The 53436-nt window shown below is 67.5% G+C and carries 61 protein-coding genes and 2 tRNA genes (2 of these 63 only partly in view); 27 read left to right on the forward strand and 36 right to left on the reverse strand.

The genetic code is table 11. The features are described 5' to 3' along the window. Window positions 1–375, forward strand: the final stretch of a protein-coding gene (gene pheT / locus ACFQRC_RS08595; protein ID WP_379960067.1) for a phenylalanine--tRNA ligase subunit beta. It extends 2004 nt beyond the left edge of the window; 375 of the gene's 2379 nt are visible here — the last part of the coding sequence; the start codon falls outside the window, past its left edge; its stop codon occupies window positions 373–375. Here the strand turns inward: pheT and ACFQRC_RS08600 are convergent. The 4 genes from ACFQRC_RS08600 to ftsE are packed head-to-tail and all read right to left on the reverse strand — an operon-like array spanning window position 372 to window position 3176. Then, window positions 372–1058, reverse strand: a complete 687-nt coding sequence (locus ACFQRC_RS08600; protein WP_379960069.1) for a lysophospholipid acyltransferase family protein — start codon at window positions 1056–1058, stop codon at window positions 372–374. The genes pheT and ACFQRC_RS08600 overlap by 4 nt on opposite strands. After that, complete coding sequence (locus tag ACFQRC_RS08605) at window positions 1058–1588, reverse strand: YdcF family protein (RefSeq protein WP_379960071.1); 531 nt, start codon at window positions 1586–1588, stop codon at window positions 1058–1060. The genes ACFQRC_RS08600 and ACFQRC_RS08605 overlap by 1 nt, the downstream gene beginning before the upstream one ends. Then, window positions 1585–2481 carry a cell division protein FtsX gene (locus tag ACFQRC_RS08610; RefSeq protein ID WP_379960073.1) on the reverse strand — a complete coding sequence of 299 codons (897 nt, stop codon included), beginning with the start codon at window positions 2479–2481 and terminating at the stop codon, window positions 1585–1587. The genes ACFQRC_RS08605 and ACFQRC_RS08610 overlap by 4 nt, the downstream gene beginning before the upstream one ends. Continuing rightward, the gene (ftsE, locus tag ACFQRC_RS08615; protein WP_379960421.1) at window positions 2478–3176 is read right to left on the reverse strand and encodes a cell division ATP-binding protein FtsE; all 699 of its coding nucleotides are present in this window, start codon (window positions 3174–3176) and stop codon (window positions 2478–2480) included. Before ftsE ends, ACFQRC_RS08610 begins: the two co-directional genes overlap by 4 nt. A gap of 163 nt (window positions 3177–3339) precedes the next feature. Between ftsE and ACFQRC_RS08620 the strand changes: the two genes are divergently transcribed. From ACFQRC_RS08620 to ACFQRC_RS08630, 3 genes are all read left to right on the forward strand, one after another. After that, window positions 3340–4047, forward strand: coding sequence for a zinc-ribbon domain-containing protein (locus ACFQRC_RS08620; protein WP_379960075.1), 708 nt, complete (start codon window positions 3340–3342; stop codon window positions 4045–4047). Further along, window positions 4048–5148 (forward strand): 6-phosphofructokinase, encoded by a 1101-nt coding sequence (locus ACFQRC_RS08625; RefSeq protein ID WP_379960077.1) that lies wholly within the window; start codon window positions 4048–4050, stop codon window positions 5146–5148. A 92-nt stretch (window positions 5149–5240) separates the two neighbouring features. Next, window positions 5241–5327: transfer RNA gene (locus ACFQRC_RS08630), tRNA-Leu, on the forward strand. 118 nt (window positions 5328–5445) lie between these two features. On the opposite strand, the gene ACFQRC_RS08635 is transcribed toward ACFQRC_RS08630, so the two are convergent. Further along, window positions 5446–5742 carry a hypothetical protein gene (locus tag ACFQRC_RS08635; RefSeq protein WP_379960079.1) on the reverse strand — a complete coding sequence of 99 codons (297 nt, stop codon included), beginning with the start codon at window positions 5740–5742 and terminating at the stop codon, window positions 5446–5448. 175 nt (window positions 5743–5917) lie between these two features. On the opposite strand from ACFQRC_RS08635, the gene ACFQRC_RS08640 reads away from it, so the two are divergent. Continuing rightward, on the forward strand, window positions 5918–6256 hold the full coding sequence (locus ACFQRC_RS08640) for a hypothetical protein (protein ID WP_379960081.1): 339 nt from the start codon (window positions 5918–5920) through the stop codon (window positions 6254–6256). Window positions 6257–6480: 224 nt separating this feature from the next. Beyond that, on the forward strand, window positions 6481–8622 hold the full coding sequence (locus ACFQRC_RS08645; protein ID WP_379960084.1) for a transglycosylase domain-containing protein: 2142 nt from the start codon (window positions 6481–6483) through the stop codon (window positions 8620–8622). Here ACFQRC_RS08645 and ACFQRC_RS08650 read toward each other — a convergent pair. From ACFQRC_RS08650 to ACFQRC_RS08660, 3 genes are read right to left on the reverse strand one after another with little or no spacing between them, the layout of a single operon-like run. After that, window positions 8569–9276: a M48 family metallopeptidase gene (locus ACFQRC_RS08650; protein ID WP_379960087.1), complete on the reverse strand. Its 708-nt coding sequence runs from the start codon at window positions 9274–9276 to the stop codon at window positions 8569–8571. The genes ACFQRC_RS08645 and ACFQRC_RS08650 overlap by 54 nt on opposite strands. Then, complete coding sequence (locus tag ACFQRC_RS08655; protein ID WP_379960089.1) at window positions 9266–9697, reverse strand: YcgN family cysteine cluster protein; 432 nt, start codon at window positions 9695–9697, stop codon at window positions 9266–9268. Before ACFQRC_RS08655 ends, ACFQRC_RS08650 begins: the two co-directional genes overlap by 11 nt. Continuing rightward, on the reverse strand, window positions 9694–10287 hold the full coding sequence (locus tag ACFQRC_RS08660) for an SCO family protein (RefSeq protein ID WP_379960091.1): 594 nt from the start codon (window positions 10285–10287) through the stop codon (window positions 9694–9696). Before ACFQRC_RS08660 ends, ACFQRC_RS08655 begins: the two co-directional genes overlap by 4 nt. A 62-nt stretch (window positions 10288–10349) precedes the next feature. Between ACFQRC_RS08660 and ACFQRC_RS08665 the strand changes: the two genes are divergently transcribed. After that, a complete protein-coding gene (locus ACFQRC_RS08665) occupies window positions 10350–10955 on the forward strand; it encodes an ankyrin repeat domain-containing protein (protein ID WP_379960094.1) in 606 nt (201 codons plus the stop codon). Window positions 10956–11062: 107 nt separating this feature from the next. On the opposite strand, the gene ACFQRC_RS08670 is transcribed toward ACFQRC_RS08665, so the two are convergent. The 10 genes from ACFQRC_RS08670 to ACFQRC_RS08715 form a co-directional block, all read right to left on the reverse strand. Continuing rightward, complete coding sequence (locus ACFQRC_RS08670; RefSeq protein WP_379960097.1) at window positions 11063–11554, reverse strand: MmcB family DNA repair protein; 492 nt, start codon at window positions 11552–11554, stop codon at window positions 11063–11065. Window positions 11555–11657: 103 nt separating this feature from the next. Next, on the reverse strand, window positions 11658–12353 hold the full coding sequence (locus tag ACFQRC_RS08675; RefSeq protein ID WP_379960099.1) for a cell wall hydrolase: 696 nt from the start codon (window positions 12351–12353) through the stop codon (window positions 11658–11660). Window positions 12354–12522: 169 nt separating this feature from the next. After that, window positions 12523–12864, reverse strand: a complete 342-nt coding sequence (locus tag ACFQRC_RS08680) for a DUF1491 family protein (RefSeq protein ID WP_379960102.1) — start codon at window positions 12862–12864, stop codon at window positions 12523–12525. Beyond that, entirely contained in the window at window positions 12864–13328 is a 465-nt protein-coding gene (locus tag ACFQRC_RS08685; protein WP_379960105.1) for a PaaI family thioesterase, read from the reverse strand. Before ACFQRC_RS08685 ends, ACFQRC_RS08680 begins: the two co-directional genes overlap by 1 nt. Continuing rightward, window positions 13315–13782 carry a PTS sugar transporter subunit IIA gene (locus ACFQRC_RS08690; RefSeq protein ID WP_379960108.1) on the reverse strand — a complete coding sequence of 156 codons (468 nt, stop codon included), beginning with the start codon at window positions 13780–13782 and terminating at the stop codon, window positions 13315–13317. Before ACFQRC_RS08690 ends, ACFQRC_RS08685 begins: the two co-directional genes overlap by 14 nt. A 73-nt stretch (window positions 13783–13855) precedes the next feature. Continuing rightward, the gene (hpf, locus tag ACFQRC_RS08695; protein ID WP_379960110.1) at window positions 13856–14476 is read right to left on the reverse strand and encodes a ribosome hibernation-promoting factor, HPF/YfiA family; all 621 of its coding nucleotides are present in this window, start codon (window positions 14474–14476) and stop codon (window positions 13856–13858) included. A gap of 10 nt (window positions 14477–14486) precedes the next feature. Continuing rightward, complete coding sequence (gene dnaQ, locus ACFQRC_RS08700) at window positions 14487–15188, reverse strand: DNA polymerase III subunit epsilon (RefSeq protein WP_379960112.1); 702 nt, start codon at window positions 15186–15188, stop codon at window positions 14487–14489. Between the two features lie 7 nt (window positions 15189–15195). Next, a complete protein-coding gene (coaE, locus tag ACFQRC_RS08705; protein ID WP_379960114.1) occupies window positions 15196–15789 on the reverse strand; it encodes a dephospho-CoA kinase in 594 nt (197 codons plus the stop codon). A gap of 22 nt (window positions 15790–15811) precedes the next feature. After that, on the reverse strand, window positions 15812–16402 hold the full coding sequence (locus ACFQRC_RS08710; RefSeq protein ID WP_379960116.1) for a Maf family protein: 591 nt from the start codon (window positions 16400–16402) through the stop codon (window positions 15812–15814). Then, window positions 16399–17217, reverse strand: coding sequence for a pyruvate, water dikinase regulatory protein (locus ACFQRC_RS08715; protein WP_379960118.1), 819 nt, complete (start codon window positions 17215–17217; stop codon window positions 16399–16401). The genes ACFQRC_RS08710 and ACFQRC_RS08715 overlap by 4 nt, the downstream gene beginning before the upstream one ends. Window positions 17218–17526: 309 nt before the next feature. Here ACFQRC_RS08715 and hemE point away from each other — a divergent pair, with 309 nt between their 5' ends. The 4 genes from hemE (at window position 17527) to ACFQRC_RS08735 (ending at window position 21135) form a co-directional block, all read left to right on the forward strand. Next, entirely contained in the window at window positions 17527–18552 is a 1026-nt protein-coding gene (hemE, locus tag ACFQRC_RS08720) for a uroporphyrinogen decarboxylase (protein ID WP_379960120.1), read from the forward strand. Next, on the forward strand, window positions 18549–19010 hold the full coding sequence (locus tag ACFQRC_RS08725) for a CopD family protein (protein WP_379960122.1): 462 nt from the start codon (window positions 18549–18551) through the stop codon (window positions 19008–19010). The genes hemE and ACFQRC_RS08725 overlap by 4 nt, the downstream gene beginning before the upstream one ends. Before the next feature lie 132 nt (window positions 19011–19142). After that, a complete protein-coding gene (rho, locus tag ACFQRC_RS08730; protein ID WP_379960125.1) occupies window positions 19143–20399 on the forward strand; it encodes a transcription termination factor Rho in 1257 nt (418 codons plus the stop codon). A 148-nt stretch (window positions 20400–20547) separates the two neighbouring features. Beyond that, on the forward strand, window positions 20548–21135 hold the full coding sequence (locus ACFQRC_RS08735) for a TerC family protein (protein WP_379960423.1): 588 nt from the start codon (window positions 20548–20550) through the stop codon (window positions 21133–21135). A gap of 22 nt (window positions 21136–21157) precedes the next feature. Here ACFQRC_RS08735 and ACFQRC_RS08740 read toward each other — a convergent pair whose 3' ends face one another. Continuing rightward, window positions 21158–22138, reverse strand: a complete 981-nt coding sequence (locus tag ACFQRC_RS08740; protein WP_379960128.1) for a quinone oxidoreductase family protein — start codon at window positions 22136–22138, stop codon at window positions 21158–21160. After that, window positions 22135–22827: a dienelactone hydrolase family protein gene (locus tag ACFQRC_RS08745; protein WP_379960130.1), complete on the reverse strand. Its 693-nt coding sequence runs from the start codon at window positions 22825–22827 to the stop codon at window positions 22135–22137. The genes ACFQRC_RS08740 and ACFQRC_RS08745 overlap by 4 nt, the downstream gene beginning before the upstream one ends. A gap of 76 nt (window positions 22828–22903) precedes the next feature. On the opposite strand from ACFQRC_RS08745, the gene ACFQRC_RS08750 reads away from it, so the two are divergent. The 6 genes from ACFQRC_RS08750 to ACFQRC_RS08775 all read left to right on the forward strand — a co-directional run bounded on the left by ACFQRC_RS08750 (window position 22904) and on the right by ACFQRC_RS08775 (window position 28659). Further along, on the forward strand, window positions 22904–23134 hold the full coding sequence (locus tag ACFQRC_RS08750) for a DUF6489 family protein (protein ID WP_379960133.1): 231 nt from the start codon (window positions 22904–22906) through the stop codon (window positions 23132–23134). Further along, entirely contained in the window at window positions 23131–24420 is a 1290-nt protein-coding gene (mnmE, locus tag ACFQRC_RS08755) for a tRNA uridine-5-carboxymethylaminomethyl(34) synthesis GTPase MnmE (protein ID WP_379960136.1), read from the forward strand. The genes ACFQRC_RS08750 and mnmE overlap by 4 nt, the downstream gene beginning before the upstream one ends. Before the next feature lie 69 nt (window positions 24421–24489). Further along, window positions 24490–26349, forward strand: coding sequence for a tRNA uridine-5-carboxymethylaminomethyl(34) synthesis enzyme MnmG (gene mnmG / locus ACFQRC_RS08760; protein WP_379960139.1), 1860 nt, complete (start codon window positions 24490–24492; stop codon window positions 26347–26349). Continuing rightward, the gene (gene rsmG, locus ACFQRC_RS08765) at window positions 26349–26993 is read left to right on the forward strand and encodes a 16S rRNA (guanine(527)-N(7))-methyltransferase RsmG (RefSeq protein ID WP_379960141.1); all 645 of its coding nucleotides are present in this window, start codon (window positions 26349–26351) and stop codon (window positions 26991–26993) included. The genes mnmG and rsmG overlap by 1 nt, the downstream gene beginning before the upstream one ends. Then, the gene (locus tag ACFQRC_RS08770) at window positions 26990–27772 is read left to right on the forward strand and encodes a ParA family protein (RefSeq protein ID WP_379960144.1); all 783 of its coding nucleotides are present in this window, start codon (window positions 26990–26992) and stop codon (window positions 27770–27772) included. Before rsmG ends, ACFQRC_RS08770 begins: the two co-directional genes overlap by 4 nt. Further along, entirely contained in the window at window positions 27769–28659 is an 891-nt protein-coding gene (locus ACFQRC_RS08775) for a ParB/RepB/Spo0J family partition protein (protein ID WP_379960147.1), read from the forward strand. The genes ACFQRC_RS08770 and ACFQRC_RS08775 overlap by 4 nt, the downstream gene beginning before the upstream one ends. Window positions 28660–28790: 131 nt before the next feature. On the opposite strand, the gene holA is transcribed toward ACFQRC_RS08775, so the two are convergent. The 4 genes from holA to ACFQRC_RS08795 are packed head-to-tail and all read right to left on the reverse strand — an operon-like array spanning window position 28791 to window position 33286. Continuing rightward, window positions 28791–29804, reverse strand: a complete 1014-nt coding sequence (holA, locus tag ACFQRC_RS08780) for a DNA polymerase III subunit delta (protein ID WP_379960150.1) — start codon at window positions 29802–29804, stop codon at window positions 28791–28793. Then, on the reverse strand, window positions 29801–30298 hold the full coding sequence (gene lptE, locus ACFQRC_RS08785) for an LPS assembly lipoprotein LptE (protein WP_379960153.1): 498 nt from the start codon (window positions 30296–30298) through the stop codon (window positions 29801–29803). Before lptE ends, holA begins: the two co-directional genes overlap by 4 nt. After that, a complete protein-coding gene (gene leuS, locus ACFQRC_RS08790; RefSeq protein WP_379960156.1) occupies window positions 30295–32829 on the reverse strand; it encodes a leucine--tRNA ligase in 2535 nt (844 codons plus the stop codon). The genes lptE and leuS overlap by 4 nt, the downstream gene beginning before the upstream one ends. A gap of 22 nt (window positions 32830–32851) precedes the next feature. Then, on the reverse strand, window positions 32852–33286 hold the full coding sequence (locus tag ACFQRC_RS08795; protein WP_379960158.1) for a DUF3576 domain-containing protein: 435 nt from the start codon (window positions 33284–33286) through the stop codon (window positions 32852–32854). 233 nt (window positions 33287–33519) lie between these two features. On the opposite strand from ACFQRC_RS08795, the gene ACFQRC_RS08800 reads away from it, so the two are divergent. Continuing rightward, complete coding sequence (locus ACFQRC_RS08800; protein ID WP_379960161.1) at window positions 33520–34236, forward strand: hypothetical protein; 717 nt, start codon at window positions 33520–33522, stop codon at window positions 34234–34236. Between the two features lie 63 nt (window positions 34237–34299). Here ACFQRC_RS08800 and ACFQRC_RS08805 read toward each other — a convergent pair whose 3' ends face one another. After that, window positions 34300–34836, reverse strand: a complete 537-nt coding sequence (locus tag ACFQRC_RS08805; RefSeq protein ID WP_379960163.1) for a thiamine phosphate synthase — start codon at window positions 34834–34836, stop codon at window positions 34300–34302. Window positions 34837–34858: 22 nt separating this feature from the next. Between ACFQRC_RS08805 and ACFQRC_RS08810 the strand changes: the two genes are divergently transcribed. Next, window positions 34859–35527 carry a YggS family pyridoxal phosphate-dependent enzyme gene (locus tag ACFQRC_RS08810; protein ID WP_379960166.1) on the forward strand — a complete coding sequence of 223 codons (669 nt, stop codon included), beginning with the start codon at window positions 34859–34861 and terminating at the stop codon, window positions 35525–35527. A gap of 11 nt (window positions 35528–35538) precedes the next feature. After that, complete coding sequence (locus ACFQRC_RS08815; RefSeq protein WP_379960169.1) at window positions 35539–36210, forward strand: HAD family hydrolase; 672 nt, start codon at window positions 35539–35541, stop codon at window positions 36208–36210. Between the two features lie 11 nt (window positions 36211–36221). Here the strand turns inward: ACFQRC_RS08815 and ribA are convergent, their stop codons facing one another. From ribA to ACFQRC_RS08835, 4 genes are all read right to left on the reverse strand, one after another. Further along, entirely contained in the window at window positions 36222–37280 is a 1059-nt protein-coding gene (gene ribA / locus ACFQRC_RS08820; RefSeq protein ID WP_379960171.1) for a GTP cyclohydrolase II, read from the reverse strand. Continuing rightward, window positions 37277–38083, reverse strand: a complete 807-nt coding sequence (locus ACFQRC_RS08825; protein ID WP_379960174.1) for an exodeoxyribonuclease III — start codon at window positions 38081–38083, stop codon at window positions 37277–37279. Before ACFQRC_RS08825 ends, ribA begins: the two co-directional genes overlap by 4 nt. Window positions 38084–38352: 269 nt before the next feature. Then, window positions 38353–38973 carry an outer membrane lipoprotein carrier protein LolA gene (locus tag ACFQRC_RS08830; RefSeq protein WP_379960177.1) on the reverse strand — a complete coding sequence of 207 codons (621 nt, stop codon included), beginning with the start codon at window positions 38971–38973 and terminating at the stop codon, window positions 38353–38355. Between the two features lie 87 nt (window positions 38974–39060). Next, complete coding sequence (locus tag ACFQRC_RS08835) at window positions 39061–41376, reverse strand: DNA translocase FtsK 4TM domain-containing protein (RefSeq protein ID WP_379960180.1); 2316 nt, start codon at window positions 41374–41376, stop codon at window positions 39061–39063. 97 nt (window positions 41377–41473) lie between these two features. On the opposite strand from ACFQRC_RS08835, the gene ACFQRC_RS08840 reads away from it, so the two are divergent. Beyond that, on the forward strand, window positions 41474–42694 hold the full coding sequence (locus tag ACFQRC_RS08840; protein ID WP_379960183.1) for an FAD-dependent monooxygenase: 1221 nt from the start codon (window positions 41474–41476) through the stop codon (window positions 42692–42694). 34 nt (window positions 42695–42728) lie between these two features. Here ACFQRC_RS08840 and ACFQRC_RS08845 read toward each other — a convergent pair whose 3' ends face one another. The 3 genes from ACFQRC_RS08845 to ACFQRC_RS08855 are packed head-to-tail and all read right to left on the reverse strand — an operon-like array spanning window position 42729 to window position 44472. Next, window positions 42729–42929: a Trm112 family protein gene (locus ACFQRC_RS08845; protein ID WP_379960186.1), complete on the reverse strand. Its 201-nt coding sequence runs from the start codon at window positions 42927–42929 to the stop codon at window positions 42729–42731. Continuing rightward, window positions 42926–43537, reverse strand: coding sequence for an LON peptidase substrate-binding domain-containing protein (locus ACFQRC_RS08850; protein ID WP_379960189.1), 612 nt, complete (start codon window positions 43535–43537; stop codon window positions 42926–42928). The genes ACFQRC_RS08845 and ACFQRC_RS08850 overlap by 4 nt, the downstream gene beginning before the upstream one ends. A 23-nt stretch (window positions 43538–43560) precedes the next feature. Beyond that, window positions 43561–44472, reverse strand: a complete 912-nt coding sequence (locus ACFQRC_RS08855) for a tetratricopeptide repeat protein (protein WP_379960192.1) — start codon at window positions 44470–44472, stop codon at window positions 43561–43563. A 159-nt stretch (window positions 44473–44631) separates the two neighbouring features. Here ACFQRC_RS08855 and ACFQRC_RS08860 point away from each other — a divergent pair. Continuing rightward, a tRNA-Gly gene (locus ACFQRC_RS08860) sits at window positions 44632–44706 on the forward strand. 222 nt (window positions 44707–44928) lie between these two features. After that, a complete protein-coding gene (locus ACFQRC_RS08865; RefSeq protein WP_379960194.1) occupies window positions 44929–46989 on the forward strand; it encodes a calcium-binding protein in 2061 nt (686 codons plus the stop codon). A gap of 18 nt (window positions 46990–47007) precedes the next feature. On the opposite strand, the gene ACFQRC_RS08870 is transcribed toward ACFQRC_RS08865, so the two are convergent. From ACFQRC_RS08870 to hemC, 3 genes are read right to left on the reverse strand one after another with little or no spacing between them, the layout of a single operon-like run. Then, window positions 47008–47904 (reverse strand): hypothetical protein, encoded by an 897-nt coding sequence (locus ACFQRC_RS08870; RefSeq protein ID WP_379960197.1) that lies wholly within the window; start codon window positions 47902–47904, stop codon window positions 47008–47010. Window positions 47905–47911: 7 nt separating this feature from the next. Further along, entirely contained in the window at window positions 47912–48616 is a 705-nt protein-coding gene (locus ACFQRC_RS08875; RefSeq protein WP_379960200.1) for a uroporphyrinogen-III synthase, read from the reverse strand. Further along, complete coding sequence (gene hemC / locus ACFQRC_RS08880) at window positions 48613–49524, reverse strand: hydroxymethylbilane synthase (protein WP_379960203.1); 912 nt, start codon at window positions 49522–49524, stop codon at window positions 48613–48615. The genes ACFQRC_RS08875 and hemC overlap by 4 nt, the downstream gene beginning before the upstream one ends. An 88-nt stretch (window positions 49525–49612) precedes the next feature. Between hemC and tsaD the strand changes: the two genes are divergently transcribed. Together tsaD and ACFQRC_RS08890 are read left to right on the forward strand one after the other, a co-directional pair. Then, window positions 49613–50647, forward strand: a complete 1035-nt coding sequence (gene tsaD / locus ACFQRC_RS08885) for a tRNA (adenosine(37)-N6)-threonylcarbamoyltransferase complex transferase subunit TsaD (protein ID WP_379960206.1) — start codon at window positions 49613–49615, stop codon at window positions 50645–50647. After that, a complete protein-coding gene (locus ACFQRC_RS08890) occupies window positions 50644–51630 on the forward strand; it encodes an NAD(P)H-dependent glycerol-3-phosphate dehydrogenase (protein ID WP_379960208.1) in 987 nt (328 codons plus the stop codon). The genes tsaD and ACFQRC_RS08890 overlap by 4 nt, the downstream gene beginning before the upstream one ends. 92 nt (window positions 51631–51722) lie before the next feature. Here ACFQRC_RS08890 and ACFQRC_RS08895 read toward each other — a convergent pair whose 3' ends face one another. After that, a complete protein-coding gene (locus ACFQRC_RS08895; RefSeq protein WP_379960211.1) occupies window positions 51723–51893 on the reverse strand; it encodes a DUF1674 domain-containing protein in 171 nt (56 codons plus the stop codon). 68 nt (window positions 51894–51961) lie between these two features. Here ACFQRC_RS08895 and htpX point away from each other — a divergent pair, with 68 nt between their 5' ends. Both htpX and ACFQRC_RS08905 read left to right on the forward strand, forming a co-directional pair. Beyond that, window positions 51962–52897: a zinc metalloprotease HtpX gene (gene htpX, locus ACFQRC_RS08900; RefSeq protein WP_379960214.1), complete on the forward strand. Its 936-nt coding sequence runs from the start codon at window positions 51962–51964 to the stop codon at window positions 52895–52897. Continuing rightward, window positions 52894–53436: the 5' end (the start) of an RsmB/NOP family class I SAM-dependent RNA methyltransferase gene (locus tag ACFQRC_RS08905; RefSeq protein WP_379960425.1), read on the forward strand. It continues 714 nt past the right edge of the window; only the first 543 of its 1257 coding nucleotides appear in the window; its start codon is at window positions 52894–52896; its stop codon lies beyond the right edge, outside the window. The genes htpX and ACFQRC_RS08905 overlap by 4 nt, the downstream gene beginning before the upstream one ends.

Below are 53436 nucleotides of genomic sequence, written 5' to 3' on the forward strand. Positions count from 1 at the left end.
GACGGTCCGGTCGTTGCAGCGGAGATATTCCTCGATGCCGTTCCGCAAAGGCGCGGCGGCGCCGACCACATGCGCGCTGCCTTCGCCCCACCCTCTCTCCAGGCGGTCAAGCGCGACTTCGCGTTCCTGCTGCCCCTCGACATGCCGGCCGATATGCTGATCCGCGCGGTTCGGGGCGCCGACAAGGCGGCGATCGTCGGCGTCGGCCTGTTCGACGTCTTCACCGGGCAGGGCGTGGCCGAAGGCAGCAAGTCGCTGGCGGTGGAGGTGACGCTCCAGCCGGGCGAGAAGAGCTTCAGCCACGACGAGCTGGAAGGGATTTCGGGGCGGATCGTTGCCGCGGCCGAAAAGGCCGGCGCGAAGCTGCGCGATTAGGGCTCCAGCGCGTTGATCGCCCGGTGGACCTCCGCTTCGACGTCGCGGCGGGGAAAGCCCGGCGGAATCGTCTCCCCGACGCGCATCGTCACCACCCCCGGCCGCCGGGCGAATTCGCCGCGCGGCCACAATCGGCCGCTGTCGAGCGCGATCGGGACCACCGGCAGCCCCAGCGAACGGTAGAGGCCGGCAAATCCCGGCTGGAGCGGCGGCTGCTCGCCGGGCGCGACGCGGGTGCCCTCGGGAAAGATGGCGATCGGCCGGCCTTGTGCGACCGCCGCCTGCGCGGCCTTCAGCATCCGCCGCAGCGCCGCGGCGCCGCCTTCGCGGTCGATCGGAATGACGCCATAGCGCCGCGCCACCCAGCCGAAGCCGGGAATGTCGGTGAGCTGGCGCTTCATCACCACCACCGGCCGGTCGAGGACCAGCAATATCTCGATCGTCTCGAACATCGACTGGTGCTTGGCCGCGACGAGCGCCGTTCCGCGAGGCACCGTCCCCTCGACGCGGGAGCGGATGCCGAGGAGTAAAGCCGCGCACCCGCGGTGCCAGCGCGCCCAGCCATGGATGACCGCAGGCAGCGCTCCGCCGCCGATGGCCGCCGCCGGGAAAGCGAGCAGCACCGCCACCGCCGTCCCCAAATAGAAAGCGAGCGCGAACAATGCCGATCGAGCCGCGCGCATCAGATGCCGACAAACACGGCTGCGCGGCGCAGCAGATATTTGTTATATTCGGTGAAGAGCTGGCGGAAGCTGGGGTTGCTCTCCACGGCATCGCCGAACATGTCGATTTCGCTTCCCACCTGCCGCGACAGCTCGAACTCGGCGCGCGGCATGTGCCAGTCGGTGGTCACCAGCCGCACCGTATTGAGCTTGCGCCGCTCCAGCCAGCGCGCCGTCTCCACCGCGTTGGATCGGGTGTCGACCGATTCGCGGCCGAGGTCGATGCAGCAGTCGAACAATCTTTCCTCGGCATCATATTGGGCGGCGAGCTCGACCGGCCGGACGGTGCGCGCGACGCCCGAAATGAGCATCCGGTCCGCCCGTCCCCGCTCGATCAAGTCGAGGCCCCGCTCGATCCGCCCGGCGCCTCCGGTCAGGACGACGATCGCGTCGGTGCGGCGGTCGTCCGCCGGCCGCGGCAGCAGCACGACGAACAAGGCGTAGCCGAACAGATAGACGAGGATGAGGAAGGACAAAGCGCGGCTGATCATAACAGCCTGCCCAATGCCCGCAAAATCGTGGTCCGGGCAACCAGCATCGCCAGCAGTACCCCGGCGACCGGCAGCGACGCGAGGATCAGCCAGCTGGCCAGCGGCAGGCCGGCGGAGCCGAGCAGCTCCGACCCCAGCCTGCCGACCCGGTCGCCGATGACGAGCAGGACCAAAGCCGCCGCCGCCAGGCCGATGAGGCCGCCGAACAGCGCGTCGAGCGCGATCCGGCGCTGGAACAGCCGCGCAACCTGGACATCGGTCGCCCCCATCAGGTGCAGCACCTCGATCGTGCCGCGATGCGTGTCGAGCGCGGCGCGGGCGGCGAGCACCACCGTCGCCGCCGTCGCGCCGATCATCAGCAGGACGAGGCCGAGCGCGAGCAGCTTGAGGGCCTCGATCAGGCTGGCGAGCGGCGCCAGCCATTGGGCGTTCTCGTCGATGCGGGCCGAGGGCGCTACCGCCGCCACCGCGCGGCTGAGCGCTTCGAGCCGGCCATAAGCCTCGGACGAAAGCTCGGCATCGATCATCGCCGGGATCGGGAGATCGGCTTCGAGGCCGCCTTCGCCGAGCCAGGGCTCGAGCAATTGTTCCATCTCCGCCTCGCCAACCCGGCGCACCATCCCGACGCCCGGAAAATCGCGAAGCACCGCCTCGGCGCGCGCTGCCTCGGCGTCCCGCCGGTCGGGATTGGCCTCGACGATCTGGACCGTGATCCGGTTTCCGACATCCGCGTCGAGGCTGGCGGCGGCGTGGCCGAGGCCGAGGCCGGCGGCGGCGGCGAGGACGGTCAGGAACATCATGATCGCGATCACCCAGGGCATCGGCCCCGACAGCCTGCCCTCCGGCAGCAGCCGCCGGTCGGCCGCGCCGAACTTGCGAATGCCGCCCCTCATGCGTCGGCCGCGCGCGGCGGATGGCGAAGCGCGCCGGTCGGATCGGCGATCTGGCCGCGATCGAGGCGGAGGATGTCGGCGCGTCCGACGCGGGAGATGAGATGGACGTCGTGCGTGGCCACCACGACCGTCGTGCCGAGCTTGTTGAGCGCATCGAAGAGATGGATGAGGCGGTTGGCCATGTCCGGATCGACGTTGCCGGTGGGCTCGTCGGCGACGAGCAATTCGGGCCGGGCGATGACCGCGCGCGCGATAGCGACGCGCTGCTGCTCGCCGCCCGACAGGGTCGCCGGCCGGGCGCTGGCGCGGTGGCCAAGCCCGACCCAGGATAGCATCTCGCCGACCGGCGTCTCGAGATCGCGCTCCTCCACGCCGGCGACCCTGAGCGGCAGCGCGACATTGTCGAACGCGGACAGATGGTGGACGAGACGGAAATCCTGGAAGACGACGCCGATCCGGCGGCGAAAGCCGGGCAGGCGCTTGCGCGGCATGGTCACGATATCCTCGCCGAACAGCTTGATGAGCCCGCGGCTCGGCCGCTGGGCGAGATAGAGCAATTTCAGCAAGGAGGTCTTGCCGGCGCCCGACGGCCCGGTGAGGAAGTAGAATCCGCCCTGGCGGAGCGAGAAACTCAAATCGGACAGCGTCTCGGCGCCCGTGCCGTAGCGCAGGCCGACATTGTCGAACTGGACGATGCTCGTCGCCGCGCTCAGATCCGCCTCCGCTGCTTGGGTCCCACCACGGCCAAGCCATGGCATGGCGGACAGGCGCCCGTAAACACGGCATTTACTTGCGCCCCACGCCCCGGACGTGCTTAGATTCGCCGGCGCACCAGAGCGTAGGGGCCTGTACGACGAGATGATCCTTTCCTGTCCCGCCTGCGACACACGTTATGTCGTCCCGGATGGCGCGATCGGAGCGTCCGGGCGCCAGGTCCGCTGTGCCGCGTGCAAGACCAGCTGGTTCCAGGAGCCGGCGCCTCCCCGCTCCGCCGCGCCGAGACCGACCGGGGATGCTCCGGCGGCTCAGCGCGCGCCCGCTCCGGTAGTCCCCGCTCCGGTCGTCGCGGTCGCCGAGCCCGAACCGGCTCCGCCGGCCGAAGAATATGATTCCTATGCCGACGATGATTTCCAGCCGCGCCGCAACCCGGCCCGCATGTGGACGATGGCGGCGATCGCCGCGGCCGTCCTGATGCTCGCGGCGGTGGCGGCCATTTCCTATTTCGGCATTCCCGGCCTCTCCAACGGCTCGGCCGCGGTCGGCCAGGCCGGCACGAGCCCGCTGCGGATCGAGGTCGTCGGCACGCCCGAGCGGCGGCTGATGGAAAGTGGCAATGAATTGCTCGCCGTGTCCGGCCGCATCGTCAATCCGACCGAGCAGATCCAGCGCGTCCCGCAAATCCAGGCCGAGCTCCGCGACGGCCAGGGCCGATTGGTCTATGGCTGGGCGATCTCCGCGCCGGTGGCCGAGCTTCCGCCGGGAGCGAGCGCCACCTTCAACAGCGCCGAGGTCGACGTGCCGCGCGGCGCCAAGGCGCTGAACCTCAGCTTCGGCCAACCCTCCTGAATGCGCATCGGGATCCTCACCGGCGGCGGTGACGTGCCGGGGCTCAACCCGTGCATCCGCTCGATCACCCTCAACGCCGACGATCTGGGCTGGGAGGTGATCGGCTTCCGGCGCGGCTGGGAAGGCGTGCTCGCCATCGACCCCGCCGATCCCCGAACGGTCGACGCCAATACGCTGCCGCTTTCCCGCGAAGGCGTGCGCGGCATCGACCGGATGGGCGGCACCATCCTCCACACGTCGCGCGTCGATCCCCGCACCGTCTCCAGGGGCGACAGCACGGCCCATGTCCTCGACGTTCTGGAAAAGCTCGGCATCGACGCGATGATCACCCTGGGGGGCGATGGCACTCTGCGTTTCTCCGCCCACCTCGCCGCGCGGGGAATGCCCGTCATCTCGGTCCCCAAGACGATGGACAATGATGTCTTCGGCACCGATTATTGCATCGGCTTCTCGACGGCGGTCAGCCGCTCGGTCGAGGCGATCAACGCGCTGCGCACGACCGTCGAGAGCCATGAGCGGATCGGAGTGGTCGAATTGTTCGGCCGGCGGAGCGGCGAGACCGCGTTGCTCGCCGGCTTCCTCGCCCAGGTCGACCGCACGATCATCGCCGAAGTGCCGGCCGACCTCGACATCCTCCTGCCCCTTCTCGCCGAGGACAAGGCGTCGAACCCGGCGCATTACGCCATGTGCGTCATCTCCGAAGGCGCTTCGATCAAGGGCGACGGCGGCGAGGATGACGATCTGTCCCGATCGGCCAGCCAGCGCGGCGATGTCGGCATCGGTCACCGGCTCGGCCAGGCCATTTCCGCTCGCCTGGGCAGCGGCGTCGTCAACCAGGAACTCGCTTATCTGATGCGCGCGGGCGAGCCCGACGCGATGGACCGCATGGTCGGGTTCGCGTTCGGCGGCCTCGCCGTCCAGCTGCTGGCGAGGGGCGAGACGGCGCGGATGGTGACCCTGGCGGACGGCAATTACAGCCATGTGCCGATCGACACCCTGCTCCACGGCAAGAAATCGGTCGACGTCTCCGGCCTCTACGACCGCGCCACGTATCGCGCCAAATTGATGCGCGTCGAAGGCATGCCGATGTTCCTCTACTGACGGCGGAATCGCGGCCATTGCGTCGGCGGAGCGGCTTTGCTAGAGGCACGCGCCTACCGACCGCCGGGGCGATTCCGGCGGTTTTTCAAAGTGCGGTCGTGGCGGAACTGGTAGACGCGCAACGTTGAGGTCGTTGTGTCCGAAAGGACGTGGAAGTTCGAGTCTTCTCGACCGCACCAGAATCTGAAAGTGGCAGGATTTGCGCCGCTCCTCCCCATTCCCGGTCACGCAGGTGAATGCGGACGCCAGAGCCGGCGCGCTCCAGAACGTCCGATTGGCTGGAATGCGGACGTTCGCCTAATGCCCGTATCCGTCGGTGTGGAAGATCGAGCTACCGACTTTGTAGAGAAGCACAACGGCGTTTACGAACACGCCAACCAGTACGGCGATGAAATAGATCAGCATCTTTCCGCCGCCATCCCCCGGCTCACTCGCGCCTTCGACAACCCCAAGCATCGGAGGAGTAAGGAAGAGGCAATAGGCGCCAATGAGCGCTGCTCCCCACACCCAAAGTGAGCGCCCTTTCCTTGTCAGCGTGATGGCAGGTCCAAATATTGGCAGAAGCACGACAAGCCAAATTAAAAGCGTCCCCATCGGCTCTCCTCCTCCGGCCAGACTAGGCTTGTGGGAAATGTCCGCAATACGTGTTTTCAGGAGCTGAGGATGCCGATGTAATGACCTGGTTGGAGGCCCCAGTCGCTCACAAAGGTGCTAGGTTCGTTTGCCAAACGCGTTTGGGTCGTTATGCCTCGTTTTTATGAAGTATCTGATGATCATAGGCCTGGCGGCAAGTTCGGGAGCCTGTGTGTCAGGAATGTCTACCCGATCGACCAGTGCCATCTACGAGGAGGCGCTCATGATTGGCTTCGTGTCCTCGCGGTGCGGTGCTGCTGACACATTTGAACTACATCTCCGTCTGGAGCCGCTCAAGCCTTGGTTGGAGGGGGAAATTGGCAGAGAGCAGGTGCTGGAAACTCAAGATCGTATCGAGGACAATAGATCCAGCATTCGTTTCATAAGCTGTCCGACTGATGAGGAACGTCGAAGTGCGAAGCGGGCACTGGAGAAGCTGGTGGGCGAGTTGGAAAACCGTGCAAAACTTCAATAGGGCGTGACCCTAACAATCTTCGATCAGGTCGAATTCGGACGTTGACGATAGCGGGCGGAGCGAGGGCGCCGTCGAAACTCCGCCAAGGAGCGCGCCCGAGCCTGCCCATCCCCCTCCGCCAAGTCGCGCCAGACGACTTTCATCGCCCGCGCCGCGCCCCTCGGGCGCGCCTCGTCGCCTTCTTCTTGTGAGGCCGCGTGTCTGGCCCTATCGGGTGGAGCCCAATGGCCAGTAAAGCTTCCTCTCCCGTCAAGCGGACGTTCGTCACCCTCCTCAAGATAGGCGCTTATGCGGCCGTGGTCGGCCTCGTCGCCCTGGTCGTCGCGGTCAGCATCGCGATGAGCCAGCTGCCAAGCTATCAGGAGCTCATCCGCCGCGACGATCTCGGCCAGATGATCCGGGTCCGCGCCAATGACGGCACCGTTATCGTATCGCTCGGACCCAGCTTCGGCGAATGGCTGAGCTACAATGAGATTCCGCCGATCATGCGCGAGGCGATGATCGCGGTCGAGGACCGGCGTTTCCAATCGCATCCCGGCGTCGATCCGATCGGCATCGCCCGCGCGGTCAAGGTGCGGGTCGACCGCGGCTCCTGGGTCCAGGGCGGATCGACCATCACCCAGCAGCTCGCCCGCAACATCTTCCTCACCAACAACCGCACCTTCGGCCGCAAGGTCAAGGAAGCGATCCTGGCGCTGGCGCTGGAACGCCGCTTCTCCAAGGAGCAGATACTCGAACTCTACCTCAACCGCGTCTATTTCGGCGGCGGCGCCTATGGCATCGACGCCGCATCCCGCCGCTTCTTCGGGCACAGCGCCGAGGAATTGAGCCTGTCCGAGGCCGCGATCATCGCCGGCCTGGTCAAGGCGCCGTCCAATTATTCGCCGACCGCCGACGCCGAAGCCGCCCGCGACCGCGCCGAGGTGGTGATCGGCCTGATGCGCGAGAACGGCACGATCAGCGCCGCCGAAGCGGCCGCGGCGGCGCCGGCCGAGGTTAAATTGGTGCCGACGCCCAAGCAGAACAGCGTCCGCTACTTCACCGACTGGGCCTTGCCGCAGCTCGACATGCTGATCGACGAGACGGTGGCGCCAATCGATGTCTGGACGACGCTCGATCTCGACATGCAGCGATCGGCGGATCAGGCGATCAACGCCAACACGCCCGCCGGAGCGCAGGGCGCATTGGTCGCGCTCGACCGCGGCGGCGCGGTGCGGGCGATGGTCGGCGGCCGCGACTATGTGACCTCGCTCTACAACCGCGCCACCCAGGCGACGCGCCAGCCGGGCTCGTCCTTCAAATTGTTCACCTATCTCGCCGCGCTCGAAGCCGGCTATGCGCCGGGCGACGTCGTCGTCGACGAGCCGGTGACGATCAACGGCTGGACGCCGCGCAACAGCAGCCGCAGCCATTCGGGCGCGGTGACGATCCGCGAGGCCTTCGCCCGGTCGATCAATACCATCGCCGCCAAGCTCGGCCAGGAGGTCGGCTTCCGCACCGTCGCCGACATGGCGCAGCGCTTCGGCATCACCACCGAGGTCAATACCCACCCTTCGATGGTGCTCGGCACGTCGGACGTGCGGCTGATCGACATGACTCGCGCCTTCGCCTCCGTCGCGCAGAAGGGCGTGGCGGTGGTTCCCTATGGCATCCGCCGCGTCACCACGGCCGAGGGCGAATTGCTCTACGAGCATCAGGTCGACGAATCGCGGGTGCTGGTCGCCCCCTGGGTGGCCGCGCAGATGACCGACCTGCTCCAGGCCGCGGTGATGACCGGGACCGGACGCGCCGCACAGATCGGCCGGCCCGTCGCCGGCAAGACCGGCACGACCAGTTCCAACAAGGACGGCTGGTTCATCGGCTTTTCGAGCGGCCTCACGACCGGCGTCTGGATGGGCCGCGACGACGCCAAGGCGTTGCCCGGCCTCCAGGGCGGCCGCGCGCCGGCCGGCGCCTTCCACGATTTCATGGTCAAGGCGGTCGCCGACAGGTCTGTCGAGAATTTCGAGATCGAAGTGGCCTTGCCGGACTGGCAGATCGAGCCCGACGAGGAGGTCTGGTTCGAAGCGCCGGACGAGTACATGATGGTCGACGAGAATGGCAATCCGCTCGGCCCGCCGCCCGGTGTTGGCCTGCCCTTCCCGGAGCCGGGGACCGTCGATCCCGGCCTTGCCGACCCTTCGTCGCGGGACGATCAGCTGGATCAGGACTGGCTCGACCGCGCCGTCGGCCGCGACCGTCCGCCGCCGCGCGAACCGCCGCCGCCGCCCCGAAGGCAGGGGAGTTTGCCGCCGCTGCCGCAGCAGCGCCAGTCAGTTCCGCCGGCCGAGCCGGTGGAGAGAGGCGCCGTTCCGCCGCAGCCATGATCGCGCCGGCTTCGGATCGGCTTCGAACAAAGTCTGGACGAGGGCGTGGAATTCCGGGCCGTGATTCATATGGACGCGGTGCGCCACCTCGTGCGCCACGGTCGCGCGGCGCACCCATTCAGGCGCCAGGATGAGCCGCCAGCTGTAGCGGATCGCGCCCGATTCGGAGCAGCTCCCCCAGCGCGACAGCGGATCGCCGACGCCCACCCGCGCCACCGTCACGCCCGCCTTGCCAGCATACTCGCGAGTCTCGCGATCGAGGACGATGCCGGCGTGCCGCCGCAGCCAGCGCAGCAGCCGCGGCTCCAGCGTCTCGGCCGGTCCGCCGGTCACTATGCGCCCCGGTTCGATCCGGACGGTGCGCGCGGCATCCGGGCGCCAGTCGATCCTGTGGGGCAGGCCGTAGAGCGGAAGCTCGCCGCCATCGGCGATCCCCACCGGCGGCGGCACGTCGGCGAGCGCGGCCTCGATCCAGGCGCGCTGCCCGGCCGCCCAGTCGAGCGCCCTTTTCCGCGACACGCCGCGCGGCACCGTCAGCATGACCGCGCCGGTGCGCGGATCGACCCGCAGCCGCAGGACCCGCGCGCGCGCCGAAGGTTTGACGATCAGGCCGGCGCTGATGCCGCCGGCCTCGAAACGCAGCTCAGAGTTCACGGTCGACGAGGTGGTGCTCGAGATCGCCCGCCTCGTCCTCGGCCACCGTCCAGCCGCGCACCGACATGCCGGCGGCGTGCACGCTCTCCCGGTCACCGCTGACCAGATAATGCCAATCGGGCAGCGGCTCGCCCGCCTCGCGAAGGCGATAGGCGCAGGTCGAAGGCAGCCAGGAGAGCGAACCGACCTTTTCGGGTGTCAGCCGTACGCAATCGGGCACCAGCGCCTTGCGTCCCTTGTAATGCGAGCAGCGGCAGGTCGCCCGGTCGAGCAACTTGCAGGCGATATTGGTCGGATGGATCTGGCCGGTATCCTCGTCCTCGACCTTGTGCAGGCAGCATTTGCCGCAGCCGTCGCACAGCGCCTCCCACTCGGCCCGGCTCAGCTCGGCCAGCGGCTTCTCCCAGAAGCGTTCGCTCATTTCACCCAAGTCTTCAGCTCCTCGACGAAGGCCTCGACTCCCTGGTCGTGCGGGACGATGGCGATCGGCTCGCCCTGCGGCCCGAACAGCATGGCGATGCGCGAATGGTTGACGAGATAGCCGTCCGTGCCGGGGGTCGGCTCCTCCATATAATAGACGCCATGGCTCTTCGCCACGTCAGCGATCTGCTCGGGCGTTCCGGTGAGGCCGATCAGGCGCGGGTGGAACGCGGCGACGAACTCCTTCAGCACCGCCGGCGTATCGCGCTCGGGATCGACGGTGATGAAGATCGGCTGCACCTTCGCCGCCACGGCCGGAGCCTCCTTCTCGAGCTGGCGCAGGCCCTGTCCGATCAGTTGCAGATCGACCGGACAGACGTCCGGGCAATAAGTGAAGCCGAAATAGACGAGCCGGTAGCGGCCGGCGAAGTCGGTGTCGCTCACCTGTCGGCCGTCCTGGTCGGTGAGTGTGAACGGTCCCCCGATCGACGCGCCCTGGAGCGGCGGACTTTCGCTCGGCTGGGGCGAGCAGGCGCCGACGATCAGGGACAAAAGCAAAGCGGCGAGGGCGAGGAAGCGGTTTTCGTTCATGGCGCCTCCAGCCTTGCTTTGCTATGACCCCGGGATCAAGCCGACATAGCGGGGAAATGCACGTGAGCCGTAAATTCAGCGCCCTTTGGGGAGCCGCCATCGCCTTCAGCCTGGTGGCGGCGCCCGCCGCGGCCCAGAGAGTCTCGGACGGCTACGCCTTCCTCAAGGCGGTCAAGGATCGCGACGGGGCGGCGGCGACGAACCTCGTCGCGACACCCGGCTCCGTCATCATCAATTCCACCGAACGCGATACCGGCGACGGCGCGCTCCATATCATCGTGCGCGAACGCGATCTCACCTGGCTCGGCTTCCTGCTCGGCAAGGACGCCAGGGTAGACCTCCAGAACGACCAGGGCGACACGCCGCTCGCGCTCGCCGCGCAGATCGGCTGGGTCGAGGGGGCGCAGGTGCTGCTCGGCACCCGCGCCAGCGTCGACCTCGCGAACAATCGCGGCGAAACGCCCCTCATCCTGGCGGTGCACCGCCGCGACCTGCCAATGGTGCGGCTGCTGGTCGGCGCCGGCGCCAATCCCGCGCATACCGACAATGTCGCCGGTTATTCCGCGCTCGATTACGCCAAACGCGACAACCGCTCGGCCGGAATCGTCAGATTGCTGGAAGAAGGCGCGACGAAGCCGAAGCGGGAAGTTTCCGGCCCCGTGCTTTAGCAGGACGTCATTGCGAGGAGCGTAGCGACGAAGCAATCCAGCTTCTCTCTGCGTTCGTCAGGATTGCTTCGCTTTGCTCGCAATGACGGACCAAGTCCTATCAGTCTCTAATCCAGGCCCGCGAGCCCTGGGTCGAGATCGCCGGTCAGTCGCCGCGCCGCACGCCGGGCGAATCGCAAGGTCTCCGCCTTGCGACGCGCCGCCGCGAGCTTTCGCATCGGTGCGTCGCGGACGATCGCGGCGTCGTAGCGGTCGGCGACGATCAGGCCAGACAGGTCCGGGCCACAGGTTTCGAGATCGAGCAGAGGGAGCGCGAAGCCGGCCGGTACCGCCCAGAAGAATCGATCGCAATAATCGAGATAATCCGGCCATTTCTGGTCGCCGAGCAGGTCCGCGCGCGACACCTTGATCTCGACGATGGTGAGCAGCCCCCTGGCATCGATCGCCATCATGTCCGCCCGCCGCCCGTTGGGCAGCGGCACTTCGCACAATCCGAACATGTCCTGGCGGAAGAACAGCCTCGCGACGCCGCGCGCCACATCCCGCGCGATGAGAGGTTCATCCGCGAAGCAGCGGTCGGGAATCGGGGCGGACGCCATGACGCCAGATTAGAATGAAAAGAGAACAGAGGGAAGGGAAGCCATGAAAAGGCCCGCCCTCCGCTGGGGAGGACGGGCCTTGTCACGAAGCCGGGAGCCCGGTTTAACGATAGAAGATGTGGTTGCCGACGGCGGCGACGCGGGTAAGGCCGCGCCAGTTGGGCCGCACATAATCGGCATGGAAGAACAGGGCCGAGGATCCGGCGCTGTCGGCCATATCCTCTTGCGCGATCTGGGCGATGGCGACCGCCTTGCGCCAGGCCTCGCTGGCCTTCGGCACCGACGGGATGCGGCCGCCGCGAACGAACGAGAATTGGCCGCGCTGCTTGACGACGCCGCACAAGGTCCCGGCGAAGCGGCCGGATTCCTTGCGGTTGATGATCACCTCGGCGACGGCGAGCTGGCCCTCGAGCGGCTCGCCCTTCGATTCGAAATAGACGGCGCTGGCGAGGCATTCCTGCTCCGCGTTGTCGGTGTCTGTTTCGGCATAAGCGGCGACCAGGTCGCGCAGCGAGCGCGTGTCGGCCTCGCCGGGCTGGATGGAAGACGGAATGACCGCGGCGACCGCATGGGTGGCGACCGGGGTCGAGAAATCCACGTCATGGGCGAGCGTCGCCTCCCCCTGCGGGTTGGAGGCGAGATCGCTGCCGTCCAGATTGGCGGCGGCATGATCGATATAGGTGGAGGTTATCGGCGCTTCATTGACGTCCAGCGCGAAGGACGGTGCGGTGAAGGCCGCCGAGGCGGCCATGCTGATGGCGACCGCGGCATAGCCGGCGGCACGAACACGAGAAAACATTCAGTCTCTGACGATTGCGGTGAGTCGATCGGCGGAAGGTCCGACTTAGGACGTTCCTGATCTTCCCCCCGACTTGCGTGGCCGCATGCCCATCAAACCGGCATGTTTCGCGGCCCCCCGCTCCCGAGCAAAAGTGCTGCGGCGGAATTGTTTGTGCGGCGCAGCAGAGTCAATCGAAAGCGTTCATTTCGTCGGCGAACCGTTCCTGAGACGCGATATCCAGTTCCAAAATCCAGATGTCGGGGTCGAATTTGCGGCGCCGGGCCAGGAACTTTTCCGTTTCTTCTTCGTTGCCCACCGCTTGCCCTCCGACATCCTGCCACGAATAATGCCCCTCCGGAGTCAGTATCCGCTCCAGGATCCGCGCGTTCCTGCCCTTCTCCGCCAGGATCACGATCACCGCGCCGGCGGTCGAATCGCCCTTGGAGAGAATCGCGGCGAAGCCTCCTTCCGATTCGGCCCGCCGCATCAGGGCGGTGACCAGGACCGAGGTGGCGAGGCGCGCCTCCATCAGGCGCTATAGCCGTCGAGGCTGGTGAGCGGGATGCGCGAGCGCATGAAGGTGCCGGTGCCGCGCGCCGCTTCTTCGCCTTCGGCGTCGATCAGCCGCGCGTCGGCAACGAAGACCCGCCGCTTGCCGCTCGCCCAGCGCCCCTCGGCGACGGCCGGCCCCGATCGGAGCGGGCGGGTGAAGTGGAGGTTGAAGGCGGTGGTGAGCAGGAAGCGGTCGGTGACCAGGCTGTTGCAGGCGTAGAAGGCCGCGTCGTCCATCATCTTGAAATAGAGCGTGCCATGAGCGGCGCCGGCGGCGTGGTGGATGCGCTCGTCGACGGTGAAGCGGATGCGCGCGAAGCCTTCCTCGATCTCCACATCTGAATCGAACAAGGCGTTGACCGGCGCGCGCCGATAGAGCGATTCGAGTGCGCGGAAATGGGCGGCCGCGCCCGCCGCTTCTTGATCGTCAGGCCGCGTCACGGGCTTCCGCCCCGGCCAGCAAGGCGAAAAGGGCATCCTTCGACCGCGCGCCCCGCAGCTTGGCCGCGGTCGCGCGGTCGCGAAGCGCGCGGCTGACGCCGGCCAGCGCCTTCAAATGATCGGCGCCGGCATCGACCGGCGAGAGAAGCAGGAAGACAAGGTCGACCGGCAGCGTGTCGACCGCCTGGAATTCGATCGGCGCGGTGAGCCGCGCGAAGAAGCCGAACATATGGTCGAGCCCCTCGATCTTCCCGTGCGGGATCGCGGTGCCGCCGCCGAAGCCGGTCGAGCCGAGCCGCTCGCGCTCGTTCAGGCTGGCGACGATGGTCTTGGCGGGGATTCCGGTCTTGCGCGAAGCGGCCGCCGCCATTTGCTGGAACAGAGCCTTCTTGTTGGCGACGGTCATCGCCGCATCGACGCTGTCGGCGGCCAGAAAATCGGAAAGATCGCTCATATGTGCACCGGTATGGGCGCGAAAGCACCCGCTCTGATCCTGAAGGAAACCGCGAGCCCCACCCGCGGGAAGGCTAGTCGCGCTGCGGCTCGACCCAGCCGATCGTGCCGTCGCCTCGCCGGTAGACCATGTTAAACTTGCCCGAACCGCTGTTGCGGAAGAGCAAGGCGTTGGTGTTGCGAAGATCGAGCAGCATGACCGCGTCGGAAACGCTGGCGTCGGGGATGTCGACGCGGGTTTCGGCGACGATCGGCGGATTGTCGGCAGGGATCGCTTCCTCGCCGGAGCCCGCGAAGACCGTGTAGGCGGCGTCGGACGCGATTTCGGCGAGCGCCTCGACCGGCGTCGCGCCGTGGCGGTCCTTCAACCGGCCCATGTAGCGGCGCAGCTGCTTCTCGATCCGGTCGGCCGCCTGGTCGAACGCCGGATGGGCCTCGGCCGCCTGGCCCGATCCCTTCAGGATCACGCCCTGCATCACATGGGCGACGATGTCGCAGGTGAAGGCGTGGTCGTGGGGCCCCTTGCCGAAAGTCACATTGGCGGAGATCGCTCGCTCGAAATATTTATCGGCGATGGCGTTCAATCGTTGCTGGACATGCAGCTTGAGAGCCTCGCCGGTATCGACCTGATGACCAGAGACCCGGATTTCCATCATATTCTCCAGTTCTATTTGGCTGCCCGATAGGCCGCGCATCGGCTCGCCGTCAACCGCGCCCCTCCAGCCGGTGCCATATGGGATCGACGAGCGCGGCTACAAATGCGGCATGCCGCTCCAGCTCCTGGTCGGACGCCCGATGCGGCCGGGGCGGACGCACCGCGAGGACGATCGGCGCGGCCTCCAGGCTGGCCGAGGCGGGGGTCGCGGCAGCCTCGACGTTCAACGACAGGCCGATCTGCCGGCCGCCGGTCAGCTCGATATAGACCTGGGTCAGCAATTGCGCGTCGATCAGCGCGCCATGCTTGATCCGGAGGCTACGGTCGATGCCGAAGCGGGTGCAGAGCGCGTCGAGGCTGTGCTTGGCGCCGGGGTGCCGGGTGCGCGCCAGCGCCAGCGTATCGATCATCCGCGACAGGCAGACCAGCGCACGGCCGCACGCGCCCAGCTCGTGATTGAGGAATCCGAAATCGAAGCTCGCATTATGCGCGATCAGCGGACTGTCGCCGATGAACTCCAGCAGATCCTCGCACAGATCGTGGAAGCCGGGCTTGTCCGCGAGGAAGACGTCGCTGAGGCCGTGCACCGCCTGCGCCTCGCTGGGCATTGGCCGGCCCGGGTTGAAATAGGCGTGGAAGGTGCGGCCGGTCTCGACCCGGTTGACCAGTTCGACGCAGCCTATCTCGACCATCCGGTCGCCGGCGAGCGGGCTGAGGCCCGTCGTCTCGGTATCGAAAACTATTTCGCGCATGACCTCCTTATCGGCCCGTCCCGCCCCCCAGACAAGCGATGATCGCGCGCACCGCCGCGCGCGTTTCGTCCAGGGGGCCCCCGGTCGGGACGACGAAATCGGCGCGCACCCTTTTTTCCGCGTCCGGCGTCTGGAGCGCGACGATCCTGTCGAATTTTTCCTCGGTCATTCCGGGCCGGACCAGCACCCGCGCGCGCTGAACCTCGGCGGGGGCCGATACGACGACGATGGTATCGACCTTGTCCCAGCCGCCTTTTTCAAACAGCAAGGGGATATCGAGCAAGACCAGCGGAGCGCGGACGTGCTCGGCAAGGAACGCCTCCCGCTCGCGCGCGACCGCCGGATGAATGAGAGCTTCGAGCCGCAGTAAGGCCTCGGGTTCGCCGAGCACCGCCTCGGCGAGGGCCGTGCGGTCCACGCCCTCCTGTCCGGTCGTTCCCGGAAAATGCGCCTCGATCCCGGCCACCAGCGCGCCCTCCGGGCCTTGAAGGCGATGCACCACCGCATCGGCGTCGAAGACGGGGACGCCTTCGTCGGCGAACATCTTCGCCACCGTCGACTTGCCCATGCCGATCGAGCCGGTGAGACCGACGATCGTCATCGGGCTGGAACCGGCCCGCCCATCAGCTCTTCAGGATGCCTCGTTCCCGCAGATAAGCGAGCAAGGGCAGCAGCGGCAGGCCGAGAATGGTGAAATAATTGCCTTCCATCCATTCGAACAATTGAACGCCGCGACCCTCGATATGGTAGCAGCCGACGCTGTGGCGGACAGCCTCATATTCCCGCTCGAGATAATCGGTCAGGAAATCGTCGCTGAGGTCCCGCATCGTCAGGCGGGCGGTGTCGACATGCTTCCACACGACCTTGCCATTCTCGACCGCCACGACCGCCGAATGAAGGAAGTGGCTCTTGCCTTTCAGCATCTTCAGCTGCTTGCGCGCCTCGGCCTTGCTCGTCGGCTTGTCGAGCATGCCGAAATCGCCGAATTCGAGGGTCTGGTCGGAGCCGATGACCAGCGCGCCTTTCGCCTCGATGCTGAGCGCCTTCAGCTCGGCCAGGCTCTTGGCGACGGCGTGAGCGGCGAGGCCGTCGCCCCTCAGCTCCGCCTTGGCCTTTTCCTCGTTGAGCAGGGCCGAATGGGCTTCGAACCTGATCCCCGCGGCTTCGAGCATGTCACGGCGAGTCGTGCTCAGGGAGGCGAGGATCAGTTTCATGCGTGGGCGTCCACTCGTTCGTTGCACAATTTGACGATGGCGAAAGCGGTTTCCTCTATCGACCGGCGGGTGACGTCGATCACCGGCCAGCCATTGTCGGCGAAGAGGCGGCGGGCGAAGGCGAGCTCCGCATTGACCGCTTCCAGGTTGACATAGTCGGTTTCGGGCGATTGGTTGAGCGAAAGCAGGCGATTGCGCCGGATCTGGATCAGACGGTCAGAACCTGTGGTGAGGCCGACCACCATCGGATGCTTCAGCCCGAACAGGATTGCCGGCGGGGGCGCTTCCGGCACCAGCGGGATGTTGGCGACCTTGTAGCCACGATTGGCGAGATAGATGGCGGTCGGAGTCTTCGAAGTGCGCGACACGCCGGCGAGGACGATATCCGCCTCCTCCCAATTGTCCGACCCGATGCCGTCGTCATGGGCGATGGTGAACTGGATGGCGTCGACCCGCGCGAAATAAGCGGCGTCGAGCGCATGCTGTCGACCCGGCCTCGCCTTGGCCTGCTGGCCCAGCACCGCCGACAGCGCGTCGACCACCGGATCCAGCGCCGACACGGCGTGGATGCCGCGCCTCCGGCATTTCTGTTCGAGCTCGCGGCGGATATTGCTGTTCACCAGCGTATAGAGGACCAGGCCCGGCCGCCGCTCGATATCGTCGAGCACCCTGTCGAGATGGCCCTCCGAGCGCACCATCGGCCAGAAATGCCGGAGAATTTCCACCCCGTCGAACTGCGCCAGGCACGCCTTGGCGACCACTTCGAGCGTCTCGCCGGTGGAATCGGACAGCAGATGAAGATGGAGTTCGTTCACGATCCGGCCTGTGGAAAAAGTTGGGGAAAGGGCTAGCGGAAGCCTTGGGATGCTTACAAGAAAAGCTTTCCTCCCCATTGTTCGAAATCGATCCACAGATTGACAAAGAGTGAAAAGGTTCCCTGTCCTTGCTGTGGATTGCGGGGATAGAATGCGCGAATCCGCAGCGGTCCGCGAGGCCGCCCGAGTCAAGCTGTTTGCAAATTTCCGTGAACCCAATAAACCCCGCTCTGCCTCGCCCTACAACCTTCATCAGACTCTCTTATTAAAAGACTCTATAGATAAGAGAGGGGAGCCCAGCGCCCTTTCATGCCCGCACCCGCCAAGCCCTTGCTGACCACGCTGAATGGCGGAAATCCGGGAGTATCGCCGATCTGGCTGATGCGCCAGGCGGGGCGCTATCTACCGGAATATAGAGCGCTTCGGGCCGACAAGGGCGGATTTCTCGACCTGGTTTACGATCCGGACGCCGCCGCCGAAGTGACCCTCCAGCCAATCCGCCGGTTCGGCTTCGACGGGGCGATCCTATTCTCCGACATCCTCATCGTGCCCCATGCGCTGGGCCAGGACCTGCGGTTCGAGGCCGGCGAGGGACCGCGGCTTTCGCCGCCTCTCGTTGATGGCGCCCTCGATGCGCTGGAGCCCGTTCCGGGGCGCCTGGAGGCCGTTTACAGCACGGTGGATAAGGTGAAGGCGGCCCTCCCCCCGGAAACCACTTTCCTGGGCTTCGCGGGCAGCCCTTGGACGGTGGCGACCTATATGGTCGCGGGGCAGGGAAGCCGCGAGCAGGCCGAAGCGCGGCGCTACGCCTATCGCGATCCCCAGGCCTTCTCGCTTATCATCGAGGCGATCGCCGCCATGACGGTCGACTATCTGTCTGGGCAGGTGCGCGCCGGCGTCGAGGCGGTGCAATTGTTCGACAGCTGGGCCGGGAGCCTTTCGCCGGCGCAGTTCGAAAAATGGGTGATCCGGCCCACCGCCGGCATCGTGTCCGCGTTCAAGGCGCGTCACCCCGACGTGCCGGTGATCGGCTTCCCCAAGGGCGCCGGCGGCAAGCTCGCCGCTTATGCCCGCGAAACCGGAATCGACGCGATCGGCCTCGACGAGACGGTCGATCCGGAATGGGCGGCCGCGATATTGCCGCCGTCGCTTCCGGTGCAGGGCAATCTCGATCCCCTCGCCCTCATCGCCGGCGGCGAAGCGCTTGAAATGGCGGTGGCTCGCATCATATCGGCGTTCGAAGACCGTCCGCACATCTTCAACCTGGGGCACGGAATCTTGCCGGATACGCCGATCGCGCACGTCGAACGCCTGCTCGAACTGGTGCGCCGGTGACCGATGTCCCCGATTTCGGAACCGCGCTCACCTTGACGTACGTCTGGATCAAGGCCGCCCACATCATCTTCGTGATCTTCTGGATCGCGGGGCTGTTCATGCTGCCGCGCTTCTACGTCTATCATCAGGAAGCGACGCCCGGGTCGGTCGAGGAGCAGCGCTGGATCGAGCGCGAGAAGAAATTGCGGACGATCATCATCAATCCGGCGATGGCGCTGGTCTGGATCCTGGGCCTTGCCCTCGCCTATATCACCGGCGCCTGGCAGGAGGGCTGGTTCCACGCCAAATTCGCCATGGTCGTCCTGCTGTCGGGCTATCACGGCTATATGGTCGGCTATGGCAGGAAGCTAGCCAAAGGCGAGCGTCCGGCGAGCGGCAAGGCGCTGCGCGTCATGAACGAAGTGCCCGGCATCGCCACCGCGATCATCGTCATTCTGGTGATCGTCCGCCCCTTCTGATCGTCTTGACTTGAATTAGGGTGGAGCCTAACCCCGCCCCAAGTCGTTAGCCTGCCATTCGCGCAGACATTCCCCACCGAAAGCCGTTCCTCGCGCTTTGGACGACCTCCATCTATCATCCGAGAAGAATCCATGCATCTCAAAGACCTGAAGCTAAAGACCCCGGCCGATCTGGTGGCCATGGCCGAGGAACTCGGCATCGAGGGCGCTTCGACGCTCCGCAAGCAGGAGCTGATGTTCTCCATTCTCAAGGTCCAGGCCGAGAATGGCGAGGAGATCATGGGGATGGGCACGATCGAAGTGCTGCCCGACGGCTTCGGGTTCTTGAGGAGCCCCGAGGCCAATTATCTCGCCGGCCCCGACGACATCTACGTCTCGCCCAACCAGGTCCGCAAATTCGGCCTGCGCACCGGTGACACCGTCGAGGGCGAGATACGCGGCCCCAAGGACGGCGAGCGCTATTTCGCCCTCGTCCGGCTTACTCAGGTAAATTACGACGATCCCGAAGCGGTCCGGCACCGCGTCAATTTCGACAATTTGACGCCGCTTTATCCGGACGAGAAGCTCACCCTCGACAGCGCCGATCCGACCCAGAAAGACAAATCGGCCAGGGTCATCGACATCGTCTCGCCGCAGGGCAAGGGACAGCGCGCCCTGATCGTCGCGCCGCCGCGGGTCGGCAAGACGATGCTTCTCCAGAATATCGCCAAGGCGATCACCGACAATCATCCCGAAGTGTTCCTGATCGTGCTGCTCATCGACGAGCGGCCCGAGGAAGTCACCGACATGCAGCGCTCGGTCCAGGGGGAGGTCATCTCCTCGACCTTCGACGAGCCCGCCCAGCGCCACGTCCAAGTCGCCGAGATGGTGATCGAGAAGGCCAAGCGCCTGGTCGAGCACAAGAAGGATGTCGTCATCCTGCTTGATTCGATCACCCGTCTCGGCCGCGCGTACAACACCGTCGTCCCCTCTTCGGGCAAGGTGCTGACGGGCGGCGTCGACGCCAACGCGTTGCAGCGGCCCAAGCGCTTCTTCGGCGCCGCCCGCAACATCGAGGAAGGCGGCTCGCTGTCGATCATCGCCACCGCGCTGATCGACACCGGCTCCAAGATGGACGAGGTCATCTTCGAGGAGTTCAAGGGCACCGGCAATTCGGAGATCGTGCTCGACCGCAAGGTCAGCGACAAGCGCATCTTCCCGGCGCTCGACGTCGGCAAGTCCGGCACCCGCAAGGAAGAGCTGCTGGTCGATCAGGCCACGCTTTCCAAGATGTGGGTGCTGCGCCGTATCCTGATGCAGATGGGCACCGTCGACGCGATGCAGTTCCTCCTCGACAAGATGAAGGATGCCAAGTCCAACGAGGATTTCTTCGCCTCGATGAACCAGTAAGCGCGCCGGAGGTTAGGACCAGATGCTCGATTTTCTCCTGAACTTCTCCGTCTCGCTCGGCGGACCCGCGGCCATCTGGGACGCGATCGTCCATGATTTCGCAAACATCACCGAGCCGGCCGCGCTCGCCGCGTTCGGGCAGGTGCTGATGATCGACATCATGCTCGCCGGCGACAATGCGATCGTCGTCGGCGCGCTCGCCGCCGGCCTCCCCGCCGACCAGCGCCGCAAGGTCATCCTGATCGGCATTATCGCCGCTCTCGTCCTGCGCATCATCTTCGCGTTGATGGTGACGTGGCTGCTCGGCATCGTCGGCCTGGTTTTCGCCGGCGGCCTGCTGCTGCTCTGGGTGTCGTGGAAGATGTGGCGCGACCTTCGCCACGGCGGCGAATCGCCGGGCTCGGCCGAGGTCGAGGGCGACGAGCATTCGGGCCTGAAGCCCGCCAAGAGCTTCGCCGCCGCCGCCTGGGCGGTCGCGGTCGCCGACGTGTCGATGAGCCTCGACAACGTCCTCGCCGTCGCCGGCGCCGCGCGCGACCATCCCGGCATCCTCGTCATCGGCCTGATCCTCTCGGTCGCGCTGATGGGCGTCGCCGCCAACATCCTGGCCAAATATATCGAGCGCTACCGCTGGATCGCCTGGATCGGCCTCGCCGTCATCGTCTACGTCGCCGGGAAGATGATCTATGACGGCTTCGTCGACCCGACCGTGGGGATCACGACGCTCTTTGCGTGATGCTCGCGCATCGGCCGCCCGGTCACGGAATCAGGAGGGTCGACCCCGTCGTGGTTCGTGATTCGAGCGCGCGATGCGCGTCGGCGGCGTCTCGCAACTTATAGCGCGCGCCGATCCGCACCGATACCTTGCCGCTCGCGATCATGGCGAACAGCCGCGCGGCCGACGCCTGCCTTTCCTCCGGGGTGGCGGCGTAATCGGCGAGCGTTGGGCGGGTGACGAAGACCGAGCCGGCGCTGGTGAGGTCCAGCGTCCGGATCGGCGGCACGGGGCCGGAGGCGTTGCCATAGGTAACCAGCAGGCCGCGCCTCGCCAGCGAGGCCAGCGAAGCCTCCCAGCTCGCCGCGCCGACGCCGTCCAGCGCCGCCCGCACGCCCCTGCCCTGCGTCCGTTCCCGCACCGCTTCGGCGAGTTCGTCCATCGGGCAGCTCAAGGCGTGGTCGGCGCCGAGCGCCTTGGCCATCGCGGCTTTCTCGGCGCTGCCGGCATGGGCGATCACCGTCGCGCCGATTGCCTTCAGCCAGGGCACAAGGATCGAGCCCACCCCGCCCGCCGCCGCATGGACGAGGATCGTGTCGCCCGCTTGCACGCGGGCGCAGCGTTCGATCAGATATTCGGCGGTGCAGCCCTTGAGCAAGACCGCCGCCGCCGTCTCGGCGTCGACTGTCTCGGGCAGCTTCACCGCGCGGAAGGCATCGATCACGCGATGCGTCGCATAAGCGCCGAGCGGGCCGGAGAAATAGCCGATCCGGTCGCCCTCGTGGAAGTCCGCGACGCCCTCGCCCACGGCCTCGACCTGGCCCGCCGCCTCAGCGCCCAGGCCGGAGGGAAGCGGGACCGGATAATGGCCGGAACGATGGTAGGTGTCGATGAAGTTCAATCCCACCGCCTCATGCCGCACCAGCAGCTCGCCGGGGCCGGGGGACAGGGAGCCGAGCGGTTCGCTTTCCACGACTTCCGGACCGCCGGTCGTCCGGAAGAGAAGCCGGTATGATTCGCTCATGCTAGGTGTCGCGCGAGAAATTCCTCGGTGCGCTCGTCCGCGCGTTTCGCGGCCTCCACGCTGCGCCGCTTCCCCATCTCCGCCGCGAAGCCGTGATCCTCGCCGGGATAATCGTGCAGGGTCACTTTAGGATGGCCGTCCAGTCCCTCGTGCATCTTCCCCTGCGTCGCCTTGTCGACGAAGCCGTCGTCGCCGGCGATGTGGAGCAGCAGCGGGCGGGAGATGGCGTGCTTCTCGCGCAGCAGATTGTCGACGCCGACCGCATAATAGCCGACGCTGGCGTCGATGTCGGTGCGCGATGACGTCATGAAGGCGAGACGGCCGCCGAGGCAATAGCCGACGCAGCCTACTTTCCCGTTGTCTCCCAGGGACTTGCGCGCCGCGCGGATGGTCGCCTCGATGTCCCTTATGCCCTGGTCCTGGTCGAACCGGCCCATCAGGTCGAGCGCCTGCTTGAACTCGCCCTCGACGTCCGAGTCCAGTTCTATGCCCGGCTCGAGTCGCCAGAACAGGTCTGGTGCCAGCGCCAGATAACCCAGGCTGGCCCAATGGTCGCATTTGCGGCGTATGCCTTCATTCACGCCGAAAATTTCCTGGATGACGATGATCGCGGCCTTGGGCTCGCCGCCCGGCCGCGCCTCATAGGCCTGGAAGCTGCCTTCGCCGTCCAGCGTGGGTATCTCGATCATCCTGTCCTCCTTGCGTCGTGGCGGCGACTATACACATAAGGCGCGGCCAGCGGACAAGCCGGAGGAGTCGAGCCCCATGAAAGTCACCGTCGATGTCGATTGCACGCCCGAGGAGGCCCGCCGGTTCCTCGGGCTTCCGGACCTCGGCCCGATCCATGCCGCTTATATCGAGAAGATGCAGAAGGCGGTGGCGGACGGCATCACACCCGACATGGCCGGAGACATGATGAAGGCCTGGGGGCCGATGAGCGAAGCGGGGCTCGGCCTTTGGAAGCAGATGTTCGACCAGATGAGCGGGAAGAAGTGAGCCCGGGCGATCGTCCCACCATTTTTGCGCTTTCCTCAGGCAATCCGCCGGCGGCGATCGCCATCATCCGCATCAGCGGCCCCGGTGCCGACGCGGCGGTGGAGGCGCTGGCCGGGCGGTTGCCCGCGCCGCGCCATGCGACGCTGGCTACCCTGCGCGAGCGCGGTAGCGAGCTGCTCGACAAGGGACTAGTCCTCCGCTTCCCCGGCCCCGACAGCGCGACCGGCGAGGATCTGGCGGAACTCCATCTTCATGGCGGACGCTCGGTCGTCGCGGCCGTGCTCGCGGCGCTTGGCCGGATAGACGGCCTGAGGCCCGCCGAACCGGGCGAGTTCACCCGCCGCGCCTTCGAGAATGGCCGCATCGACCTGTCGGAAGCGGAAGGGCTGGCCGATCTCCTCATGGCCGAGACCCAGTCGCAGCGCCGCGCGGCCCTCGCGCTGGCCGGCGGCGCGCTCAGCCGGATGGTGGAGGATTGGCAGCGCCATTTGCTCAATCTCAGCGCGCGGCTCGAAGCGGCGCTGGATTTCGCCGACGAAGGCGATGTCGAGGACGAACTCCCCGACGCCTGGAGGGAGGGGCTCGGTCAGCTTGCCCGCGCTTTGGCTGAAATCCTGGACCGTCCGCCGATCGAGCGGTTGCGCGACGGCGTCCGGGTCGTGATCGCCGGTCCGCCCAATGCCGGAAAGTCGAGCCTACTCAACGTGTTAGCTGGGCGCGATGCCGCGATCATCTCGGAGATCGCCGGCACGACTCGCGATCTGGTGGAGGCGCCGACGGCGATCGGCGGAGCGCCCTTCCTGCTCGTCGACACAGCCGGGCTGCGCGACAGCGGGGACAGGATCGAATCGATCGGAATAGATCGCGCTCGCGCCAGCCTCGCTGACGCCGACATCATCCTCTGGCTCGGCGACCCGGCCGAATGCCCGCACCGGGAGCGGGCGATCCTGATTCACTCCAAGGCGGATCTCGCGCCTCCGACGACCGAGGCCGATTGCAGTGTTTCGGCGAGGACGGGACAGGGAATCGACACCCTCATCGACCTCCTTACGACACGGGCCAGCTCCCTTCTTCCCCAACAGGGGGAGGTCGCGATCAATGCGCGTCATCGATCCTTGCTGATCGAGGTCCGCGCTTCTCTGGTGGAAGCCATGGCGGCCTATGATCCGCTCGTCGCGGCCGAGGCGCTGCGCCAGGCTCGCCTTGCGCTCGATCGCATCACCGGACGCGCCGGGGTCGAAGAGATGCTGGATGCGGTGTTCGGAAGCTTCTGCATTGGTAAATGAAGTGTTTCACGTGGAACGTTGCGAATTCCGGCCTTCGTTGCCGCGATGAATTCGTTTAAGGGCGTCTCGATGCCCAATCAGTTCGACATCATCGTGGTGGGCGGCGGCCATGCCGGGACCGAGGCCGCGGCCGCTGCGGCCCGCATGGGTGCGTCGGTGGCGCTGGTCAGCTTCACCCGTGACTCGATTGGCGCCATGTCGTGCAATCCCGCGATCGGGGGCCTCGGCAAGGGGCATCTCGTGCGCGAGGTCGATGCCTTTGACGGCCTGATCGCTCGCGCCGCCGACCATGCCGCCATCCATTATCGTATGCTCAACGCCAGCAAGGGCGCGGCCGTGCGCGGGCCGCGCGTCCAAGCGGATCGACGTCGCTACAAGGCCGCCATCCATCAACTGCTCCGTGACCAAGCCGGGCTAAGCATCGTCGAGGGCGAAGCGGTCTCGCTGCGCATGGAGGGGGGGCGGACACCCCGCATTACCGGGCTGACGCTTGGTAACGGGCGAGAGCTTCGCGCCGCCGCCGTCATCCTGGCCACCGGCACCTTCCTCAACGGCAAGCTTCATTTCGGCATGAGCCATTGCGCGGGCGGCCGGGTCGGCGAGCGCGCCGCCGTGACCTTGGCGCAGCAGCTCAGGGCGCTCGACCTTCCCCTTGCCCGCCTGAAGACAGGCACTCCTCCGCGCCTCGACGGCCGGACCATCGATTGGGGCGCGCTGGAGCGCCAGCCGTCGGATGAGGGGCGCTGGACGATGTCCTCGATGAGCGAAGGGCGCGTGGCGCCTCAGCTCTTCTGCGCGATCACACGCACGAATCAGCGCACCCACGACATCATCCGGGCTTCGCTCGATCATTCGCCGCTCTTCAGCGGCGAGATCAGCGGCGTGGGGCCTCGTTATTGTCCGTCGATCGAGGACAAGGTCCACCGCTTCGCCGACCGTGACGGCCATCAGGTCTTTCTGGAACCCGAAGGCCTCGACGATAACGTCATCTATCCGAACGGCATTTCCACCTCGCTGCCCGCCGACGTGCAGTTGGAGATGGTGCGGTCGATGGCCGGCCTGGAGCGCGCCGAGATCGTACAGCCCGGCTATGCCGTCGAATATGACCATGTCGATCCGCGCACTCTGGGGCCCACCCTCGCGGTGCGGAACGTCGATGGCCTCTATCTCGCCGGCCAGATCAATGGCACGACCGGTTATGAGGAAGCCGCGGCGCAAGGCCTGGTAGCGGGCCTCAACGCAGCCTCGGCCGTTGCCGGCAAGGCGCCGATCCTCTTTGACCGCAGCGATTCCTATATCGGCGTCATGATCGATGACCTCGTCCTCCAGGGAATCACCGAGCCGTACCGGATGCTCACGGCCCGCGCGGAATATCGGCTGCGCCTTCGGGCCGACAATGCCGACGCGCGCCTGACTCCCGGGGCTATCGAGGCAGGTTGCATTTCGGCGGATCGCCGCCGCCGGTTCGACGAGTCGAGGGCCGAACGCGCGCGGGTGGAAGGCTATCTCGAATCGCGGCGGGCAGCCGTGGATCTGGTCGGCGCGGGGATCGCGGTTCGCGACGACGGGGCGGCGCGAAGCATGGCGGACTGGCTACGATTTCCTGAGCTCGACCGCGACGGGCTCGTCCGCGTCTTGCCTGTCCTGGCAGATAGCGATCCGCTTATATTGGAAGAAGCGATCCAGGATCACCGTTACGCCCCCTATGTGGCCCGCCAGCAAAGCGAGATCGCAAGGCTCAAGGCGGACGAATCGATCCGGATTCCGGATGGCTTTTCCTATGAGGCCGTTCCCGGACTCTCCAATGAGATGGTGGAGCGCCTGACGGCCACCCGGCCTTCGACACTGGGGGGCGCCAGCAGGATTCGCGGGATCACCCCGGCCGCGCTGGCCGCGATTCTGGTTCACGCCCGCCGCCGGGCGGCCTGATGGACGAAAGCGCGGCGCGCCAGTGGCTGATCGACCAACTCGCTGTTTCACGTGAAACACTCGAGCGTCTGCAAGACTTTGTTAACCTCTTGCGGGAGGAAAATGAGCGCCAGAATCTTGTGTCGCGCGCCAGCCTGGATCAAGTGTGGTCCCGCCACATCGTTGATTCGGCTCAGCTTCTTCGATTCGCACCGGCCGCTGCGGCGACGTGGCTCGATCTCGGGACAGGCGCCGGCTTTCCCGGTCTGATCGTCGGACTGCTGCGTCCCGGCAGCGTGGTCTTGGTCGAGGAACGCGCCAGGCGTGCGGAGTTTCTGAAGCGGGCGGCGGAAGTGTCGGGAATCGGCGACCGGGTGCGAATCGTCGCCTCCCGCGTCGAGCGGTTCGAAGCCGAGCCGTTCGACGTCATCAGCGCCCGGGCCTTCGCGCCGCTGGAGAAATTGCTCGCGCTCGGCGAACGGTTCGCCGCGCCGGCGACGCGGTGGATTCTGCCCAAGGGCCGAAATGCCAAGTCGGAACTGGCAGCGGCCGAATCTTCATGGCAGGGTGTGTTCCGGCTGGAGCCCAGTATCACCGACGCTGACGCGCAGATCATCGTCGCCGAGCAGGTTCACCACAGGAGCAAGGGAAAGCGCGCGCGATGATCCGGATTGCAGTGGCCAACCAGAAAGGCGGCGTCGGCAAGACGACCACCGCGATCAATCTCGCTACCGCGCTCGCCGCCACCGGCTGGAAGGTGCTGCTGATCGATCTCGATCCGCAGGGCAATGCCTCGACCGGCCTGGGAGTCGATCAGGCCCATCGCGAGCGTTCGAGCTACGAATTGTTGCGCGGCGACTGTACCCTGCCCGAAGCGGTCGTCGCGACTCGGGTGCCGCGCCTCGACCTCGTTCCCGCAACGGTCGACCTGTCGGGCGCGGAGATCGAGCTGATCGACTATGAGCAGCGGACGCACCGGCTCGACGAGGCGCTGGACGGCGCCGCGCCCGGCCGCTGGGACATCTGCCTCATCGATTGCCCCCCGTCGCTCGGCCTGTTGACCATCAACGCGCTGGTCGCGTCGCAGTCCATATTGGTGCCACTTCAGGCCGAATTCTTCGCGCTGGAGGGTCTCAGCCAGCTTCTCAAGACGGTCGAGCGGGTCCGCTCCGGCTTCAACCGCGGCCTGTCCATCTTGGGCGTCGCGCTCACCATGTACGATCGCCGCAACAATCTTTCGAGCCAGGTCGCGGACGATGTCCGCGCCGTCCTCGGCAAGGTGGTGTTCGAGACGGTGATTCCGCGCAACGTCCGGCTGTCGGAAGCGCCGAGCCACGGCCTGCCCGCCCTCATCTACGATCATCGGTGTCCCGGTTCGGAGGCTTATATGGCGCTCGCCCGCGAGTTGATCGGGCGGCTACCCAAACCGGCGGCCGCGGCATGAGCGACGAAACCCCGCTTCGCAAGCGCCCCTCTGGCCTCGGCCGCGGGCTTTCCTCGCTGCTCGGCGAGGTGGCGCAGGAGGCGTCTGTGGCCGGCGAGGCTCCGCGCGGCGGCATCCAGATGCTGCCCGTCGCCAGCATCGCTCCCCATCCCCAGCAGCCGCGACGGCATTTCGACGAGGAAGCGCTGGCCGAGCTTGGCGAATCGATTCGCTCGCGGGGCCTCATCCAGCCGATCGTCGTCCGCCCGCATGAAGGCGGCTATCAGATCGTGGCCGGCGAGCGTCGCTGGCGCGCGGCGCAGAAGGCCAGGCTGCACGAGGTGCCGGTCATCGTCCGCGATTTCGACGACCTCGAAACGCTGGAAGTCTCGATCGTCGAGAATATCCAGCGCCAGGATCTCAACGCGATCGAGGAGGCCGAGGCCTATAAGCGCCTGATCGACGAATTCGGCCACACCCAGGAAGCGCTTGGCCGATTGGTCCACAAATCTCGTAGTCACGTGGCTAACCTATTGAGACTACTCGACTTACCGGAAAGGGTGCGCGGCTATGTCGCGTCGGGCGAGCTCGACATGGGCCACGCCCGCGCGCTGATCTCGGCGGACGATCCCGAGGCGCTCGCGCTCGAGGTCATCAACCGCGACCTCTCCGTTCGCGAGACCGAAAAGCTCGTCCGCGCCGGCAAGCCCCGCAAGCCGGGTCCAGGACGGATGGAATATAAGGGCGCTCATGCCGACATCGAGGCCCTGGAACGGCAATTGGGCGACATGCTCGGCCTCCGGGTCAAGATCAGCCACCGTCCCGATGGCGGCACCGTGGCCCTCGGCTACTCGTCGCTCGACCAGCTCGATATGATCTGCCAGCGCCTGAGCGGAGAGAAGATTTAGGCCCGGCGCCCGTCGAACAGGATCGTCATTCCAGCGAAAGCTGGAATCTCCCTTCTTTCCTCGCTGAGGTTGAAGGAAATGAGATTCCAGCTTTCGCTGGAATGACGTGTTTTCAGCCGGCGGGTCCGGTTCTATCGCAGCCGCGCCGCTTGGCGGCAGATGGCGAAAAGCTCTTCGTCGACGGCAGGCGCGCCGAGGCCGCCCGGGGCTTTCACCTGCCGTTCCGCGTCGAGCAGGCGCGCCATGCCCTTGGCGATGAGATCGGAGCGCCAGCGCGACACTTGCTGCGCCACCGCGTCTTTTTCCTTCCAGAATATGGACTTGCCCTGTGCCACCATGACGGCGGAAACGCTCCTTCCGCCCTCGACCTCCGCCCGCAGCCGGGCGAGCAGGATCATCCGGCGGAGCATCGCGCGGATCAGGGGAATACCCTCGATGCCGACGCTCCTGAGGCGCAGCAATTCAGCCTGGAGCATCGTCGCGTCGCCGCCGCCGACGCTCTCGACCAGGCGGCTCAGATCGCCCTCCTCATTGGCGGCGCCGACCGCGTCGACGACATCCTCGTCGATCCGGCCCGGCCGGTCGGGCGCGGCATCGATATAAAGAGCATATTTTCGCAGCTCCCGCGCGATGATCGCGCGATTGCCGCCGGCCGATTCGGCGATCCGGCGCGCGAGCCGCGAATCCAGCGAGAGCCCCTCCTCCCGAGCCAGTTCGGCGACCAATTGGGGCAACTCGCGCGCGTCCGGGATGTAGGAGGCGAAGGCGAGCGCGGCGGGGCTCGCCAGCGCGAGCTTCAACAGCTTCGCCGTGGGCTTGAGCGCACCGGCGAGGATCGCGACCGGGTTGCCGGCGGCCGGCGCCTCCAGCAAGGCCTCGACCGCCGGCAGCACTTCGTCGCCACTGGCCGTGACGAGAATGGCGCGGGTGTCGCCGAACAGCGAGATGGAGGCCGCTTCGTCGGCGAGCCGCGCCGGGTCCGCCTTCAGCTCCGCGCCGCTCAATTCGATCCGCTCGGCGCCGGGGGCGAGCAGCCCGGCCAGCGCGCGCGAACCGGACTCGTCCGGCCCATAGAGGAGGAGAAAGCGGGTCGCCGGGTCCGGCGCCTTCAACGCCCGCTCGATCTGCGCCTTGCTGGCCTTCAACGCGCTTCGCCGGTGCGCGCCATGTACAAGGCGACGCGCGAGACGATCTGGTCCGCTATATCCTGCGAGAGGCGCTCCAGGGCGGTCTGCTCGGCGGCGACGGTCGCATATTCGGAGCTGACGACATCGATGCCCGCGTCCGATCCCGCCGTGGCGTCGAGCAGGACGGTGCCGAGCGCGGCGTCGACCAGCTGGTAGCGGGCGCGCAGGGTCCTCCGCTCGCGCGTGACCGAATTGTCGGCGCGGATGCCGAAGCCGGTGATATCGTCGTCCAGTTCGATCTGGAGCCGGAAACGCGCCCCGGCCCCGCCGTTGGACGACAGACGGTCCTCGAGCGCGGTTCGTACCAGCCAGCCCGCCCGTCCCTCGATAGGGGCCACGGCCACCGATTGCAACGACTGCGCGACGAGACCGTCGCCGCCGCCACTATAGAGCGGCCGCAGCGTACAGGCGCCCAGCAGCAGAAACAGCGGCAGGGCGATGGCGCGCATCATGCGACGAGGTTGACCAGCCGGTCCGGGACCACGATCACCTTGCGGGGCGGCCGGCCTTCCAGGATGCGGACGATCTTGTCGGAGGACAGGGCCATTTCCTCGATCACTTCCTTGGCCGCGCCCTTCGGCGCGGTGATGGTGTCGCGGAGCTTGCCGTTGACCTGGACGGCGATGGTCACTTCGTCCTCGACCAGCAGGGTCGGGTCCACGTCCGGCCATGGCTGGTCGGCGATCAGTCCCTGCCGGGCGAGCGACGCCCAGGCTTCCTCGGCGAGATGGGGCACCATTGGCGCGACGAGCAGCAGCATCGTCTCCACCGCCTTGGCCCGCGAGGCCGACGGCGCCGCCTTCTCGACCGCGTTGGCAAGTTCGTAGACGTTGGCCACGGCCTTGTTGAAGGCGAGCGATTCGATGTTGGCGGCGACGCTGGCAATGGTCTGGTGGAGCTTGCGGTCGAGCGCCTTATCCTCGCCGTCGCCAAGCCAGGTCGTGCTTCCGCCGGCTCCGGCGCTCAGCCGCCACAGCCGCTGCACGAACCGCCACGCGCCCTCGATGCCGGCCTCGCTCCAGGGCAGGTCGCGCTCGGGCGGGCTGTCGGAGAGCATGAACCAGCGCACCGCGTCCGCGCCATATTGATCGACGATCGGCTCGGGATCGACGGTGTTCTTCTTCGACTTCGACATCTTCTCGATGCGGCCGGGCTCGGCACGCTCGCCGGTCGCCGAGATGACCCACCCGTCTCCCCGCTGCTCGACCTCGTCCGGGTTCAGCCAGCTTCCGTCGGGCGCGCGATAGGTTTCGTGCGTCACCATGCCTTGGGTGAACAGCCCCTTGAACGGTTCTTCCACGTCGAGCTGGCCGATATGCCGCAGCGCCCTCGTCCAGAAGCGCGCATAGAGAAGGTGCAGGATCGCATGTTCGACGCCGCCAATATATTGGCCGACCGGCAGCCAGCTTTCCGCCACCGCCTTGTCGAACGGCCTGTCATCGGGGTGGCTGGCGAAGCGGATGAAATACCATGAGGAATCGACGAACGTGTCGAGCGTGTCGGTTTCGCGGCGGGCGGCACCGCCGCAGCTCGGGCAGTCCGCCTTGCTCCATGTCGGGTGACGGTCGAGCGGGTTGCCGGGCAGGTCGAAGCTCACATCCTCCGGCAGGACGATCGGCAACTGGTCCTTGGGAACGCCGACGGGGCCGCAGGCGTCGCAATGGACGATCGGAATGGGCGTGCCCCAGTAACGCTGGCGCGAAACGCCCCAGTCGCGCAACCGCCACACGGTCGTGCCCTGGCCCCAGCCTTCCTTCTCCGCGAGGGCGATGACCGCGCGCACCGCTTCGCCGGAATCCATGCCGTCGAGGTCGCGGCTGTTCACCAGCCGGCCTGGCCCCGAATAAGCTTCATCGCCGATGGGCTCGGCGGCTTCGTCGAGGCTTGGCGTGACGACGCGCTGGAAAGGCAGATCATATTTGCGCGCGAAATCGAGGTCGCGCTGGTCGTGGGCGGGAACGCCGAAGATTGCGCCGGTGCCGTAATCCATCAGCACGAAATTGGCGACGTAGACGGGCAGCATCCATTCCGGATCCATCGGGTGGACAACTCTGGCGCCGGTATCGAAGCCCTTCTTCTCCGCCGTTTCGAGCGCGGCCGCGGTGGTGCCGCCCGCCTTGCACTCCGCAATGAAGGCGGCGAGCGCCGCATCCTTCTCCGCGAGCGCGAGCGCGATCGGATGGTCGGGAGACACGGCGGCGAAGCTCGCGCCGAAAATCGTGTCCGGCCGGGTCGTGAACACCTCGAACCCGTCGGCGCCGCCGACCGCCCGCTCGAGCTGGAAGCGAAAGCGCATGCCGCGGCTCTTGCCGATCCAATTCTCCTGCATCAGCCGGACCTTTTCGGGCCATTGGTCCAGGTCGCCGAGGCCGTCGAGCAGCTCTTCGGCGAAATCGGTGATCTTGAGGAACCACTGGTTCAGCTTGCGCCGCTCGACGGGCGCGCCGGAGCGCCAGCCCTTGCCGTCGATGACCTGCTCGTTGGCGAGCACCGTCATGTCGACTGGGTCCCAATTGACCTCGCTCTGCTTGCGATAGACGAGACTCGCCTCGAACAGGTCGAGGAACAGGGCCTGTTCATGGCCGTAATAATCGGGCTCGCAGGTGGCGAGCTCCCGGGACCAGTCGAGCGCGAAGCCGAGGCGCTTCAATTGCGCGCGCATCGTCGCGATGTTCGCCCGCGTCCATTCGCCGGGATGGACCTTCTTCTCCATCGCCGCATTCTCGGCGGGCATGCCGAAGGCGTCCCATCCCATCGGGTGGAGGACCTCGAAGCCCTTCATCCGCCGGTAGCGGGCGAGGACATCGCCCATCGTATAGTTGCGGACGTGGCCCATGTGGATGCGCCCCGACGGATAGGGGAACATTTCCAGGACGTAGCTCTTGGGCCGGGGCGACTCGTCGTCGGCGTGGAAGGAGCCCCGCTCCTCCCACACGGCCTGCCAGTGCGCATCGGCCTTGAGCGGATTGAAGCGCGATGCCATCGCTTTGATTTACCTTATGAAATTAGCCTGAAACGGCGCTCCGGCGCAGATCGCGCGCCTTGGTGAGGATGATTTCCTCCAACTTCTGCACGGTGGCCGCGCTGACCGGCGCGTCGATCCACTGGCCGTTCTGGTTGACCTGGCGCGACGCGGCGACTCGCAGGGCGTCGGCGCGCAGGTCGCTGTCGAGGATGGTGGCGGTCACCTTCACCCGCTCGTTCGGCGAACTGGGGTCGGTATACCAGTCGGTGACGATCACGCCGCCGTTCGAATCGACCTGCGCGGTCGGCGCGAAGGACAGGGTGTCGAGCGCCGCGCGCCACAGATAGGAATTGACGCCGATCGTGGTCGTCTGGGCGGCGGCGAGGTCGGCCCGGGGAACCTCGCGGTTGCTCGCGCAGGCGGGGAGCATAGCGACGCATATCATCGCCAAGCCGAGAGAAGCAGCGCGAGCCATCCAGATTTCCTTAAAAGACGATATTCGGTTCGACCGCCGTTATAGATAACGAGGCGCGGGCGGCAAGCCGTCTCTGCCGCCGGAGCGCGTAAAGCGGGCTGGCTCCTTCATCGGCGGTAAAGGCGGTTGTGGACAAGTTGCAACAACCGGAGAAGATTCGTGCGCCGCCGGCGTGCATTACTGGCTTGCCGCCGGGACTGCCACTACATCGGATCGACAGGGAGTCGAATGACGTGATGAAGCTGGGTGGGATTGCTGCTGTCGGAGGGATGTCGCTTGCCGCGCTGTCGCTCCTGCTCGCGCCCGCCATCGCGGCGACCAGCCAGGATGTCGCCAAGAAGCCGCGTCCGGCCCCGTCCTACCGCGCGGGCAGCTTCACACCCGCCGTCGCCGACCCTCGGCTCGCGGCGGAATTCGCCCGCCGGGGCCTCTCCGCCAACAGTTTCCGGTTCACGCCGACCGCGGCCTCGCCCGACAAGAGCAAGGCCGTCCGCGTCACCGTCCGCGCCCGCGCCACGACCACGGCCGAGGCCGCGCGCGATATCGGCGAATCGTCGGCCAGCGCGATCACGGCGATCACGCCGACCGCATATAATCTCGGCGTCTCGGTCGGCTGGAGGCGCTTCGCCCTGTCCGGCGACATCGCCAAGGTTCGGGGCGGGCTGCTCCCGGGCGGCCGCGAGGCGGCGGAAGTCGGCGTCAGCTATGCCGCCAAAGACTTCACCGGCCGCGTCCTGGTCGGAGCCGAGCGCACCGACGGCACCCAGGCCCGCATTCTACCCGACGAGCAGAGCTATTCGCTGGACGTTGGCGGATCCTATTCGATCGCCCGCAACCTCGATGTGACGGGCGGCGTCCGCTACAAGATCCAGCGCGACCGCCTCGAGCCGCTCGAAGACGAACGGCGCGACAGCCAGGCCGTCTATATCGGCACCGCCTTCCGCTTCTAAAGCAGGTTCGACCAGGGTCGAATCGTCCCCAGGTCCTTCGAGCCGCCCTCCCCGAGCCGCTGGCTATTCCTGCCAGGCGTCGATCGCCGCCCAGCCATATGGTCCGAACCGAGCGAGCGAATGCGCGCGCTCGGCGTTCATGCCTCCAAGCGCGATGATCGGGAGCCGCGTTTTCCTCGCGAGACAGCCGAATCGGACACGGCCGAGCACCGCCGCCTCGGGATGGGACCGAGTCGCGAAGACCGGTGACAGGAAAAGGATGTCCGCCCCTGCCCGTTCGGCGCGGCGTATCTCGGCGAGATCGTGGACCGGCGCGCTGCGCAAGCCCAGGCTCCGCCGGCTTCCGCGCCCGTGGCTGCCGTCGGCGCCCCAGGCGCGCGCCTCGCCCGCCGACCCGGCGAGAAGCAGCATCAAGCGCTTTTGCCGGGCGACCGCTTTTATCCGCTCAAACAGCGCGCGGCGTTCTCCGGCCGGCAGGCTGTAGTGGCGAAAGATGATTCCCGCGCCGCGCGGCAGCCTTTCCAGCGCCCGCCACAGGCCCTCCCCTTGCCGTTCGTCGGTCATCAGCCAGAGGCGCGGGAGAGGCTGGCGGCGGCGCATGGCGCTTCCTATAGCAGCCGCCATGACCGACGCATCACCTGCCGCGCGGCTGGACCTCGTCCGTGCCGCCATTGCCCGCGCCGGAGGCCTGGCGGGCCGCTCCGCAGATCAGATCACCCTGATCGCGGTCTCGAAGACGCACGCGGCCGAGGCGATCATTCCGCTGCTGGAAGCGGGTCAACGCGTCTTCGGCGAAAACAGGGTGCAGGAGGCGGAGGCGAAATGGCCGGCGCTCCGTGCCCGTTTTCACGGAATCGAATTGCACCTGATCGGCCGTCTCCAGTCGAACAAGGCGGAGGAGGCGGTGGCGCTGTTCGACGCCATCCATTCGGTCGATCGCCCGTCGCTGGTCTCGACGCTGGGCAAGGCGATGGCGAAAGCCGGCCGGCGACCGGACTGCTTCATCCAGGTCAATGTCGGCGTCGAATCGCAGAAGGGCGGTTGCCCGGTCGCGGAGCTGCCGGATCTGCTGGAGCGCTGCGCCGAGGCCGGGCTGCCGGTCGCGGGGCTGATGTGCATCCCGCCTGCCGATGTCGAGCCGGCGCCCTATTTCGCGCTCCTCGCCAAATTGGCGCGTCGTCATGTCCTGCCCGGTCTCAGCATGGGCATGTCGGGCGATTTCGAGACGGCGGTGACGATCGGCGCGACCCATGTCCGCGTCGGCACCGCCTTGTTCGGGGAGCGTAGCTGAGGCGCGGCGATATGCGGTTCGAGGCCATCATCTTCGATTTCGACGGCGTGGTCGTCGACAGCGAGGCGCTCGCCAACGCGGCGATGGCCGACGTGCTGGCGAAGCTCGGCTACGAAATAAGCGGAGAAGAGGCTGTGGCGCGCTATTCGGGCCTGCGCTGGCGCGACTGCCATCGAAGGATCGAAGAGCATTCGGGCCAGAGTTTCGACAGCGAAGAGCTCGGATCCCTCGTTGACGCGGCCGTCGCCGCCCGAGCGGAGGAAATGGCGGCAATCGAGGGCATCGCGCCTTTCCTCGCCGGTCAGGCCCGTCGCCGACTCGCCATCGCTTCGTCGAGCGAGAAAGAATGGCTGGACGGCACGCTCGCCCGGCTCGGCCTCGCCGCGCATTTCGGCGACCATGTCTACAGCGCCGCCCGCATGACTCGCGGGAAGCCCCATCCGGACATCTACCTCCACGTCGCGGCCCGGCTCGGCCTCGCGCCGTCCACCTGCCTCGTCATCGAGGATCATCCGGTCGGCGCGGCCGCCGGCGCCGCGGCGGGTATGACCGTCATCGGGCTCTTGGCCGCCAGTCACATCCGCGACGGCCATGCGGAAAGGCTGCTGGCGGCGGGCGCGCATCGCTGCGCCCGAACCTATGCCGAAGCCGCTCATGTCATCGAGCGGCTGGAAGCGTCATGACGCCATGACGGTCAAAGCTGGTGGCCGCTCCGCCGCCGTTTCGCGTCGAGATAAGCCTGATTGTGCGGATTCGTACCGGTCTTGAGGGGGATGCGTTCGGCGACCCGGATGCCGGCGCTTTCCAGCCCCGACACCTTTCGGGGATTGTTCGTCAGCAGGCGCACTTCCTCGCGGCCGAGCAAGCGGAGCATCGCGCCCGCCACCGAGAAATCGCGCTCGTCGTCGTCGAAGCCCAGACGGATGTTGGCGTCGACCGTGTCGAAGCCCTGGTCCTGGAGCGCATAGGCGCGGAGCTTGTTGACGAGGCCGATCGCGCGGCCTTCCTGACGGAGATAGAGCAGGATGCCCCAGCCGGAGGCGGCGATGGCCGCCAGCGCGTCGTCGAGCTGCGGCCCGCAATCGCATTTGAGCGAGCCCAACGCATCGCCGGTCAGGCATTCGCTGTGCAGCCTCACCAGGGGCGGCTCTTCGGTCGGGGCACCCACGATCAGGGCGACATGCTCGGCCGCGTCCTCGGTGGAGCGAAAGGCGACGATCTCCGCCGTCTCGGCGGCTTTGACCGGCAAGCGCGCGCGCGACGCGATGACGAGCGAAGGGCTGGCATCGTAGGCGCCGATGGCTGAGACGGAAAGCGAGACTTCCAAATCCCCCCGGCCGCCGACGAAGAAGGCGGGCAGCAGGCCGGCGCGCCGGGCGAGACGCAACGCCGCGGCGGCCGCCTCGGGACAATCGCCGGCGACGGCCTGGAACGGCCCCTTGAACGGGGCGACCAGATCGAGTGCGGGATCGGCGATGGCGGTGGCTTCGGCGAGGCCTACCCAGGGCGCGCGCGCGATCCGCACCGGGCCGGTCGGTACGGCGTCTCGCTGGTTGGCGAGCTTCAGGGTGACGGCGCGATTGCCGGAGATCAGGATATCGGCGGGCGCATCGCCATCGAAGACGGCGAGGGCCGCTTCGTCGGCCGTCTCGACCGCCAGAAAGCCGATGTCGTCGATCGCGATAGGCCAGCCGCGCCGCAGCGCGTCGATGGCGCGGGCGATATTGCGGGCGTCCGGGCGCCCGCGGGTCAAATGGCGAACTCGGTCACGAGCGGGACATGGTCGGACGGCCGAATCCAGCTGCGGCAATGCTCGTGGACCGCATGGGCGCGCGCCAGTTTCGCCACGTCCGGAGTCGCCCACATATGGTCGAGCCGCCGCCCCCGGTCGTTCTTGGTCCAGTCGGGCGAGCGGTAGCTCCACCAGGTGTGGAGGCGGCCGGGCGCCGGGTAGAAGTGCCGGCCGAGATCGACCCAGTCGCCGCTCTGCTGGAGGCGTCCCAAGGCCTCGACCTCGATCGGCGTATGGCTGACGACGCCCAATAGCTGCTTGTGGCTCCAGACGTCGCATTCGAGCGGCGCCACGTTGAAATCGCCGACCAGCACCGTCGGCCGGCCGCATTGCTCCGACCATCGGGTCATGCGCTCGATGAAATCCAGCTTCTGGCCGAATTTGGGGTTGAGGCTGCGATCGGGAATGTCGCCGCCGGCCGGAACATAGACATTCTCGAGCCTGATGCCGCATTCGAGCTGCACGCCCAGGTGGCGCGCCTCGCCATTGTCCTGCCAATCGAAGCGCCAACAGCTTTCGGCATCCTCGCGTATCGGCACACGGCTGACGATGGCGACACCATGGTGCATGCGCTGGCCGCACAGCATGATGTGCTTGTAGCCGAGGCGCTGGAACATGGCCTTGGGGAAATCGCCGTCGATGACCTTGGTTTCCTGGAGGCAGAGGATGTCGGGCGCATCCTCGGCGAGAAACTTCTCGACGATGTCGATGCGGGCGCGGACGGAATTGATATTCCAGGAAGCGATTTTCAGGGTGGAAGACATGGGCCGGGCTGTAGCGGGCGGGACGATGGCTGTCGACATTGTCAGCCGACATCGGCCGATAGGGCGGACAAATAAAGGCCCCCGCTCCGGGGGCGTGGAGCGGGGGCCAACCAAGCGCGTTGTTACGCGAGGTCAACCGCAAGTTCCGGTCCGGGCAACAGGGGGAAAACCCGAAGGGGAGACTCACGATTGCAGTCTCTCTTTTAGCGCGCCCTTCCTGTCGCCCGGATGAATGACGTTAACTTTTGACCACGGTTTTCAGCCGCGTATCAGCCTCTCGGGCCGCGCTTGCGCGGGTCGGTCCAGCGGAAGGCGCTGTCGGCGACGGCAACGTTGAACTTCTGGTTCGACAGCTTGATGGTCGACCGGTTGTTCTGCGCGTCGAGGGTCGTCCAGCCCTGGAGCATCAGTCCCGACGGCGCGCTCTCCACCTTGGCGAAGGCGATGGTGATCGTGCCGAATTCGGGCTTCTTGGGATCGTGCGCCTGGACAAGCAGCACCTGATCGTTGTCCTGCAGCACCTTGGCGACGCCGGCCAGATCCTTGTTCGGGTTGAGCAGCACCGACAAAGGCGAATCGCCGATCGGCCAGCGCGACACCTGGCGCACCTCATAGTCGATCATGGTCAGCGCCTTGCCGTCGCCGACGATCAGCATCGGCACACCCTTCTGATACTGAAAACGCACCTTGCCCGGGCGCTTGAGAGTGAGGGTGCCGCCCAAGGTCTGGCCCTTGCGGTCGGTCTGGCTGAAATTGGCGGTCATCGTGTCGACCGCCTTCAGATGCGCGCTGACCCGCGACAGCGGCGAGCCGGATTGCGCGGCGACGAGCGCCGGGGCGGCGAGCGCGATCGGCACAGCGGCGAGAGCGAGCGTCTTGAAACGCATCATGTACAGTCTCCGTCCTTGTTTGGCGGGGGATATGGGATTTGGCGATTGAATGCCTCGTGAACCCGGCGGTTCCCAAAAGTTCAGGCTTCAGATCGCGTGGCCTTCGGGGTCGATCAGCACTTCGCGGCGGCCGACATGGTCGGGGACGCTGACCAGGCCCTCTTTCTCCATCCGCTCGATGAGGCGGGCGGCGTTGTTGTAGCCGATGCGGAGCTGGCGCTGGATGTAGCTGGTCGACGCCTTCTGGCTCTCGGCCACAGTCTGCACCGCCTTGCGGTAGAGCCGGCTGTCGGCGTCGTCCTCTCCCGTCGGCTGGCCCTCGAAGACGTAGCCGCCATCCTCGGGCTCCTCGGTGACCGCCATATTATATTCAGGCGATCCCTGGCTCCGCCAATGGTCGGCGACGGCGCGAACCTCCTCGTCGGTGACGAACGGGCCGTGGACGCGGACGATCTGCTTGCCGCCGGGCATGTAGAGCATGTCGCCCTTGCCGAGCAGCTGCTCCGCCCCCTGCTCGCCAAGGATAGTGCGGCTGTCGATCTTGGAGGTGACCGAGAAGGAGATGCGGGTCGGAAGGTTCGCCTTGATGACGCCGGTGATGACGTCGACCGACGGACGCTGCGTCGCCATGATGAGGTGGATGCCTGCCGCACGCGCCTTCTGCGCCAGCCGCTGGATCAGGAATTCCACCTCCTTGCCGGCGGTCATCATCAGGTCGGCGAGCTCGTCGACCACGACGACGATCTGCGGCAGCACGTCGAAGTCCAGCTCCTCCATTTCATATTTGGGCTGGCCGGTATCCGGGTCGTAGCCGGTCTGCACCCGGCGACCGAGCGACTGCCCCTTGGCCTTGGCGTCGCGCACCTTGGCGTTGAAGCTGGAGAGCTGGCGCACGCCGACCGAGGCCATCATCCGGTAGCGCTCCTCCATCTGCTCGACCGTCCATTTCAAGGCGCGGATCGCCTTGGCGGGCTCGGTGACCACCGGCGAGAGAAGGTGCGGAATGTCGTCATAGATGCTGAGCTCGAGCATCTTGGGGTCGATCATGATCATCCGGCACTGCTCGGGCGTCAGCCGGTAGAGCAGGGACAGGATCATGCAGTTGAGGCCGACCGACTTGCCCGATCCGGTGGTGCCGGCGACGAGCAGGTGCGGCATCGGCGCCAGATCGGCGATGACGGGGTCGCCGGCGATATTCTTGCCGAGGATCAAGGGCAGCGAGGCGACCTGATCCTCGAAGGCGTGGCTGGCGATGAGCTCGGAGAGCGTCACCATTTCGCGCCTGACATTGGGCAGCTCGATGCCGATGACGCTGCGGCCGGGGATGGTGGCGACGCGCGCCGACAGCGCCGACATGTTGCGGGCGATGTCGTCGGCGAGCTGGATAACACGGCTGGCCTTGATGCCGCTGGCCGGCTCCAGCTCGTACATGGTGACGACCGGCCCGGGTCGGACCTCGACGATCTCGCCCTTAACCGAGAAATCCTCGAGCACCGATTCGAGCAAGCGGGCGTTGCGCTCGAGACTCGCTTTGTCGAGCGTCTCGCGGGACGCCGGCGGCGGCGGATTGAGGAGGTCGATAGTCGGCAGCGCATAAGCGTCGCCGAGCGCGAGCGAGGGCTGGCGCTCGCGTTGCGGGCGGCGCCCGGCGTCCGGCGTCCTGGCGCGGTCGGCGATGATCGTGCGCTTTGCCTCCGACGGGGCGGCCACCGCCGCGCGGGCCGGCCGTTCGGCGGGCTCCTCGCGATCCTCGCGCCGATCCTCCAACCGGCGCGGCGCCCGTTCGTGCCGGGCCAGCCACTGGCGCTCCTCGGCGCGGAGACCCAGCCCGAGATACCAGAGGAACAGCCCGGCCAGCGCCAGCAGCGCCACGGTCACGACCCGGAACGGCTCGGCGATGCCGGGCTCGCCCATCAAAGCGAAACCCATGTCGGCGAGCTTTGCCAGCCACAATCCGAAGGCCCCGCCCCAGCCGGCGGGGAGCCCGTTGACCGCGCCGCCGAACAGCAAGGCCACCGCCGTACCGAGGAGGACGATGCCGGCGATGGACAGGAGCAGAGCGCGCAGCCAGCGGCCCGCGTCCGCGCCGCGCAGGAGGCGCAGGCCGAGCACCAGGACGAGCGGCAGGAGCAGCCCCGCCGGCGGCCCCCACAGGCTCAGCAGCAGGTCGGCGGCATAGGCCCCGGTCTGTCCGATCCAGTTGTTGACCGGCCCCGCGGCCGACGTATTGAAAGCCGGATCGGTCGGCCGATAGCTGACGAGCGCGAGCGCGGCCAGCAAGGCGGCCGCGACCAGCGCCACGCCGCCGACCAGGGTCGTCGATCTCCTCGCCCCCTTCTTGAGGCCGTCCCGCCATTGCGCCAGCCGTCCCGGCCGGGCGCCGCGCGCCGCTGATGTCGCCACGATCGTGCCCCGTATGTTCCGCTCGTCCTTAATGCGCCCTTGGCGAGTCCGGGGTCAAGCGCTTGGCGTTGCCCCATTGCATCGCTAAGGCGACAAAATGACCCAGGCGGACGTCATCATCCTCGGCGGAGGGCTGGTCGGGCTCACCCTGGCCATCGCGCTCGACCGCCATGGCCTGTCGAGCATCGTCGTCGATCCCGCCGACCCCCAGACGACCCTCAGCCCCCAATATGACGGGCGGGCGACGGCGGTGGCGAGCGCGTCCTGGCGGATGCTGGAGGCGATCGGCGTGGGCGAGCGCCTTCAAGGCCATGGCTGCCCGATCCGCTCGATCAGGGTCAGCGACGGGCTGGAGCCCGGCGGCCTGGTCTTCGATCCGCCGGCCGGCGACGATCCGCTCGGCATCATGTTTGAGAATAGGCTGCTCCGCGCGGCGCTGCGCGACACGGCGCTGGCGGCTAAGAATATCGAGCTGGTCATGCCGGCGCGGCCCGCCGAAACCGTCCGCGACGGCAGCGGCGCGCGGGTCGCGCTGGAGGACGGCCGGCTGCTCGCCGCGCCTTTGCTGGTCGGCGCCGAAGGGCGGGGCTCGCCGACGCGCGAAGCGGCCGGCATCCCGATCGCGCGGTGGAGCTACGACCATGCCGCGATCATCGCGACGGTGACGCACGAGCGGAGCCACGAAAATGTGGCGTACGAGATATTCTATCCGGCTGGGCCGTTCGCGATCCTGCCGATGCTGCCGGGCACCGATGGCCTCGGGCGCTCGGCGATCGTCTGGTCGGTCAAGGCGGACGACGCTCCGGCCATTCTCGGCCTGCCGGATCGGGCCATGGCCGCCGAGATCGAGAAGAGGATGGGCGGCTTCCTCGGCAAGGTGGAGCTGGCCGGCCCCCGGGCCAGCTACCGGCTCGGCTTCCACCATGCCGCCACCATCACCGGCGAGCGGCTGGCGCTGGTCGGCGACGCCGCGCACGGCATCCATCCGATCGCGGGCCAGGGGCTCAACCTGGGCTTTCGCGACGCGGCGGCGCTGGCGCAGGTGCTGGTCGAAGGCTCGCGGCTCGGCCTCGACCTCGGCGATGCGCAATTGCTCTCCCGCTACGAGCGCTGGCGGAGCCTCGACACGCTCATGGTCGCGGCGGCGACCGACGGTCTGACGCGCCTCTACGGCATTCCCGGCAGGACCGCCTCGGCGATTCGCCGCTTCGGCATGGGCGCGGTCCAGCGCATCCGCCCCCTCAAGGATCAGTTGATGGCCGAGGCACGAGGCGAAAGCGGCGAGCTCCCGCTGCTCCTGCGGGGATTGCCGATCTAGCGCGGTCGATATTGAATTCCCGCTCAGCCCTTCCTCAGGACGAGCGGGATGGGTCAGGCCCAGCCCGGTCGAGCTCTCGCGCCGCCTCGACCAGCATCACCGGCACGCCGTCGCGAATCGGATAAGCGAGGCCGGCTTCGTCTGAAATCAGCTCGTCGGAATTCGCGTCGTGGCGCAGCCGCTTTCGCGTCACCGGGCAGACCAGCTTCTCCAGCAGCGCCGGATCGATGCTCATTGCATCGTCTCCGGTCCGTCGGCGCCGCCCGGGAGCATGCGCTGGAACTGCATGAACTGGACGAGGAGGTCCGCGCGCGCCGCGAGGCCGTCGGCTTCGAGCAAAGCCTGCTTGGAGCCGGTGTCGAGCGGCGCGATCTGGGCGATGCCGTTGACCAGCATCTCGTCGTCGAGCCGGCCGACCGCTTCCCAGTCGACGGCATAGCCCAAAGCGTCGGCATAACGCCGCGCCTCGCGCTCGAGCTCGGCCCGCTGGATGCTGGCGAGAGGGTCCGGATCGGAATCATCGTCGAAGTCGCCGGGATCGGCATCGACCTGGCGATAGGGGGTATCGACGGCCGCCTCGCGCGCGATCCGGAAGCGACCGATTCCCTCCAGCACGATGTTGAAGCGGCCGCCCTCGATCTCCTCCGAACCGACGATCCGGCCGAGGCAGCCGATTTCGAACAAGGCCGGCGGCCGGCGCTCGTCGCGCGGCTGGACCATGGCGATGATCCCGTCGCTCGCCAGCGCGTCGCGCACCATCGCCCGATAGCGCGGCTCGAAAATGTGAAGCGGCAATTGCATGCGCGGGAAGAGCAAGGCTCCCGCCAAGGGGAAGATCGGCACCCTGAGGAGGCCGCCGCCCTCCATCAGGTGAAGAGGATCGCGGAAAGCCGCCGGCGCTGCTGCGAGACCCAGGGGTCTTCAAGCCCGACGACCTCCAGGAATTGCAGCAGCCGCGTTCGCGCCGCGCCCTCGTTCCAGTCGCGGTCGCGGCCGATGATCTCGAACAACTGGTCGGCGGCGGCGTCGCGCTCGCCTCTGGCCATCAAGGCGCCGGCCAGCTCGTAGCGCGCCTCCAGGTCGCCGGCATCGGCAGCGATCCTTCGCTCGTAATCTTTGGTGTCGACGTCGGGCGCCGCCGCCCCGGCCAGTTCGACGGCGGATCGCGCGCGGGCGATCGCCGGGTCGCCAGCGATGCTTTCCGGGACACCGTCGAGAAGCGCTCGTGCTTCTTCGACGTGGCCATTGGCGACGAGCGCGCGGGCGAGGCCGGACATAGCTTCCGGATGGTCCGGCGCCATTTCGGATATCTGCCGGAAGATGGAGACGGCGCGCGCGGCGTCCCCGCCGGCGAGAACCTCCTCGCCCATGTCGATGAGCGGCGCGATCTCGGCTTCGGCCTGCTGCGCCTCGCCCTCGATCGGAAGCTGCGCCAGCAACTGGTCCAGGATCCGCGTGAGCTGGCTCTCCGTCCGGGCGGGAGTCAGATCGGCGACGAGTTGACCTTGGAACAAGGCATAGACGGTGGGGATGGACTGGACGCGGAACTGGGCGGCGATCGTCTTGTTGGCGTCGACGTCGATCTTGACCAGCGACACGCCCTTCGCCGCATAATCGGCGGCGATCTTTTCGAGGATCGGGGTCAGCTGCTTGCAGGGCCCGCACCATTCGGCCCAGAAATCGAGGATGACCAGCCCGGTCATCGACGGCTCGACGACGTCGCGCCTGAATGTCTCCAGCGCGTCCTTCTCGGCCGCGCTCATGCCCAACGTCGCCACGTCTCATTCTCCCGGGTTCATTCCGCCCCTATGTGGGATGAGGACCGCCCCTGCCAACCCCGCTCGTCGGTGGCCGAATTCGGGCTTGCGGGTGCGCGGACCCCATGCTAACCGCCGCCGCCTTGATCGCCCGCGCCTCGTTGCCGGGCGATCCGCCGAGCGGGCGTAGCTCAGGGGTAGAGCACAACCTTGCCAAGGTTGGGGTCGAGGGTTCGAATCCCTTCGCCCGCTCCAGTTTTCATGAAAAGGGATGCGCAAGCAGGATCGGCGGCCATGGGCCCGCCGGCCGGGGCGATCCTGCGCCTTGCCGTTTCGTCGCGCCAAAGCGAGTCTTCGTCTCATCGGCATCGGCTTTCCGGTTCAACGACTTACCTCATCTTTCCCACTTTACCCGCTGCGCGATCGGCGGCAAATATATCCAGCTCGAACAAGGCTTCGGCCAGGGGGAGGACCAGCATGGCGTCGATCACCGGAACCAACACCAACAACAGGCTCACCGGCACCTATGCCGGGGACTATATTTACGGCCTGCTCGGCGCCGACATCATCAGCGGGGGCTATGGCTCGGACAGCATCTATGGCGACGAGGAATATGAGGACGGCATCGGCGGTTCTGACACGCTCAACGGCGGCTTCAACGACGACTATATCTATGGCCAGTTCGGCAACGACACGCTGAACGGCGATTCGGGCGACGATTATCTGGTCGGTGGCCTCGGGCGCGACACGCTGAACGGCGGCAACGGCGACGATCGGCTGGTCGTCGGCACCGTCGCCGAGATGAACCGCGATATTGTCGACGGCGGCTCCGGCACGGACATGCTGATCGCGGATTATTCCGATAGAACGGCGCGCCTCATCTTCACCGCCTTGGACCCGCGGCAGGCGGCCAGCTTCGGCACCTTGTCGGTGATCCGGGTCGAGCAATATGACCTGGTCGGCACCGATTTCAGCGACGCGCTCACCGGCTGGCGGCACGACGATGAGTTTGAGGGCGGCAAGGGCGCCGACACGCTGAGGGGGATGGCCGGCAACGACACCCTTTATGGCGGCGACGGAGCGGACAAGCTTTATGGCGGCGCCGGTGACGACGACCTCTATGGCGACGAGTTCGGGGAGACCAACAACGATTTCCTCGACGGCGGGATCGGCGACGACAATCTCGACGGCGGCAACGGCAACGACACGCTCACCGGCGGCGACGGCAATGACGATCTCGACGGGGACGACGGCGCCGACAAGCTGAACGGGGGCATCGGCAACGACGATCTGACCGGCGGACGCGGCGCCGACACGATCCTGGGCGGCTCTGGCGACGACTCCCTCTCCTCCGAATTCTACTGGTTCACCACCGCGTCGGGCGAGAGCGGCACCGACAAGGACGTGCTCGACGGCGGCACCGGCCACGACGACGTGCTGATGGGGATCGGCGACGAGGGCAAGGGCGGTACCGGCATCGACACGATCCGCCTCTCCTTCACCGCCTCCGCGGTGGCGGAGAATTTCGCGTTTGTCACCGGCGTCAACCTGATGAACAACGGCGCCCGGTTCGACGGTTTCGAACGCCTCGATTTCGCCGGTGGCACGGCCGCGGACCGCGTCACCGCCGGCGATCTCGATGATGAGCTTTCCGGCGGCGGCGGCAACGATATCCTGCGGGGCGGCGATTCCGACGACCGGCTCGACGGCGACGACGGCACCGACATGCTCTACGGCGACGCGGGCGACGACACGCTGTACGACAGCGGCACCGGCGACGACACGCTCGACGGTGGCACCGGCGACGACATCATCTATTCCGAAGAGGGCGCCGACAAGCTGGTCGGCGGAAGCGGCGCCGACACCTTCTACATGGAAGACGATTATTCCGGCGACTTCTACAACGGCACCGGCCGTTGGATCGGCGACGTCGTCAACGGCGGCGCCGACATCGACATGGTGACCTATTATCCCAGCTATAGCAGCGTCACCATCGACCTGACGACGCCCTCGGCCAGTGACGGAAGCGCCAAGGGCGACCGGTACGGCAATGTCGAGATATTCGAGGGCAGCTTCTACGACGACGTCCTGCTGGGCGACGCCGCGGTCAACACCTTCCTCGGCAGCGGCGGCGACGACATCCTCGACGGCCGCGGCGGCAACGACCGGCTCGACGGCGGCAGCGGCCCCGACACCCTGATCGGCGGCGGCGGGCGCGACACATTCGTGCTTGAAATGGGCGACAACTTCCTCGGCACCTATTGGCCTTCGGACGTCATCGCCGATTTCGCGCGGGGCATCGACAAGCTCGAACTGTCGGTGTCACGCTTCGGCTATGGCGCGGACGATCCCTTCCGGCTGCTCCTGGTGACCGAGCCGGAGGCCACCGGGGCCGGGCCGGTCTTCCTCTTCGAAACCGACGATTCGCGCCTGTGGTTCGATCAGGACGGCGCGGCCGGCCCGGAGCAGGCATTGCTGATCGCCACCCTGGACGGCGTGACGACGCTCGCCGCCGCCGACTTCACCTTCGTCGGCTGACCGGGGCGGTTCGCCCGCTCAGGTGGCGGAGAGCGGGCTGCCGGCCGCCGGTTGCGGCCTGAGCTCGCCGGCCGTCCTGGGCGGGTTGCGCGGGTCGAGCAAGGCGGCGGTCTCGATCGTGTCGAGCGCGCGGCGCGCGCCGACATAGCGGCGCGCGGCGGCGATCCATTCCTCGGCATTCTCGCGCCCGGGCATACGCAGCACTTCGGCCAGCGCGACGTCGACCTGGCCCGCCTCCAGCCGGCGCGTGGCGCGGCGCAGCCGCTCGGCCGGCATGGTCGAGGGCGAGTCGCTCTTGCGCACGGTGACAAGGGTGCCGAGCTCGTTCTTGAGCGCGCTCCACCAATCCTGGTCGGGGCCGGCGCCGGTGAGTTGGGGGCCGACCTCCTGGAGACCGTCCTGAAGCTCCTCCAGGGTCACCGGCTGGCGCGACGCGGTGATGATCGTGGCCACCGCCTGGCGCTGGCTGTCGCCGAAGCGCTGGCGGAGCAGGCCCTCGATATAGCCGAGCGCGACCCCGCGATCGAGCGCGCGGCGGGCGGCGAAGGCGACGAGCAGGCCCTCGGCGCGGTCGGCATTGCCGACCGCGGCGCGGGATTGCGTGTCGATCTGGCCGATCCTTTGTTCCAGCAGGTTGACCCGCCGCGTGATCTCCGGGTCGATCACCAGCCGCTGGGTCTCGCCCGCCGCCGGGGCGAGGGGCGCCTCGATCGTGACCGGCGGCGGCGCCATCGCGATCCGCACCGGCGCGGCCGGCCGGATGCCGAGGAACGAGGCCGCGTCGTCCCAATTGACCAGCAGCCAGCCCATCGCCGCCAGCCCGGCAACGAAAGCGACCAGCGGGAGCAGCAGCAGCGAAAGAAGCGAACGCTTACCCGACTTCCCGCTATCGACCCGCTCGTAATCCATTCGCATTCGCTCTCTATCCTGCCCCGCCGCCGGCGGCAGTCTGGCACAGCTTCGCGGCAAGCTCCAGCAATGCGTCGTCGCGGGGTTCGTCCGCCGCCGCCTTGGCCCGCCAACCGTCGCCGGCGGCGGCGGAGGCCGCCTCGCTGATCGCGGCGACGGCGATCGCGTGCCGGTCGAGGCCAGCCTTGTCCACCAAATCGGCGAACAAGGCCGCCGCTCGGGGCGAATGGATGAGCGGCAGCGCACCGGACCGGAGCGCCGCCGCGGCCGCGTCCGGCAGGCTCTCCACGCCGACCGAGGCATAGACGATTCGTCGTTCGATCGCGATGCGGGAATGCTCCAGCGGGATATGGTCGCGTCCGCAGGGGTGAAACGCGCCGCGTATTCCGTCGACCGCCATCATTTCCACGAGAGCCTCGCCGTCGGTCGACCCGACACGGACATCCGCGAAGCCCGCGACGCGCGCGGCGGCGGCCGTCGCGTCGCCGACGGCGTAACAGGGCAGGCCGGCAAACGCCCCGAGCGCTTCGCCGCCGCACCGGGCGGCGTTGGCGCTGGTGAGCAGGACCGCTTCCGCCCCTCCGACCGCGGGCGGCACCCAGGTGAGGGGCCGAATCGCGAAGAGCGGGGCCGATACCGGGTCGAGGCCCAGCGCCCGCGCCCGCGCGGCGGTTTCCCCGGCGCCCGGCTCGGGCCTCAGGATCAGGATGCGGGTCACCCGGCGAAGAGGGCGCGCAAGGCGGGACTCGCCTGGCGGAGCAGGGTCGCGGCCAGGCCGAGCGGGGCCTGGGCGTCGCCCTCCGGAAAGCGGATTTCGCCGCGCGCGCATTCCGAACCGTCGCCGGTCAATATCTCGGCGCGAAGGTGGATCGCGCCGTCATCGAGGAGCGCGAGCGCGGCGACCGGCGACCGGCAATCGCCGCCAAGGCCTTCGAGAAGACGGCGTTCCGCCGAGACGCACGCCTCGGTGGCGGGATCGCCGATCGCCGCGACGACAGCCGCGACCTGCCGGTTCTCGGCCAGCACCTCGACGCCCACCGCGCCCTGCGCCGGCGCCGGCAGCATCTCCTCCAGCGCGACTCCGATTTCGGGGTGGGCGAGCCGGTCGAGGCCGGCGGCGGCGAGCAGGGTGGCGTCGGCCTCGCCCATCTGGAGCCTGCGCAATCGGGTCGCGACATTGCCTCGGAAGGCGACGATGTTGAGGTCCGGCCGGCGGGCGAGAAGCTGCGCCGCGCGCCGGGGCGACGAGGTGCCGACCCGCGCCCATTGGGGCAGCGCTTCCAGGCTCTCCGCGCCGATCAGCCGGTCGCGGACGTCCGCGCGGGGCAGCATCGCGGCGATGCGCAGCTCGGCTGGGCGAAGGGTCTCGACATCCTTCATCGAATGGACTGAGATGTCGGTGCGGCCGTCGAGCAGGCAGCGGTCCAGCTCCTTGGTCCACAGCGCCTTGCCGCCGACCTCCGACAGTGGCCGATCCTGGATCATGTCGCCGCTGGTGGTGATCGGCACGATCTCGATCCGCTCCGGCCCCCAGCCGAGGGTTTCGCGCAGCGCCTCGGCCACCAGCCGTGCCTGGGCGAGCGCGAGCGGCGATCCGCGGGTTCCAATGCGAAGGGGTCGAGCCATGGGCGCTCGTGCTAGAGGGTTTCGCCGGACGGTGCCAGAGGCCGGCGCGGCTTGCCGCATCCCCGAGCCGGTGGCAGGGAGAATCCGCATGAGCCTGATCCTCGGCATAGAATCGAGCTGCGACGAGACCGCCGCCGCGCTGGTGACGTCAGACCGGCGCATCCTGGCGCACCGGCTGGCGGGGCAGGAGGCGGCGCATCGGCCCTATGGCGGCGTCGTCCCCGAAATCGCCGCGCGCGCTCATGTCGAGATATTGCCGGCCCTGGTCGAGGCGGTTCTTCGCGAGGCCGATGTCGCGCTGGACGAGGTCGATGCCATCGCGGCGACCGCCGGGCCGGGACTGATCGGCGGCGTCATGGTCGGTCTCGTGACTGCCAAGGGACTCGCCTTGGCGTCGGGAAGGCCGCTGATCGCGGTCAACCATCTCGAAGGCCATGCGCTGTCGCCGATGCTGGCCCAGCCCGGCCTCGCTTTCCCCTATCTGCTGCTGCTCGTCTCGGGCGGCCATTGTCAATTGCTCTTCGTCGAGGGCGTCGGCCGCTACCGGCGCCTCGCCACGACCATCGACGACGCGGCCGGCGAGGCATTCGACAAGAGCGCGAAGCTCCTCGGCCTCGGCTTTCCCGGCGGGCCGGCGGTGGAAAGGGCGGCGGAGGCGGGCGATCCGCGCGCCGTGCCCCTGCCACGACCGCTGCTCGGATCGAATGAGCCGCATTTTTCCTTCGCGGGTCTCAAGAGCGCCGTCCTTCGCGCCCGCGATTCCGGCCGGCACGGCGCCGAGGATATCGCCGCCTCCTTCCAGCAGGCGGTGGTCGACTGCCTGGTCGACCGCACCGCCCGCGCCCTCGCCCGGGCCGAAGGAGCAACGGCGCTGGTCGTCGCCGGCGGAGTCGCCGCCAACCAGGCGGTGCGCTCGGCGCTCACCGCCCTCGCGGCGGAAAACGGCCTGCCCTTCGTCGCGCCGCCGCTTTGGTTGTGCACCGACAATGCCGCGATGATCGCCTGGGCGGGCGCGCTTCGATACGAACAGGGATTGGTGGACGGGCTCGACGCGCCGGCGCGGGCGCGCTGGCCGCTCGATCCGGACGCGGAGAAAGCGCGCGGCGCGGGAGTGAAGGCATGATCGAGCGACTGGGGGTGGTCGGCGGCGGCGCCTGGGGAACGGCGCTGGCGCAGGTCGCGGCGGCCGGCGGCGAGGAGACCTTGCTTTGGGCGCGCGAACCCGAGGTGGTCGAGAGCGTCAACGCCGCCCATGAGAACAGCCTGTTCCTCGCCGGCGTGCCGCTCAGCCCGGCGATCCGCGCCACTCCGGATCTCGCCGCGCTAGCGTCCTGCGACGCGCTGCTGATCGTGACTCCCGCCCAGCACATGCGCGCGGTCCTGGGCGGCCTGGACCGCTGGGACAAGCCGCTGATCCTGTGCGCCAAGGGCATGGAGGAGGCGACGACCAAGCTGATGCACGACGTGGCGCGGGAGGCGCAGCCCGCAGCCCCGGTCGCGGTCTTGTCGGGGCCGACCTTCGCTCACGAGGTCGCGGCGGGGCTTCCCGCCGCGGTGACGCTGGCGGTCGAGGATCGGAAGCTGGGCGAGGCGCTGACGGCGCGGCTCGCGCGGCCCTGGTTCCGGCCCTATCTGTCGGACGACGTGGTCGGGGCGGAGATTGGCGGGGCCGTGAAGAACGTCCTCGCCATCGCCTGCGGCGTCGTCGAGGGGCGCGGCCTGGGCCTCAACGCCCGCGCCGCCCTCATCTCGCGCGGTTTCGCCGAAATGACGCGCTTCGGCCTCGCCAGGGGCGCGCGGGCCGAGACGCTGGCGGGCCTGTCGGGACTGGGCGACCTTGTCCTCACCTGCTCGTCCACCAGCTCGCGCAATTTCAGCCTCGGCAAGGGCCTGGGAGAAGGGATTTCCGCCGCCACGCTGCTCTCCAACCGGCGCACGGTGGCGGAAGGCGCGCATACCGCCCCGGTGCTGAAGAGGGCGGCCGAAGCCATGGGTGTGGATATGCCGATCGTGGCCGCCGTCTGCGCGTTGCTCGCCGGCGAGGCGTCGGTGGACGAAGTGGTCGAAGCCTTGCTGTCGCGGCCGCTCAAGACCGAGCGCGTATAGGCGCGTCGTGTCCGCGCATTGCTGTTTCCCGGCGAAAGCCGGGATCCAGTTCGAGGCTGGTGCTGGACCCCGGCTTGCGCCCGGGAACGGACCTAGAAATCCCAGCAGATGCCCTTATTCTCCCAGTCGCCGTAGCGGGTCGGCTCGCGCCCCTTCGGCCCGCTATGCTCCTCGGACGTTTCCGCCGGCCTGGGCGCGGGCACGGGCGGGTTCTCCGAAAGGTAAGCGGGCGGCTTCACATGGTCTGGGCGGCGGCCGGTCATGGGGGTTTTCCGATTGAATCGAGGCGTGGCTGTACCCACATTTCGGACGTGGGAGGCGAAGACGCAAGATGAATGGTTTCAAGACGCTGATGCTGCTGGCGGCGATGACCGCCTTGTTCATGGGCCTTGGCTACACGTTCGGCGGCTATGGCGGAGCGATGATCGCGCTCGTCGCGGCGGCGGCTATGAACCTCTTCACCTTCTGGAACGCCGACAAGATCGTCCTCAAGATGCACAAGGCGCGCGAGGTGGACGGCCGCACGGCGCCCGAACTGGTCGACATCGTGCGGGAACTCGCAGGCCGCGCCGGCCTGCCGATGCCCAAGGTCTACATCGTCGATTCGCCGCATCCCAACGCCTTCGCGACGGGCCGCAACCCGGACAATGCCGCGGTGGCCGCGACGACCGGCCTGCTCGACATCCTCAGCCGCGACGAGGTGGCCGGCGTGATGGCCCACGAACTCGCCCATGTGAAGAATCGCGACACGCTCATCATGACGATGACGGCGACGATCGCCGGCGCCATTTCCTTCCTGGCCAATTTCGGGCTGTTCTTCAGGAGCGGCGACAATCGCGGCAACGCTTTGGCCATGATCGCGGCGGTGATCGTCGCGCCCTTCGCCGCGATGATCGTCCAGATGGCGATCAGCCGCACCCGCGAATATAGCGCCGACCGTGGCGCCGCCGAGATCAGCGGCAATCCGCGCGCTCTCGCCTCGGCGCTCGCCAAGCTCGCCCAGGGTGCGGCGCGGGTCCCGAACCCGGTTTCGCTGCGCAACCCGGCCGCCGCCTCGCTCTACATCGTGCCGAGCGGAACCGGCCGCGACAGCCTGTTTTCGACCCATCCCGACACCGGCAACCGGATCGCGGCGCTGCACGCATTGGCGGATGGAATGGGGCTGGCCGCGCCGCCGCCGGTGACCGACGCCGTCCGGCCGCGCACCTCCGTTCCCAGGACTCGCCGCTCGACCAGCGCGCTCGATCCGCTGGGACGCGGAGACTGAGCGAGCGGGAGCCTCCCGGCACGGCTTCGCGCCGCGCCGCCTTGCGCCTGCTCGACGCGGTGCTGCGCAAGGGCCTGCCTCTGGAGGCGGCGCTCGACGTCGCCGCGCGCGATCTCGACCGATCGGATGACCGCGCCTTCGCCCATGCCATCGCCTCCGAGGCGTTGCGCCGCCTCACCGATCTCGACGCGCTGATCGACGGCGCGACCAGGAAGCCGCTGCCCGACGACGCCAAGGCCCGTTTCGCGCTGCGCATCGCGCTGGTCCAGGCGCTGGCGATGAACACGCCGCACCACGCCGCCATTTCGACGGTGCTGCCGCTGGTCGACGGCGGGCCGCGCAAGCTCGTCCACGGCGTGTTCAGCGCGGTGATGCGCGGCGGCGCGAGCCTGCCCGACATTCCGACCTTGCCGGCGGCGGTCGAGCATCGCTGGGAGCAGGCCTGGGGCAGCGCCGTCGCCCGCGCCGCCGCCCGCGCCATCGCGGTGCCGCCGCCGCTCGACCTCGTCTTCGCGTCCGACGCGCCGCCGGAAGGGCTG

Origin of the sequence: Enterovirga sp. GCM10030262 (genome assembly GCF_042666435.1) — a bacterium.
Classification (GTDB): domain Bacteria; phylum Pseudomonadota; class Alphaproteobacteria; order Sphingomonadales; family Sphingomonadaceae; genus Allosphingosinicella.

Bases quoted from the DNA above. Each gene is read 5' to 3' on its own strand.
- ACFQRC_RS08600 (WP_379960069.1), bottom strand. From the start codon at position 1,058: ATGCGCGCGGCTCGATCGGCATTGTTCGCGCTCGCTTTCTATTTGGGG.
- ACFQRC_RS08605 (WP_379960071.1), bottom strand. From the start codon at position 1,588: ATGATCAGCCGCGCTTTGTCCTTCCTCATCCTCGTCTATCTGTTCGGC.
- ACFQRC_RS08610 (WP_379960073.1), bottom strand. From the start codon at position 2,481: ATGAGGGGCGGCATTCGCAAGTTCGGCGCGGCCGACCGGCGGCTGCTG.
- ACFQRC_RS08620 (WP_379960075.1), top strand. From the start codon at position 3,340: ATGATCCTTTCCTGTCCCGCCTGCGACACACGTTATGTCGTCCCGGAT.
- ACFQRC_RS08625 (WP_379960077.1), top strand. From the start codon at position 4,048: ATGCGCATCGGGATCCTCACCGGCGGCGGTGACGTGCCGGGGCTCAAC.
- ACFQRC_RS08635 (WP_379960079.1), bottom strand. From the start codon at position 5,742: ATGGGGACGCTTTTAATTTGGCTTGTCGTGCTTCTGCCAATATTTGGA.
- ACFQRC_RS08640 (WP_379960081.1), top strand. From the start codon at position 5,918: ATGATCATAGGCCTGGCGGCAAGTTCGGGAGCCTGTGTGTCAGGAATG.
- ACFQRC_RS08645 (WP_379960084.1), top strand. From the start codon at position 6,481: ATGGCCAGTAAAGCTTCCTCTCCCGTCAAGCGGACGTTCGTCACCCTC.
- ACFQRC_RS08655 (WP_379960089.1), bottom strand. From the start codon at position 9,697: ATGAGCGAACGCTTCTGGGAGAAGCCGCTGGCCGAGCTGAGCCGGGCC.
- ACFQRC_RS08660 (WP_379960091.1), bottom strand. From the start codon at position 10,287: ATGAACGAAAACCGCTTCCTCGCCCTCGCCGCTTTGCTTTTGTCCCTG.
- ACFQRC_RS08670 (WP_379960097.1), bottom strand. From the start codon at position 11,554: ATGGCGTCCGCCCCGATTCCCGACCGCTGCTTCGCGGATGAACCTCTC.
- ACFQRC_RS08675 (WP_379960099.1), bottom strand. From the start codon at position 12,353: ATGTTTTCTCGTGTTCGTGCCGCCGGCTATGCCGCGGTCGCCATCAGC.
- ACFQRC_RS08680 (WP_379960102.1), bottom strand. From the start codon at position 12,864: ATGGAGGCGCGCCTCGCCACCTCGGTCCTGGTCACCGCCCTGATGCGG.
- ACFQRC_RS08690 (WP_379960108.1), bottom strand. From the start codon at position 13,782: ATGAGCGATCTTTCCGATTTTCTGGCCGCCGACAGCGTCGATGCGGCG.
- hpf (WP_379960110.1), bottom strand. From the start codon at position 14,476: ATGCGCGGCCTATCGGGCAGCCAAATAGAACTGGAGAATATGATGGAA.
- dnaQ (WP_379960112.1), bottom strand. From the start codon at position 15,188: ATGCGCGAAATAGTTTTCGATACCGAGACGACGGGCCTCAGCCCGCTC.
- coaE (WP_379960114.1), bottom strand. From the start codon at position 15,789: ATGACGATCGTCGGTCTCACCGGCTCGATCGGCATGGGCAAGTCGACG.
- ACFQRC_RS08710 (WP_379960116.1), bottom strand. From the start codon at position 16,402: ATGAAACTGATCCTCGCCTCCCTGAGCACGACTCGCCGTGACATGCTC.
- hemE (WP_379960120.1), top strand. From the start codon at position 17,527: ATGCCCGCACCCGCCAAGCCCTTGCTGACCACGCTGAATGGCGGAAAT.
- rho (WP_379960125.1), top strand. From the start codon at position 19,143: ATGCATCTCAAAGACCTGAAGCTAAAGACCCCGGCCGATCTGGTGGCC.
- ACFQRC_RS08735 (WP_379960423.1), top strand. From the start codon at position 20,548: ATGATCGACATCATGCTCGCCGGCGACAATGCGATCGTCGTCGGCGCG.
- ACFQRC_RS08740 (WP_379960128.1), bottom strand. From the start codon at position 22,138: ATGAGCGAATCATACCGGCTTCTCTTCCGGACGACCGGCGGTCCGGAA.
- ACFQRC_RS08745 (WP_379960130.1), bottom strand. From the start codon at position 22,827: ATGATCGAGATACCCACGCTGGACGGCGAAGGCAGCTTCCAGGCCTAT.
- ACFQRC_RS08750 (WP_379960133.1), top strand. From the start codon at position 22,904: ATGAAAGTCACCGTCGATGTCGATTGCACGCCCGAGGAGGCCCGCCGG.
- mnmG (WP_379960139.1), top strand. From the start codon at position 24,490: ATGCCCAATCAGTTCGACATCATCGTGGTGGGCGGCGGCCATGCCGGG.
- rsmG (WP_379960141.1), top strand. From the start codon at position 26,349: ATGGACGAAAGCGCGGCGCGCCAGTGGCTGATCGACCAACTCGCTGTT.
- ACFQRC_RS08770 (WP_379960144.1), top strand. From the start codon at position 26,990: ATGATCCGGATTGCAGTGGCCAACCAGAAAGGCGGCGTCGGCAAGACG.
- ACFQRC_RS08775 (WP_379960147.1), top strand. From the start codon at position 27,769: ATGAGCGACGAAACCCCGCTTCGCAAGCGCCCCTCTGGCCTCGGCCGC.
- lptE (WP_379960153.1), bottom strand. From the start codon at position 30,298: ATGATGCGCGCCATCGCCCTGCCGCTGTTTCTGCTGCTGGGCGCCTGT.
- leuS (WP_379960156.1), bottom strand. From the start codon at position 32,829: ATGGCATCGCGCTTCAATCCGCTCAAGGCCGATGCGCACTGGCAGGCC.
- ACFQRC_RS08795 (WP_379960158.1), bottom strand. From the start codon at position 33,286: ATGGCTCGCGCTGCTTCTCTCGGCTTGGCGATGATATGCGTCGCTATG.
- ACFQRC_RS08805 (WP_379960163.1), bottom strand. From the start codon at position 34,836: ATGCGCCGCCGCCAGCCTCTCCCGCGCCTCTGGCTGATGACCGACGAA.
- ACFQRC_RS08810 (WP_379960166.1), top strand. From the start codon at position 34,859: ATGACCGACGCATCACCTGCCGCGCGGCTGGACCTCGTCCGTGCCGCC.
- ACFQRC_RS08815 (WP_379960169.1), top strand. From the start codon at position 35,539: ATGCGGTTCGAGGCCATCATCTTCGATTTCGACGGCGTGGTCGTCGAC.
- ACFQRC_RS08825 (WP_379960174.1), bottom strand. From the start codon at position 38,083: ATGTCTTCCACCCTGAAAATCGCTTCCTGGAATATCAATTCCGTCCGC.
- ACFQRC_RS08830 (WP_379960177.1), bottom strand. From the start codon at position 38,973: ATGATGCGTTTCAAGACGCTCGCTCTCGCCGCTGTGCCGATCGCGCTC.
- ACFQRC_RS08840 (WP_379960183.1), top strand. From the start codon at position 41,474: ATGACCCAGGCGGACGTCATCATCCTCGGCGGAGGGCTGGTCGGGCTC.
- ACFQRC_RS08845 (WP_379960186.1), bottom strand. From the start codon at position 42,929: ATGAGCATCGATCCGGCGCTGCTGGAGAAGCTGGTCTGCCCGGTGACG.
- ACFQRC_RS08865 (WP_379960194.1), top strand. From the start codon at position 44,929: ATGGCGTCGATCACCGGAACCAACACCAACAACAGGCTCACCGGCACC.
- ACFQRC_RS08870 (WP_379960197.1), bottom strand. From the start codon at position 47,904: ATGCGAATGGATTACGAGCGGGTCGATAGCGGGAAGTCGGGTAAGCGT.
- hemC (WP_379960203.1), bottom strand. From the start codon at position 49,524: ATGGCTCGACCCCTTCGCATTGGAACCCGCGGATCGCCGCTCGCGCTC.
- tsaD (WP_379960206.1), top strand. From the start codon at position 49,613: ATGAGCCTGATCCTCGGCATAGAATCGAGCTGCGACGAGACCGCCGCC.
- ACFQRC_RS08890 (WP_379960208.1), top strand. From the start codon at position 50,644: ATGATCGAGCGACTGGGGGTGGTCGGCGGCGGCGCCTGGGGAACGGCG.
- ACFQRC_RS08895 (WP_379960211.1), bottom strand. From the start codon at position 51,893: ATGACCGGCCGCCGCCCAGACCATGTGAAGCCGCCCGCTTACCTTTCG.
- htpX (WP_379960214.1), top strand. From the start codon at position 51,962: ATGAATGGTTTCAAGACGCTGATGCTGCTGGCGGCGATGACCGCCTTG.